Annotated in this window: 39 protein-coding genes (2 of these 39 only partly in view); 17 read left to right on the forward strand and 22 right to left on the reverse strand. The window is 48.3% G+C overall.

Annotation, left to right across the window (positions count from 1 at the left end; translation table 11 throughout):
- Nucleotides 1-466 precede the first annotated feature (466 nt).
- Entirely contained in the window at nucleotides 467-1,033 is a 567-nt protein-coding gene (locus tag EKK48_25155; protein RTL36531.1) for an Hsp20/alpha crystallin family protein, read from the forward strand.
- A gap of 104 nt (nucleotides 1,034-1,137) precedes the next feature.
- Here the strand turns inward: EKK48_25155 and EKK48_25160 are convergent, their stop codons facing one another.
- The 4 genes from EKK48_25160 to EKK48_25175 form a co-directional block, all read right to left on the reverse strand.
- Nucleotides 1,138-2,304: a hypothetical protein gene (locus EKK48_25160; GenBank protein RTL36532.1), complete on the reverse strand. Its 1,167-nt coding sequence runs from the start codon at nucleotides 2,302-2,304 to the stop codon at nucleotides 1,138-1,140.
- A 443-nt stretch (nucleotides 2,305-2,747) separates the two neighbouring features.
- Nucleotides 2,748-4,655, reverse strand: a complete 1,908-nt coding sequence (glgB, locus tag EKK48_25165; GenBank protein RTL36533.1) for a 1,4-alpha-glucan branching protein GlgB — start codon at nucleotides 4,653-4,655, stop codon at nucleotides 2,748-2,750.
- 38 nt (nucleotides 4,656-4,693) lie between these two features.
- Complete coding sequence (treS, locus tag EKK48_25170; GenBank protein RTL36534.1) at nucleotides 4,694-8,068, reverse strand: maltose alpha-D-glucosyltransferase; 3,375 nt, start codon at nucleotides 8,066-8,068, stop codon at nucleotides 4,694-4,696.
- A gap of 9 nt (nucleotides 8,069-8,077) precedes the next feature.
- Nucleotides 8,078-10,093, reverse strand: coding sequence for a DUF3416 domain-containing protein (locus tag EKK48_25175; GenBank protein RTL36535.1), 2,016 nt, complete (start codon nucleotides 10,091-10,093; stop codon nucleotides 8,078-8,080).
- A 269-nt stretch (nucleotides 10,094-10,362) separates the two neighbouring features.
- Between EKK48_25175 and EKK48_25180 the strand changes: the two genes are divergently transcribed.
- Nucleotides 10,363-10,983, forward strand: coding sequence for a hypothetical protein (locus EKK48_25180; protein RTL36536.1), 621 nt, complete (start codon nucleotides 10,363-10,365; stop codon nucleotides 10,981-10,983).
- 57 nt (nucleotides 10,984-11,040) lie between these two features.
- On the opposite strand, the gene EKK48_25185 is transcribed toward EKK48_25180, so the two are convergent.
- The 3 genes from EKK48_25185 to rarD form a co-directional block, all read right to left on the reverse strand.
- The gene (locus tag EKK48_25185; protein ID RTL36537.1) at nucleotides 11,041-12,087 is read right to left on the reverse strand and encodes a tetratricopeptide repeat protein; all 1,047 of its coding nucleotides are present in this window, start codon (nucleotides 12,085-12,087) and stop codon (nucleotides 11,041-11,043) included.
- A gap of 206 nt (nucleotides 12,088-12,293) precedes the next feature.
- Entirely contained in the window at nucleotides 12,294-12,875 is a 582-nt protein-coding gene (locus EKK48_25190) for a hypothetical protein (GenBank protein RTL36538.1), read from the reverse strand.
- Nucleotides 12,876-13,516: 641 nt separating this feature from the next.
- On the reverse strand, nucleotides 13,517-14,488 hold the full coding sequence (gene rarD / locus EKK48_25195; protein ID RTL36539.1) for an EamA family transporter RarD: 972 nt from the start codon (nucleotides 14,486-14,488) through the stop codon (nucleotides 13,517-13,519).
- A 158-nt stretch (nucleotides 14,489-14,646) separates the two neighbouring features.
- On the opposite strand from rarD, the gene EKK48_25200 reads away from it, so the two are divergent.
- Nucleotides 14,647-15,333, forward strand: a complete 687-nt coding sequence (locus EKK48_25200) for a two pore domain potassium channel family protein (GenBank protein ID RTL36540.1) — start codon at nucleotides 14,647-14,649, stop codon at nucleotides 15,331-15,333.
- A gap of 72 nt (nucleotides 15,334-15,405) precedes the next feature.
- Here EKK48_25200 and EKK48_25205 read toward each other — a convergent pair whose 3' ends face one another.
- Nucleotides 15,406-16,002 (reverse strand): polyketide cyclase, encoded by a 597-nt coding sequence (locus EKK48_25205; GenBank protein ID RTL36541.1) that lies wholly within the window; start codon nucleotides 16,000-16,002, stop codon nucleotides 15,406-15,408.
- A gap of 415 nt (nucleotides 16,003-16,417) precedes the next feature.
- On the opposite strand from EKK48_25205, the gene EKK48_25210 reads away from it, so the two are divergent.
- The 5 genes from EKK48_25210 to EKK48_25230 all read left to right on the forward strand — a co-directional run bounded on the left by EKK48_25210 (nucleotide 16,418) and on the right by EKK48_25230 (nucleotide 26,056).
- A complete protein-coding gene (locus EKK48_25210; GenBank protein RTL36542.1) occupies nucleotides 16,418-19,990 on the forward strand; it encodes a hypothetical protein in 3,573 nt (1,190 codons plus the stop codon).
- Between the two features lie 375 nt (nucleotides 19,991-20,365).
- Nucleotides 20,366-21,514, forward strand: coding sequence for a hypothetical protein (locus tag EKK48_25215; GenBank protein RTL36543.1), 1,149 nt, complete (start codon nucleotides 20,366-20,368; stop codon nucleotides 21,512-21,514).
- A 513-nt stretch (nucleotides 21,515-22,027) separates the two neighbouring features.
- Entirely contained in the window at nucleotides 22,028-23,527 is a 1,500-nt protein-coding gene (locus EKK48_25220; protein ID RTL36544.1) for a DUF2029 domain-containing protein, read from the forward strand.
- Nucleotides 23,528-23,921: 394 nt separating this feature from the next.
- Nucleotides 23,922-24,968: an alpha/beta fold hydrolase gene (locus EKK48_25225; GenBank protein ID RTL36545.1), complete on the forward strand. Its 1,047-nt coding sequence runs from the start codon at nucleotides 23,922-23,924 to the stop codon at nucleotides 24,966-24,968.
- 170 nt (nucleotides 24,969-25,138) lie between these two features.
- Nucleotides 25,139-26,056 carry a hypothetical protein gene (locus EKK48_25230; protein RTL36546.1) on the forward strand — a complete coding sequence of 306 codons (918 nt, stop codon included), beginning with the start codon at nucleotides 25,139-25,141 and terminating at the stop codon, nucleotides 26,054-26,056.
- Nucleotides 26,057-26,154: 98 nt separating this feature from the next.
- On the opposite strand, the gene argF is transcribed toward EKK48_25230, so the two are convergent.
- From argF to EKK48_25270, 8 genes are all read right to left on the reverse strand, one after another.
- Nucleotides 26,155-27,120 carry an ornithine carbamoyltransferase gene (gene argF, locus EKK48_25235; GenBank protein ID RTL36784.1) on the reverse strand — a complete coding sequence of 322 codons (966 nt, stop codon included), beginning with the start codon at nucleotides 27,118-27,120 and terminating at the stop codon, nucleotides 26,155-26,157.
- Between the two features lie 130 nt (nucleotides 27,121-27,250).
- Nucleotides 27,251-27,799, reverse strand: a complete 549-nt coding sequence (locus EKK48_25240; protein ID RTL36547.1) for a hypothetical protein — start codon at nucleotides 27,797-27,799, stop codon at nucleotides 27,251-27,253.
- Between the two features lie 328 nt (nucleotides 27,800-28,127).
- Nucleotides 28,128-32,816 carry a glutamate synthase large subunit gene (locus EKK48_25245; GenBank protein ID RTL36548.1) on the reverse strand — a complete coding sequence of 1,563 codons (4,689 nt, stop codon included), beginning with the start codon at nucleotides 32,814-32,816 and terminating at the stop codon, nucleotides 28,128-28,130.
- 19 nt (nucleotides 32,817-32,835) lie between these two features.
- Nucleotides 32,836-34,146, reverse strand: coding sequence for an ammonium transporter (locus EKK48_25250; GenBank protein RTL36549.1), 1,311 nt, complete (start codon nucleotides 34,144-34,146; stop codon nucleotides 32,836-32,838).
- A gap of 11 nt (nucleotides 34,147-34,157) precedes the next feature.
- Complete coding sequence (locus EKK48_25255) at nucleotides 34,158-34,541, reverse strand: P-II family nitrogen regulator (GenBank protein ID RTL36550.1); 384 nt, start codon at nucleotides 34,539-34,541, stop codon at nucleotides 34,158-34,160.
- A gap of 541 nt (nucleotides 34,542-35,082) precedes the next feature.
- Nucleotides 35,083-36,687, reverse strand: a complete 1,605-nt coding sequence (locus EKK48_25260) for an aromatic amino acid lyase (protein RTL36551.1) — start codon at nucleotides 36,685-36,687, stop codon at nucleotides 35,083-35,085.
- Between the two features lie 13 nt (nucleotides 36,688-36,700).
- Nucleotides 36,701-37,600, reverse strand: coding sequence for a hypothetical protein (locus tag EKK48_25265; protein RTL36552.1), 900 nt, complete (start codon nucleotides 37,598-37,600; stop codon nucleotides 36,701-36,703).
- A 339-nt stretch (nucleotides 37,601-37,939) separates the two neighbouring features.
- A complete protein-coding gene (locus EKK48_25270; GenBank protein ID RTL36553.1) occupies nucleotides 37,940-38,374 on the reverse strand; it encodes an Rrf2 family transcriptional regulator in 435 nt (144 codons plus the stop codon).
- Between the two features lie 206 nt (nucleotides 38,375-38,580).
- Between EKK48_25270 and EKK48_25275 the strand changes: the two genes are divergently transcribed.
- The 4 genes from EKK48_25275 to EKK48_25290 all read left to right on the forward strand — a co-directional run bounded on the left by EKK48_25275 (nucleotide 38,581) and on the right by EKK48_25290 (nucleotide 43,868).
- Nucleotides 38,581-40,233 carry a hydroxylamine reductase gene (locus tag EKK48_25275; protein ID RTL36785.1) on the forward strand — a complete coding sequence of 551 codons (1,653 nt, stop codon included), beginning with the start codon at nucleotides 38,581-38,583 and terminating at the stop codon, nucleotides 40,231-40,233.
- Nucleotides 40,234-40,521: 288 nt separating this feature from the next.
- Nucleotides 40,522-41,082, forward strand: coding sequence for a hypothetical protein (locus tag EKK48_25280; GenBank protein ID RTL36554.1), 561 nt, complete (start codon nucleotides 40,522-40,524; stop codon nucleotides 41,080-41,082).
- A gap of 5 nt (nucleotides 41,083-41,087) precedes the next feature.
- Entirely contained in the window at nucleotides 41,088-42,641 is a 1,554-nt protein-coding gene (locus tag EKK48_25285; GenBank protein RTL36555.1) for a DUF1800 domain-containing protein, read from the forward strand.
- Nucleotides 42,642-43,868 (forward strand): DUF1501 domain-containing protein, encoded by a 1,227-nt coding sequence (locus EKK48_25290; GenBank protein ID RTL36556.1) that lies wholly within the window; start codon nucleotides 42,642-42,644, stop codon nucleotides 43,866-43,868.
- Between the two features lie 10 nt (nucleotides 43,869-43,878).
- Here the strand turns inward: EKK48_25290 and EKK48_25295 are convergent, their stop codons facing one another.
- The gene (locus EKK48_25295) at nucleotides 43,879-45,369 is read right to left on the reverse strand and encodes a caspase family protein (protein RTL36557.1); all 1,491 of its coding nucleotides are present in this window, start codon (nucleotides 45,367-45,369) and stop codon (nucleotides 43,879-43,881) included.
- A gap of 261 nt (nucleotides 45,370-45,630) precedes the next feature.
- Between EKK48_25295 and EKK48_25300 the strand changes: the two genes are divergently transcribed.
- Complete coding sequence (locus EKK48_25300; protein RTL36558.1) at nucleotides 45,631-46,770, forward strand: HAMP domain-containing histidine kinase; 1,140 nt, start codon at nucleotides 45,631-45,633, stop codon at nucleotides 46,768-46,770.
- 72 nt (nucleotides 46,771-46,842) lie between these two features.
- On the opposite strand, the gene EKK48_25305 is transcribed toward EKK48_25300, so the two are convergent.
- Complete coding sequence (locus EKK48_25305) at nucleotides 46,843-48,294, reverse strand: MFS transporter (protein RTL36559.1); 1,452 nt, start codon at nucleotides 48,292-48,294, stop codon at nucleotides 46,843-46,845.
- Nucleotides 48,295-48,357: 63 nt separating this feature from the next.
- Nucleotides 48,358-49,545 (reverse strand): M48 family peptidase, encoded by a 1,188-nt coding sequence (locus tag EKK48_25310; GenBank protein RTL36560.1) that lies wholly within the window; start codon nucleotides 49,543-49,545, stop codon nucleotides 48,358-48,360.
- Nucleotides 49,546-49,719: 174 nt separating this feature from the next.
- Here EKK48_25310 and EKK48_25315 point away from each other — a divergent pair, with 174 nt between their 5' ends.
- Nucleotides 49,720-50,400, forward strand: coding sequence for a thioredoxin (locus tag EKK48_25315; GenBank protein ID RTL36561.1), 681 nt, complete (start codon nucleotides 49,720-49,722; stop codon nucleotides 50,398-50,400).
- Nucleotides 50,401-50,832: 432 nt separating this feature from the next.
- Here EKK48_25315 and EKK48_25320 read toward each other — a convergent pair whose 3' ends face one another.
- The gene (locus EKK48_25320) at nucleotides 50,833-53,964 is read right to left on the reverse strand and encodes a hypothetical protein (protein RTL36562.1); all 3,132 of its coding nucleotides are present in this window, start codon (nucleotides 53,962-53,964) and stop codon (nucleotides 50,833-50,835) included.
- Between the two features lie 227 nt (nucleotides 53,965-54,191).
- Here EKK48_25320 and EKK48_25325 point away from each other — a divergent pair, with 227 nt between their 5' ends.
- Nucleotides 54,192-54,866: a response regulator transcription factor gene (locus EKK48_25325; protein ID RTL36563.1), complete on the forward strand. Its 675-nt coding sequence runs from the start codon at nucleotides 54,192-54,194 to the stop codon at nucleotides 54,864-54,866.
- Between the two features lie 42 nt (nucleotides 54,867-54,908).
- On the opposite strand, the gene EKK48_25330 is transcribed toward EKK48_25325, so the two are convergent.
- Nucleotides 54,909-56,366 (reverse strand): aldehyde dehydrogenase, encoded by a 1,458-nt coding sequence (locus EKK48_25330; protein ID RTL36564.1) that lies wholly within the window; start codon nucleotides 56,364-56,366, stop codon nucleotides 54,909-54,911.
- Between the two features lie 175 nt (nucleotides 56,367-56,541).
- Between EKK48_25330 and EKK48_25335 the strand changes: the two genes are divergently transcribed.
- Together EKK48_25335 and EKK48_25340 are read left to right on the forward strand one after the other, a co-directional pair.
- Nucleotides 56,542-56,928 carry a hypothetical protein gene (locus tag EKK48_25335; GenBank protein RTL36565.1) on the forward strand — a complete coding sequence of 129 codons (387 nt, stop codon included), beginning with the start codon at nucleotides 56,542-56,544 and terminating at the stop codon, nucleotides 56,926-56,928.
- 4 nt (nucleotides 56,929-56,932) lie between these two features.
- Nucleotides 56,933-57,671 carry the 5' portion of a phage Gp37/Gp68 family protein gene (locus tag EKK48_25340; protein ID RTL36566.1) on the forward strand. The gene runs 11 nt beyond the window's last position, so 739 of the gene's 750 nt are visible here — the first part of the coding sequence; the start codon lies at nucleotides 56,933-56,935; its stop codon lies beyond the right edge, outside the window.
- Nucleotides 57,652-57,671: the 3' end of a hypothetical protein gene (locus tag EKK48_25345; protein ID RTL36567.1), read on the reverse strand. It continues 1,405 nt past the right edge of the window; the window shows 20 of its 1,425 coding nt (coding positions 1,406-1,425); its start codon lies off the right edge, out of view; its stop codon occupies nucleotides 57,652-57,654. The two genes, EKK48_25340 and EKK48_25345, sit on opposite strands and share 31 nt — an antisense overlap.

Here is a 57,671-nt window from a genome sequence, read left to right on the forward strand (position 1 = left end):
GAGGGCACTTGTCTGATCGGATGAAGCCGCATATCTTGAGGGCACTTGTCTGATCGGATGAAGCCGCATATCTTGAGGGCACTTGTCTGATCGGATGCAACCGCATATCTTGCGGGCACTGGTCTGATCGGATGAAGCCGCCGCATATCTAGAGCGCATTTGTCAGATTGAATTAAGCCGTCACTTCCAGTAGCATCTATCGAATAAATACTAAAAAATTGTTTTAAAAGAAGCCAGATACAGAGCAGATCTGTTATCAAAATATTGGGCAAAGTTGACACAGATCGGCTTGGCCATTGAATATACCTTCACCATAAATACACACCTTTGGTAGTAAATTTCGGGGGTGCGCATTGTGAAAGTTAGCTACGACCAACGTACTTTGTAGTCACTGCGACTGGCACAGCGGGTTTGCAGTGAGCCACAGAGAGCAACAGTTTTGCTTGGAAAGAAAAAGGAGGAACTCATGAAAACAATTCGCGACAAAGTTGTCCGTTTATCAGCCCTCGCTCTGTCAATGCTATTCGGATTCGGAGTGGGCTTTTCGAGCAAAGATGCAATTGAGAACGCAAACATGGCATACGCTGGTGAGGCAGCTAAAGTAATCGTTGAAAAAGTAAGCGAGCCGACAACTTCCCTTAGAAGTAATCGGTTATTGGCGCCGGACCTCTGGGACATATACATCGATCCATTCTTCGTGCCTGTCGGTATCAAAGCTATGCCTGCGCCGCTGCTTCCGCTAGTAAACTATTCTGCACAGACACCCAGAATTCAAACAATCAATGAAGAGAAAGAACTGAGAGTGGTTGCGCAAGTCCCTGGCATGAACGAAAACGATGTAAAGGTTGAAGCGAGCGAGCGATCTGTCACGATCAAAGGGCACAAACAAGAGAAACGCGGCGAAAGCGACAAATTCCAGAGTTTCGAAGAATCGTTTTCACAGACGGTGCAACTACCGTGCAGAGTCGACGCTGACAAAGTTCAAGCTACGGTCAAGGATGGCTTGCTGACGGTGGTTCTGCCGAAAAGCTGATCGATAAACAGGACTACAATTCCAGTGAAGGGCAACAAAACTTTGCCGGTGGGGAGCTAACTAAGACTAAGATCTGCTTGCGACTTAGAAGCTAGAAACGACCGTTATGGTGACCTGACAAACGTCAAAATTTCATCGAGATATTCATTGATGCCGGCTACCGCAGCGCGAACATCCTGGAGCATCGGAATGCGATCTCTGAGTAGGTCGATAGTGACATCCTTGTGCAGTGGTATGGTACCCGCCAGTTCTTCAAGATGCTTTTTACTCGACGGTTTGTTAAGCGGTTCAATGTAATTGAGTTTGATCCAACGATCGATTAACTGCTCGCGGCGCGACTTCTTTTGTCCAGGTTCGTAGTCATTCAAATAGTTCCAAACTAAAGAAGGATATTTGTTGGGTTCATTAGGCACTAAACCGAAAATCGGTGCCAGCATGTTGGGATCACGTTCAGAACTCCTTTTGCCGCCGGCTTGTAACTTAAGGGCATAAGCACCTATCATGGCTGTGACTGCGCCGGCAATCGTGCCTAATTCGTTTCCTGCATTTTGATATTTCATCGGCGTCCCTATGGAGATCGCTCCTTGTGTCACTGCTAACGCACCACCACTGATGAAATTCAAGATGTTGTTATTACGAATAGCTTGATCGCGCTTCTCTTCCAAGACCCGAGCGACAGCATCGTAGCCTGAGACCTGACGATCCAATTCTGATACTACCCGGCGAGTTGCTAAAAAAGCACTCAAAATATTTTCGTCAAGATCCTGCCTCACAGATACAACCGCGAGGCTATGAACACGCCGCCCGGGAACATAGACATGGTCTTTCTTCAAGTCGTTCAGTTCAGCAATTTCATCGAGCATTTGCAGATCTTTGGCTACTTTCACTGCGCCGATAGAAATAGGACCGCGATCATTAATGCTAACATCATAGTTTTTTCTCTCGTTAGACTCGATCTGGTCGGCGTCGTATGGTACTGGCTTTCTACGCTGCCCCTTGATCGGTGGCTCAAGTTCAGAAGACTTATTCTGTTCTTGTCCTCCACTTTTGGCATAAGGCGCGACATTGGGGCTTAGTTTTGATGAATTGTTGTCGACTGAATTCTTTGCATCCTTAGCGACCGGACGCAAAAGCTTATCGTCATCCGTGACTGGTCCAGCCTTAAAATCGGTACCGGATGTGAAAGGCTTACTGGAATCAGGATCCACTGAGCCCTGAACGGGATTCAATTCAGATTTAATACTATCGGCTGACGAATTCTGTTTCGACACAGCCACCAGAGAACTTCTACTGCTTCGTGGTAAACCGATATCGGTTAAACATTGTTCCCTCACAGACTGTAAACCGATATCGCTTGAACCTACCGGTCTCTCGGATTGTAAACCGATATCGCTTGAACCAAGCAGTCTCCCAGACTGTAAACCGATATCGCTCCGCCCGGACCCGATACCAGTTCGTAAATCTATATCAGCAGACTCATATCCGAACGCGCCTGGAGGAACGAGATTCCACAACAAAATATTGAAAATCGCCAAAGCGACTTTCGGTTTCGAGAGCGCAGCCACTTCTTACCTGAACAAACAGTTGCAAACGTATAGCATAGTCTACAGCTCGCGACTGGTGTCCATAATTAGAAATCTTTCGTTCTTAGCAGACCATGTCAGATCGAGTCGACACAGCTAAAGCGCTGGCTTCACCATGCTGATGAGCTAGTCTAGCCCTGCGCCTTGAACACAACCATTGCCAGAGGTGGCAAAGTCAGCACCAGTGCGTTACGTCTACCATGGAAGGACACAGGGCTTGCTTCTACACCTCCAAAATTTCCCTGCCCGCTGCCACCGTACGCAACAGCGTCACTATTCAGAACTTCCTTCCAGTATCCCCCATGTGGCACACCAATCATGTAGTTATGGCGTGGCACGGGCGTGAAGTTGCATGCAATAACAAGTGCATTCTTCGGATCCCTGGCGTTTCGCATGTAAGTGAAAATGCTCTGCTCATAATCAGTGCAATCGATCCACTCAAAACTATTTCCACCATTCTCCAACTCATAAAGGGCGGGTTCTTCCTTATAAATCTTGTTTAGATCCTTCATCCATTGCTGCACACCGTGGTTCAAAGGATGATTCAACAAGTGCCAATCCAGGCTCGCTTCGTGATACCACTCGTTAAACTGACCAAATTCACCGCCCATGAAAATCAGTTTCTTGCCCGTGATTGTATACATGTAGCCAAAGAGCAACCGCAAATTAGCGAACTTCTGCCAGTCGTCTCCGGGCATTTTTGATAACAACGATCTTTTGCCATACACCACCTCATCATGAGACAGCGCCAGAACAAAATTTTCAGAATACGCGTAGAGGCCACGAAAGGTCAGCTTGTTGTGGTGATACTTTCTGTGAATAGGCTCGTTCTGCATGTACTCCAGGGTGTCATGCATCCAGCCCATATCCCACTTCAGACCGAAACCAAGCCCGCCCAGGTAAGTCGGTTTGGATACTTGCGGCCAGGCCGTTGACTCCTCTGCAACAACAAGAACATCAGGATGCTCGAGGTATACACGTTCATTTAGTCGCTTCATGAAGTTGATAGCTTCAATATTTTCTCTGCCACCATATTGATTAGGCAACCACTCGCCATCTTTGCGAGCGTAATCGAGATAAAGCATTGATGCAACTGCATCGACACGCAATCCATCGACGTGATACTTTTCGAGCCAGAACAACGCATTGCTGATCAAAAAGTTGCTTACTTCGTAACGACCGTAATTAAAGACGTAAGTGCCCCACTCTTTATGCTCACCCTGTCGTTCATCTTGATGCTCGTACAGATGTGTACCGTCGAAATTACCCAGACCGTGACCGTCACGTGGATAGTGTGAAGGTACCCAATCGACAATCACACCAATTCCATTCTGGTGTAAAACATCGACAAAATAGGCGAAATCGTCTGGGCTTCCAAATCGGCTGGTTGGCGCAAAATAACCAACTACCTGATAGCCCCACGACAGATCAAGAGGATGTTCGGCGATCGGCATCAATTCGACGTGCGTGAAGTTCATTTCCTTGACGTACTTGCTTAGCTTGTCAGCGAGTTCCCTGTATGTTAACCAGCGATTGTTCTCCTCAGGTACTCGCATCCATGAGCCAAGATGCACTTCGTAGATCGAGATGGGCGCCTCTAGCGAATTTTTCGTAGCTCGAGTCTCCATCCACTTTTTATCGTTCCACTTGTACTTATCCAACTCCCAAACAACAGAAGCTGTTTTGGGTCGCTCCTCAGCAGCGAAACCAAACGGATCGGATTTTTCAGCACGATATCCCGCAGCGCCCTTGACGAAAAACTTATACGTAGCACCTGCCTTGATACCGGGGACAAATGTTGCCCATATACCAGAGCCGGCGATAGGCTTCATCGGGTTAGCATCACCCTTCCAGCCATTAAAGTCGCCGATGACCGAGATTGCTTCAGCACTTGGTGCCCATACAGCGAAGTGAACACCCTTTTTACCATTCAGCTCCATCGGATGTGCGCCGAGCTTCTCGTAAATTTTATAGTGATTCCCCTCAGCAAAGAGATGGACGTCGTATTCACTAATCAACGGCGCTTCAGTATCGATCATTGCACACCCCTTTAACAATCACGAATCGTGATACCACTTCAGTATTCCTCACTGTAGAAAGCACCAGCTTTCAAATATTCAAGTACGCTGCTTACAGGCACTCTTAACCAATCAGGTCTGTTATTCACCTCATAAAAGATCTCATAGAACGCCTTATCGATCATGAACGGCAACAGCGCACGGAAGAAATCACTTCGATCCGATGGCACAAGCGATGAACCTTCCATCGCCTGTAAATATCCCTTCAGAAACGAGGCTGATGACCAGGCTTCGCATGCTTTCGCCCAGGGCAAGAAGGCTTCAAGATCTTCGGCGCGATTGTGCGTGAACAGGAACAAGCTGGCATAACTGGCATAACTGAACGAACGAACCATGCCCGCGACGTCTTTTAGCGGTGTCTGTTTGGCAATTCGTAGCTCGAGCGGCTTGGACGGTTCACCTTCGAAATCGAGAATGAAGAAATCTCCGCCCGAATATAGAACCTGGCCCAAGTGATAGTCGCCATGGCATCTAATTTTGGTAAGCTCCTCGTTGATTGTTGCGAGACGATCAAGAAGATCTACGACCTTTGGCCGGTAAAGAAGCAACGATTTTATCGAGTTAACGAGATCTGGTTCAGCTGTACGCACCTTTTGCTCAAGCAATTTGAATACTTTGACCACGTCGTATCTCATCGTGGACGATATATCTATCAATTCGTTTCTGCTGATTGGCTCGGGCTGGAAAGCAGTCAGGTCTGATGGTTTTCCAAGAGCGATGTGCATCTCGGCAGTGCGTGCGCCCAGCTTGGCTGCATCTTTGATGTACACACCAAGAAGCTCAAATACTTCCTCAGGCGGCTCAATATTTACAAGTTCTGAGAGTGGCACTGCAGGCGGTGTCATCTTAGACAGCAAAGTTGCTTTAGTGCTGCATCGCTCATAATATCTTCTAAATTCAGCAACCGTGTAACTCCAGGCATCGCCCTGATTTTGCACGTACTCCTGCAAGAGCCCGAGAGTATACAACGTGGCCAATCGCGGATTGGTATACCCCAACACACCAGCTGCAGCCGGCACTTGAGAGAAAGGTGACGTCTCGGTCAAATATCTGGATATCTCGTAATCTGGATTCAAGCCCGGCTCCAGATGTCTGAAGAGCTTGAGAATAAATCGATTGCCATAAATTATAGATGAGTTGCTTTGCTCGCTTTCAACTCTTTTGACGGGGCTTGCCAGTTCGCCCTTGGCGCTGATAACTTCGAACGCAGGCAACTTGAACGATTCGACAAATCCGACCTGGCCGCGAATGCGTTTGTCTTCCGTTATGTATGACAGAATTCCGGCGTTGAATTTCTCGTTATCCAGTGCATCGTACAAAATCGCTTTCCTGTCTTTATCAGTCAGTTCCGCGATAATAGCAGGGGCCTTGGAAGGCAGCGCTTGAGCATCAGAATCCTGACTTTCGATTTCCAGGGCAACAAACATGTTGTACAGATCCATCTCTCCGTCAGAATAATGAATCTCTAGAACAAGCATTCCTGACTGCAGTCCGGTTGAAGCTGACAGATCGATCCAATCATTGACTTTGGTGGAAGTTACATTTTTCGACTTCTTGCCGAACCATCGCTGTCCCCGTATAAATTGAGGTATGATGCGATTTTCCAGAATCTTTTTAAACGGACTGGTCAACAAAGTATTGATTGATGAAACAGTATCGACAACGTAAATGCTCTGCGATTCGACGGATTTTAACGCCAGGGGAGCTGTTTCAGCAAAGGGACTGACCTTGTTAGTGGCTAATTGCAGCCAGTAAAAGGAGTGTCCGGCGAGCGTGAGCGTATACTTTTCTTCAGTAATCGGGTGAAAAGGAACGAGCCCAAACATCTCAATTGGTGTTACCCCAGCGTAATCGGGAAGGTCTAAACTGACCGATTGTGGATACCGCGATAGATTGGCCACCACAAGAACTGTTTCACCTTCGAACGATCTCTTGTAGGCGAGGATTTTCCTATTTTCCGGATACAGTATTTCCAGAGTGCCACGACCAAAAACTTTATGTTGTTTCCGGAGCTTGATCACCGAGCGCATCCAGTTAAGCAACGATGAGGGATCTAGATTTTGTGCCTCGACATTAATGGCCTGGTAACCAGTGACCGGATCCATGATCGGTGCAGAATATAGCTTGGCAAACAATGCTTTTGAAAATCCAGCATTCCGATCGCCATTCCACTGCATCGGTGTGCGTACACCGTGACGATCGCCCAGGAAGATATTTTCACCCATCCCAATCTCATCACCATAGTACACAATAGGAGTGCCCGGCATGGAAAACAGAATGCTGTTTAAAAGCTTTATCTTGTCACGACTGTAATCAAGCAAGGGAGCCAATCTTCTTCTAATACCAAGATTGATGCGCATCATCGGATCGTGAGCGTATGCGTTGTACATGTAATCTCGCTCGTCGTCTGTAACCATCTCGAGAGTCAACTCGTCATGATTGCGCAAGAACATAGCCCACTGACAGTCGTAGGGAATATCGGGTGTTTGCCGTAAAATTTCCGTGATCGGATGACGATCTTCTTGATGAACAGCTAGATAGATGCGAGGCATAACGGGAAAGTGAAATGCCATATGGCATTCATCGCTGTTACCGAAATATTGAATTACTTCAGTCGGCCACTGATTAGCCTCAGCCAGGAAAATGCGATTCGGATACTCCTCATCGAGAACTTTGCGCATTTCTTTTAAAATTGCGTGCGTATCGGGCAAATTTTCGCAATTAGTGCCTTCCCGTTCGATCAGGTACGGAATAGCGTCAAGACGCATCCCATCTACGCCCAGGTCAAGCCAGAACTTCATGATTTTAATAATGGCGCGCCGAACGTTTGGATTATCGAAGTTGAGATCAGGCTGATGGTGAAAGAAACGGTGCCAATAATACTGTTTTGCAATCGGATCCCATGTCCAATTCGATTTTTCTGAATCGAGGAAAATTATGCGAGCATCTTGATACTTTGTGTCCGTATCACTCCACACATAGAAATCACGTTTGCTTGAGCCTGGTGGAGCCTTGCGGGAAGCGTCGAACCATGGATGTTGGTCGGAGGTATGATTGATAACAAGCTCGGTAATCACCTTCAAACCGCGATTATGAGCCTCTCGCACGAAGTTGCGAAAGTCTTTACGGTCTCCGTAGACAGGGTTTATGCCTTCATAGTCGGCAATGTCATAACCGTCGTCGCGCAAAGGCGACGGGTAAAACGGCAGCAACCAAATAGTATCAACGCCGAGTTCTTGCAGATAATCCAGTTTCTGCATGAGCCCCGGGAAATCACCGTAGCCATCATCATTGCTGTCAAAAAACGATTTTACGTGCAGCTGATAGATAACAGCGTCTTTATACCAGAGTGGTTCGAGTTCTGAGTAATTCACCGGTGCTCCCTAAACAAAATAATCAAAGTCGCGTTCGGACTTCAGTTTACGCATTACCCTGAAGACATATGCAGGTGAAACATGCGGATCCAACTGAACAAAGTTCGTGTCACCAGTCCAGAAGAAGCGAACACCGGTAATCAGATCATGAACCTGGAAGGTTTGGTCAGCTCCCAGTTCTTCAAAGGGAATATGCAAGTATCCAGATTGGGTGTGATGAGGATCAAGATTTACAACTACGAGAATGGTGTTGGAACCATCTTCGGTGCTCTTCGTAAAAGCAATCATCTCGCGATTATCGATATTGAGGAACTTGAGATTACGATTGGTGTGAAGAGCCGAATTCGTTCTGCGAATTTTGTTTAGCCTGGTAATAAAATCTTTGATCGAGTGGGGATCTTCCAGATTCCACGTACGAATCTCATACTTCTCCGAATCTTTGTACTCCTCCGCGTTCGGCATCGCATCGGTAACACAGAGTTCGAATGGAGGACCGTAAATTCCGTAGGTAGCGCCGAGAGTAGCAGCCAGAGCCGCTCGGATCATGAATCCCGAACGCCCACTGTACTGCAAGAAATCAGGCAATATGTCGGGAGTGTTGGCAAAAAGGTTTGGACGCAGATAATCAGCCAGCTCAGTGTTATAAAGCTCGTTGAAATAATTGGTGAGTTCGTCTTTGTTATTGCGCCACGTAAAATAGGTATACGACTGAGAAAAACCGCACTTCGCCAGGTATTGCATAACCTTTGGCCGCGCGAATGCTTCGGAGAGGAAGACAGTCTCTGGAAAAATTCGCTTCACTTCCCTGATCAAAAAATGCCAGAAAGGATAGGGCTTGGTGTGGGGATTATCGACCCGAAAAACCTTAACGCCTTGTTGAGCCCAATACACAACAACGTCTTTCAATTCTTCCCAGAGAGACTGCCAGTCTTCGCACTCGAAATCGATTGGATAGATATCTTCGTAGCGCTTTGGGGGATTCTCGGCACAACGAATAGATCCATCCGGACGACGGTAGAACCAATCTGGATGCTCAGTCACGTAGGGGTGATCAGGGGAGCATTGGAAGGCAATGTCCATGGCGATGTCAATACCACGCACAGCTGCGGCGTTAATTAACTCGTGAAAGTCAGAAAGCGATCCTAGTTGCGGATGAATCGCCAGGTGTCCACCTTCCTTAGCTCCTATCGCCCAAGGACTGCCTACATCATCAGGTCCAGCAGACAACGTGTTGTTAGGACCTTTCCGTGCCACCGTACCGATTGGGTGAATCGGTGGCAAATAAAGAACATCGAAACCCATTTCCTCGACATAAGGCAAATGATTTATCACATCTTTAAACGTGCCATGATGAGTTTTCTTGTCAGTCACTGAGCGAGGGAAAAGCTCATACCATGCACCGTACAGTGCACGCTCCGCTTCAACCATAACGCTAAGAATTTTGTGATACTGACGAACCCGACCGCGACGACTGTATTTATGCATGAGGTCAGCCAGGGGTGAACTGGACAGCACAAGCTGATATTCAAATGTCTCGAGCATCTCTGCATACTTAGATAGTTCAGGACGCTCGCTTACTGGTGCATCTTTGATCGCATCAGCAATTAGAATGGCTCCCTCTGTTAACTCCAACCTCACGTCCTGTCCAGCAGCGAGCTTCTTTCTCGTGTCACGCGTCCAGTTGGAAAACGCGTCAATCCAGGCGCTGATTGTAAATTCGTAATAACCCAGTTCAGCTACCGTAAACACCCCTTCAAAGAGATCGAACCCAGGCTGCTTCAATACCATGGGAACTTGAGTCCAGTCCGAGTCACCGGCTTTGCGATAATGCAAACTGGCGCCAATGGCATTGTGTCCGTCTGTGTGGATGCTCGCTGTCACACGCACCTTTTCGCCCACCACTCTCTTAGCAGGAAAGGCCCCGTCATCGACTTGTGGTTGCACATTCTCGATCGTGACACGCGACTCACTCAGCAAATTTGGGGGCGCGTATTTAGATGCTTGACTAGTCTCAGGTTTAGGCATAATTGTTAAGCTTGACCAGCGAACGGTTTCGACCCTGTATGGTACGCGATTATCGGCTTTTCATTCTAGTATGGAAGCTCGTTCAACGCTAAACCGTTCACAATAGTCAACATGGCTCAGGTGTTACGTAAGTTACGTCGAACAGACGTTTGGCTAAGAAGGACTTTCTGCTTAAGAAGTGGTTTGTCTGGATCGCCCAAGCGTTAAATCTGAGACAATAGTTTAACTAGTCAACAACTTTGGTTTGTAAGCCAGGAGCGAGATCCAACATGTCCACAATTGCCTTGCAATTAAAAGAGAGTACGCGAAATGCTCATAACTCTGCAGAAGGACACGAGTTTCAGAAACATCTGGGATCTGGCACCTTATCGAAAACCCTGTATTGCCAATATTTGAGTCAACTGTTTCTGACCCATCAGGCACTCGAAACAGCTATGGCAAATCAACCCTATATGGGCGCAGTTGTCTCGGAGCCCCAACTACAGACTGAATTCTTGAGAGAAGACCTGAAGGCTCTGGATGTAGAACCAGAGTCCGTCAAGCCGTTAGAAATAACAAAGTCAATGTTGAACCGCATCGACGAGTTGTCGAAGAGCGATCCGACTGCACTTCTTGGCTTCCATTACGTACTGCTTGGAAGCAAACATGGTGGCAAATTTATCGCTACCACGATGAAGAAAGCCTTTGGATTTGAAAGAGCCGGTTGCATTTATTTTGATCCTTACGGTCAAGAATTTCAAAAACACTGGCAGCACTTCGTAAGTGGAATCAATTCATTCGACATCCAAGATTCACAAATTGAGCCACTAATGCAAGCAGCAAGTGAGATGTTCGCTTATGTTGAAAAGCTGGGTGGACATCTATTGCAGACAAGCGCAGCAAAACAGTGAACTGCGAACTTCGAACCTACGGCTCTGGGTGAAAACCCGGAACAATGAGTAAGTGATCTACCGAACGTCCAGCTTTGACTTGAGAAACTTGATGGTTTGAGGAAATGCCACTCTCATTTTCTCACTCTTGTCGCTATCTGTTCCCAAAATTATACCTATCAGTTCCCCGCAACATTCTTGTTGCCCAGCCTCGGACTTTTGCAAGTAGTACGCAAGATCTCTGCTTACAGATGCGTCCAATCTTTGAGCAGCAGCCGCATCTAACAAGTAAACATGTTTGAAATCATCGGTTTCTGATATATCTCCAAGACAGCTATCAATCGCATGGCCACACTCATGATTTAAAGTAGCTAAAATGCGTTCAATTGGAATGGGATCATGCACGGTCTCCGTGTATTCGTCCATGGTGCGCTCACAAATAACAACTGAACGTCCATCCTGAAACATGCCCGGACAGCTTTTTAACGTGTGCCCATCATATCCGCGTCCTTCTTGATTCTTCATCTCAGGATTCTTATCAATCAAAGTCGGTGTCAGAACAACTTCAATGCGATTTTCATAAAGCATCTTTCTGACCAATTTTGGATACTTGCGAATCTGATCTTTGACCGCACTGATAACCGATGGCGATACGACCGGATGATCTTGAAGTGGTCTAATGACGCGCAAACTCAGCTCGCCAACCACTCCCTCACTGACTGATGTTTTGGCTACGGACTTCTTAGACAGACTCGCATTTTCCATCACCGACGAAGTCGATGATGTGTTACCGCTTGCGATTTTGTCTTGCGTCTGCAACCGGCGCATAAACTCGCGAGCCGTTAAGGCTTCGTTCGAGTTTGGAAAACTTGCAATCAAAACCTGATAAGTCTTTTTCGCCGCGTCAATCTGATTCAATCCATAATAGCTATTAGCAATGTATAAGTAAGCTGCAGCACTACGGGGATTTGTTTTCAAATACCCCATGAAAATTATCAGTGCTTGTTTAAATTGCTTCTGATTGTAGAGCTTTACACCATCTTCAAATGTTGCAGGAGGCAAGGACGTCGGAAGAGCAAATGCTGAATGGACCCGCTCGTTCCACACGCATGAAACCACACACATGGTAACGGCAGACCAGTAAAACCAGCGAAAACAGGTTATTACCCTGATCCTCAAATATTACCCGCCTTATGCATGCACTGAGCCGACGTTGCAGCAGCAAACAATAACTTGGGATGCGACTCTAAGCGAATTATTGATGCTGCCAATAACTATAGCGGCGAAAAAGTATTTTGCCTACAGATAGCGTTGCCTGCTGAGCAAAAGAATCAACTAGGGATCGGCACCCGTATCAATTTGGAGGAGTTGTATCCAACTCGCTTGATTGTCGGGGAAACATATTTCATGCAGCACCTCAGCAAAGAAGATTCCGGCCAGCGCCTGGGCCAATACCGTGCCCAAAACGAGGCTATGTAACGCTGCAAATACTTTCTACTGATGCCGTGGAAGTTTTTGACGTACTCAAAGAACAATTTCAAAATTGCCTTCTCTTCTCGTGAGAGCTGCAGAATCGGATTTGTCTTAATCAAAGAATATCTGTTGCCACCATGAAATTTCGCAATTCCCATAAGGTCGAGAGAACCAATTGCCGCTGCAAATCTCGCTATTGGCAAACCTGAACCCTTATACAATTGATCGAACGAAATGGGGCGTGATTTCAAAACCGTACAAACAGCCACTTGATCATCATTCAAATCCTGTAAGTCCTCAGGATCCGGCTCATCATCTTCTTCAACGAAATCGGGATGTTCACCGCCAACACAAAGATTGCTCCGTTTACAGATTGCTGGATTGAATACCGTGCTAACAAGCTCAAAAACATCATGCTTTTCCATCTCTTCTTCAAACACAGTCTGAAGTCTTTCAACCGTTTCCCAGGCCGTCGCGTATACGATCTTGAACAATTTTGTTAGCTTGTAGGCACTCAGAACAGCACGCTCTTCAGTTGTCCAGATCAGCGCAAAAGTGGGATGGAGATAACGCAATCCGTGAAAATACGTACCTGCGGTTCGCCACGTTGTTCTTTTGCAATTCGTACAATCGAATGATCTTTCCCCTCGTGAATGTGCTTCCTCATTAGGGATTCCGCAGCTCTTACAGTTCGCAGGAAATACGTCCAGACAGGACTTTTCGTCCGGATATACAGCAAAAAATCTCTCCAGAGACTGTCGTGTCAATTCCTCCTCTTGCGCACGCGTAATCTTGTTCATACTCACTTATCCTCACGCAGGTGTCTCTCTTGATAAAACGTTGAATTGCCAGAAAAAGTTCAAAAATTACGAATTAAAATTGGACGAATGCGCTGACAATGAGAGTAAGATTACCTACTCGCGTTAGCCGAGCGATATCGCTTAAGATTTTAAATCTCCGTGTAAACCGATATCGGTCCGCCAAGAACCCAAAGATCAAAATTCACATAGAGGGTACAAGAGGCCGCTTTTTGGCATGGTGCAACCCATCTACTGCACCCATCAAACCAAAATTGCATTACTTAGGATTGCTGAATTCTCTTCAATCTCTGCGCAGCATAAATCGAATCAACCAAATAAATTCCGAGTGCAATCCAAATGCAAACGAATGCGCAGAGATGTCCACGCGTAAAGGTCTCATGATAGACAAACACTGCAAGAAGAAACTGGCATGTTGGCGAAATGTACTGAAAAAAACCCAGGGTTGAATATTTCAGACGTTTGCCGGCAGCAGCAAACCATAGCAGTGGCAACGTGGTAACCGGACCAGAAAGCGCCACCAACAAATCTTGACTCACATTCTTGAAAAACTCCAACGTTCCGTTAAGTTGATTCAAAATCAGATAACCAGTAGCAAAAGGAAACATCAAAAACGTTTCGACCGATAAGCCGACGAGAGGCTCCACCGGAGCAATTTTCCTCACCACCCCATAAGCACTAAATGTGACAGCTAAAAAAATCGATAGCGCTGGAACTTTTCCAGCTTGAATTGTCAGCGCGACAACTCCAGCAAGTGCCAAAATCACGGCAATGAATTGTGCTCTGCGCAGATGCTCCTTCAAGAACATGCGACCAAATGCCACATTAACCAAAGGATTCATAAAATACCCGAGACTGGAATCGAGTACTGCGTTGTTTGTCACTGCCCAAATAAATGCAAGCCAGTTTAGACTGAGAAGGGTCGCAGTTACAAAAAGAATTAGCAGGAGTTTCCTGGACCTCAGAGTCGCAATCAAATCAGGTAGCTTCTTCGTAGCGATGAGCATGGGAATGAGCGCTAAAACTGACCACCCCACCCGATGTGACACCGTCTGCATCGCTGGAACACCGCCGATTAATTTCCAGTAAACAGGAACGACTCCCCAGAAGCCATATGCCAGAACAGCATAAAAAGCACCTTCCAGCGGCTTCCTCGATAAATCAGAAGAATCTGAAATGTTTCCATCTGACTTAGCGCTGCTCTCTTCTACGGCATCAGGCGGTTCGAGTTTCATCGAGTACCTACAAATTTTCAGGATATCAATTGAGACTATCTTAGGCGATGTTACAATCAATGACTACCTGAGATGATACAGAGCCGAGCGTGGGCAAATTGAAACGGTTTCGACTTTTACTTCCGGATAACTATTCAAGCTTATTAGTGAGCTTACTAGTGCTAGTCCTCCTCACACCGTTTGCAGACGCCACTGCCGGCGGACACACCTGGGTGAGCCTGGCAATGCTCTATTTGACCGTCAGCGCTGCACTAGTAATAAGCCCAAACAAACTTGCTTCACTGAAAATCATAGCCATTGCATCAGTTGGCTCACTTCTATGGACTTGCTCAAAGTCAATTCCATATGAACCATTTCACACCCCGATCTTTCAGTGCATTGCCAACGGAAGTATCATCTTATTTCTGGCCACAACTGCGTGGCTTATGCTCAGACACATCCTTTTCACAGAAGCAGATCACAACACTATATGTGGTGCCATTTGTGTGTACTTATTGATTGGCGTGGTTTTTGCGTTGCTATTTCTCACGTGTTTGGAGGTGGATCCCACTGGTATCAGCTTTGGGCATGTTATAAAGAACAATACCGGCGAAAAGGAGCGACTTTCCCAGCTTATCTATTTCAGCATGTGCTCACTGACGACGGTTGGTTATGGTGACATCGTTCCAGTAGCACGATTTACGCGGACACTTGCCTGGTTGGAAGCTGTCACGGGACAACTGTATCTGGCTATCTTGGTAGCGAGATTAGTCGGTCTTCAGATTGCCAGGATTACTTTGAAACAGGCCGAGCGCTTGGAAAAAGAAAGAGAGCAAACACATGAACCGATCAGTAAACATCGCTGAATTGACTAACCGCTAAACGCTGGTTGGTTGATGACACTCCCCATCTAATCACTTCACTTAGACAACAGAGTGTTAGTCACGTATGTGCGATTCAGAGTCTTTGTTGCTTTGTTGAGCGCCAGTGGACTCGGCACCCTCGACTTCCTCTTTCAACGTTCTAAGCCCGATTTCAAAGTCCTTACCAATCAATTCGTCCATATTCATGAAGAGCCCAGCAAATTTCATCATCACAGAGCTCTCACCGCTCATTGACCAGCTTACTGAAGTCGTTCTATCTTTCGGCTCTAACCTAAACTGGGCGACATTATGTCCTTCAAATGGCTTACTGAAATCAAGCTTGATGACAACTTTCGACGGCTGGGTTGCTTCGATGATCTCCATCGTACCCGCACCAGCTTTTTCATTTCCATCCCACAGGTACTTAGCTCCTAACCCAGACTGACTACCACTGTACGACTTTTCCATTTTGGCATCCAGGCGCTCGTAAGGTGACCAGGACGTCCACCTATGAAAATCAGCTATAAACGGATAGATCGACTCGGGTCCGGCATTGATAATGATCGAACGCTGCACAATAAAAGAATTAGGTCGACTGGAGATGTAGATTGCCAAGACGCAAATCGAAGCGAACACAACAACAATGACCCCTACAACTAGTTTCTTGAGCATTGCGCAGACCTTTACTTAACCGTACGGTTGAATGCTACTGGAAATCATCAACGTTCGTATGAAATGCCGCTCACAGCTGACATACGATCTACGATCAGAAGGTACCAATTTCACTTACGGAATATCTGCTTACACAATCACTCACCAACTTGCCACCAGCAGACGAGTAACCAACTGATCGATATTACAGCTACCGGAACAAACCACTCGGTGTGTGAATCAGGGGAAACCCTATCGAAATTGAGATCGGCTTTTATTACAGTCATTAGGTCTGCATTTGCAGGCATGGAAACAATTACTAATACACATTAGCTGCATTCGCCTGACGGAAGTCACTGCTTCGCCTTGCGAGCCCTTCTCCCGCAAAGTTCCCCGCGGGCGGAGCGGCGCAGCGTCCTCTTATTGGAGCACTAATATGTCTACGGCAGAACTAGACGTTGAACCGCAACCCGAATCTACGGATCACTTACCGTCCAACCCACAGCAAGAGCCATCGCCTAACTGCCTGGCTCAAGCCGATGTTAAAACACCATGGCTCGATATCAATGCTCACTTTCAACTGCGAAGCCACGCACGACCTGATAAACCGAAAGCAGACAAGGATGATAAGAATGTAGCATCTATGCCATTTTTCGGCTTACCAAGATTTAGAAAGAAGAGAGTTGCAGACGCAAACAGTGATGCAGTCAAATCCAGATCGAGCGCCACAGCCAAAAGTACAAATACTCCTGAAACCAAAAGAGGGATTGCTCAGGGTCAAAATTCCGAATTCCAAGATCGACAAGAAAGCGGTAATAAGACAAATAGCAAAAGAGGCTGCATAGGCCCCGACAGTGATAAAGAAGAGGGCAGTGACAGTACAGAAAATCTCAACACCGACAATGACGATGATGGAATTACAGCCAGTTATAGAGATGGAGACGCAAACAGTGACCGAAACGCAAGCACCGGCGATGCTAAACATGTGCAGATGGACGACTGGCACGACCTGACCGTCCCCGCTAAAAGACAAATTTGGCAGGGATGGGAAGGCATAACAGTCACCACTTTCGGTATCGCACTTCCAGCCGTTGTTCTCGCCATGAGCGCAATGTCCATGCCAAAACGGTTGACGCTCGTTATGCTGAATCATCCTCTGGAAACAATTGCGGAACTGCTCTTGCTTATCTCCATTCCGGTCGCTAACTACATAGTCTGGGACGCCATCTGCAACAACAACATGCGCTACTCTCTGCGACGCGGTATGTCGATGGGTGCGGCTATAATGTCATGCCTCATGACTGCGGGTATATGCGTAGCCGGATTATTCGCAGACAATAGCGCGTTAGTTGACGAAATCGGAGACAGTTTTTCTGTAGGCTTCTTCGGATTAGCTAGCATATCCTTGATCTCAGGCAGTGTTTGCGCATATCTGGTCAATCGCATACGCCTGGCTAGGGACTTTAAAAAGTCTCGCGCCCAGGTTCTTGCTTTCACTGCCATGGGAGCCATACTTGCTCTGGTAACTGTGATTGGTGCCGAATTCAGACCGTGGTCAATTCGCCTGGCTGAAAAGAAGGCTGCCTCTAAAAGCCCAGTAGAGCGCCAACTAGGACTAACCCAACTGCGAGCCCTTGAGCCAGAAAGAGAACTCCTTATGGAATGCTCCGATCAGAAAGCTGCGGGCATCGCAGGATTGTTTATTCCCCTGAAATCATCGACTCAGCATGAACTATACTTCGCCTTAACCGGAAAGCCATACAGCTTTAAAGATATTGCCAACACGGATTTGTCATCAATGCCAGACGACTATCTCAGCCGTCATGTTGTTGGTGAGCGCATTCCAGGACTGGGAATGAGTCGATCCTATATGAGCGGCATGGTGCACCCAAACACCTTGTCGTCCACGATCGAATGGACTTATGTTTTCAAGAACGACTCCAAACTCAAAGAACAAGAGGCCCGAGCTGAAATAGGTTTGCCACCAGGCGCGGTGATCACCGGATTAAAACTCTGGAAACAAGGTGAACCGATGGAGGCAAAATTTGTACCGTCAGGAAAAGCAGAAGGTTCTGACGGATTTGCCGAAGTTGGACACGACAGCCCAGCGATCGTAACTGACCTGGGACACAGTCGCGCACTACTTCACTGCTATCCAGTCGAACAAAATGAGGAATTGAAGCTGCAAATTACAATGATCGTTCCACTTCAAGCTGATGGAGAAAGGACTGCTTCACTTTCGCTACCTAAGTTTTTAGCCACCAACTTTGACTTGAATGGAGACCACATGCTCAAACTCCGATCAAGCAATAATTTGTCGAGCACTGTTAAAAATCTGCTACCCGCCTCAAGCCCAGGAGGACTGAGAGCTATATCAGGAACGCTTTCACCCCAACAGTTAGAGAATTCAAGTCTGCTCCTGACGGCTGAACGCCCAGTCGAAACAGCTCCTGTAGCTGTCTTAGATAAAATCGCAGTAAAACTGGAACAACAAGACATCAAGCTTAAGGAAGCAAAAGCCAGAAAAAATGCCGCTAGAAATCATCAGCAAGAACAAGTTGTAGTAATGATTGACGGTTCCAAAGGGATTCAAAGTCAGTTCGAAAGCTTGCGCAAAGTTATGGCAATGAAAGTGGGTGGCAAGAGTGTTAATGGACGAATCGTCAAAGGAAAATTTAAAGCGGTTCCAGCAAAGTATGTAGTTGAGACGGTTGTGCAAACAGCGGCACCAGCTCCAAAAGAATTGGTAATAGTGGTTGACGGTTCAGCCACAATGAAAACTCACATTAAAGAACTGACGAGAGCATTGAAACTCTTACCCCAGGGAATACCCACGCACGTAATCGTTGCATCGCAAGAGCACCCTGAACTGCTAAAGCCGACATCGCTAAAAGATGCATGGGCGAAATTGGAGACTATGCAGTTTGAAGGCGGACAAGACAACCTGCAAGCAGTCGTGAGAGCATCCGAATTAGCAGGAGAAACTAAGGGAGGCGCGGTGCTCTGGGCGCATGGTCCACTGCCGGTATTAAATGAAGAAATCTATATCATGCCCTCATATGTAGCGGTGCCATCATTTTATGAATTGCCACTGGGCAGCGGTGAAACCGACACATATGACTTTTTCAAAAATCATACGGAAATTGGACCATTTACTCAAGTGCCTCGAAATACAACGGAAGTAGTAAGCGATCTAGGCGCATTCTTCTCGAAATGGAAGCTTGATCAAAGTGGATACGCTGTAACGCTAAGCCAAACAACAGCTAAGCCCGAAGCGAGCGTGACAGGATCGCCAGATGAGCAGCGTGAGTTGCTGTTATTGCATGCGCATAAGCAAATCAGCGAGTACCTGACTACACGACACATAACCAAAGCTTCTCGCATTGCTGTTGCATATGGACTGGTTTCTCCAGTCAGCTGCGCCATAGTGCAAGACAACAATATCGATAATGCTGATAATGCTGAAATTCCAAATGACGTATTCAACACAGACGAAGCCCAAGCTGACAAAGACGACTTCAAATCAGAGAATGCTGGCACCCAAAACGGTAACAACGCCGCAGAATCCGGTCCAAATAGTGAGTCAGGAGGTGACTCGACCCCAAACCTGGACACGGACCAAACTAGCCAGTCAGACAACGAGGATTCTACGAGCACCAAAGGGGCAATTATACAAGGGGCAACAAATGGCACCATCGGTGAGACCACATATGTCACAGGAGTAAACACAGCCGGAAATGTGCGAGTCAATAACCTCGCTAATCTCGAGGCTATGCTCAACATATTTGCCAATCTCTTGGAGGTAGGTTGCGGTTTGATCGGAGTCGTAATTGTCTTACACAGTCTGGCAAACAAGAGCTTTGCGCTCGAATTGATGGGTCGAGAACTTGAGATCTCGCAGGGTCAAAGAATCGCCGTCGGAATAGCCCTCCTTCTATTCGGACTGACTTTTCCTGGATTACTTAACTGGTTCGTTGCATCTGCACGCGACGCAAATCTGTTCAGCTAATCAGATCTCGCGGCGACGAAGGAAGGACAAACGAAGGCTGCCCTTCCTTTTGCCGTTATAAAATCTCGGTCACAAATTGACCAGGTCAAAACATGTCTCCAACACTTCGAAAAGTGTTGTGAGGCTTTCGGATAAAAAGTTCAGAGCCTATACCATCAAAATGAATTCCCCAGAGATTGAGGTCCATATTTGAGATTCAGATCAAACCGAACAGTACAAGCCATCGCAATCCTGTTGACCTATAGCGTCAGTGCTTTCTCATTCATTTCGTTTCCAGCCCTTGCCACAACGAATTCACCAATTAATGACAGTAAGAGCAAAAGCGCTCACCTTGCAAAAAGAAACCATCCTCGTGCCCCCATAGCAGAGTTCTTTTTGATTACCGGCGATCTCAGTGGTGGGGAAATCTACCTCAGCGAGCATCTTCAAAAGCATCCCAACGACGATCAGGCTAGATTCGGGCTTGGAGTCTTGCAATTCCTGCGAACGGTAGAATTACTAGGTCAGAGTTTCCATCGTTATGGTCTACGAGCGGAGGCCACCCGCGGAATCACCGGACCCATAGTCCGTCTACCTGTCCCCGATAACGATATTCCGGACACAATTTCATACGAAAAATTGCGTCAAATTTTCGACGAATTCCGCACCGGTTTGTTAAAGTGCGATTCTACGTTGGCAGAAATAGATACTGCTGATGTGAAACTGCCGCTCCATTTCAGCATGATAAAACTTGATCTGGACGGCGACGGAGTTGCCGATGAAAACGAGCGATTGTGGAGGGTATACAAACAAATCACAAGAAACAGCTCTCTTGACGAAAAGGCGCCCGATAATTCTCTAGTATGTTTTGATAGAGGCGACGTACATTGGCTGCGAGGCTACTGCCACCTCCTTGCCGCATTGATAGAAATATTTCTAGCCTACGACAGTCACGAAACTTTTGAACACGCGGCCCACCTTGTATTCAAAAAAGTTGAATCACCTTACAAGTTTTTAGCTTACTCAACTCAATTTCACAACTTTCGCAACAGCGATGCGAGCCTTTTCGACATAGTTGCTCTGGTCCATTCAATCCATTGGCAGGTAAGTGAACCCGAACGAATGAAATCAGCGTTGAATCACCTAGAATGCGTAGTCGATCAGAGTAATATCTCCTGGCGTTGGATAATGGCTGAGACTGACGATGATCACGAATGGCTGCCGAATCCGCGTCAGACTGGCGTAATAAAAAATGCCAGGGTCACCAACGAAATGGTCATCGCATGGGGACAGATTATGAGGGAGGCTGACGGCATACTACGTGGAGATATTTTGATCCCATTTTGGAGATCCAAGAGCCAAGAAGGTATCAATGTGCGAAAGGTTTTCTTGCAGCCAACCACACTCGATCTTGTCTACTGGGTCCAGGGCACCGCTGCATTACCATACCTGGAGAAGGGAAGATGCACCGAACCAAAACTATGGAATCGACTGATGGATGCTTTTGGACACAATTTCCCGGGATATGCGCTCTGGTTTAACTGACAAAACGGAATGGAGATGAGACTTAGCAAAGCGATATCGGTTTACACTCAGTTCAGCTCTTTGTAAAGCGATATCGCTTTACCCAGGATTCAGCACTTTCTAAAGCGATATCGGTTTGCTGCGCCTGCCACCACTAACAGAGGATCTGCCAGGTCGAAATGACGAAAGCAGCTGCTAAAAAGCCAAGCTGAAAAGACAAACCACCGACATCGTTAAGAACGGTGTGGAAGACGCAAAATGGAAAGAAACGGGCAAATAATCCGTCATCTGTGTAAACGGTTCACGGCTGGTAGCACAACTTACGTGCTGCCAGCTTTCATATACAAGTTGAGACGGCGAATTCTATGGCAAACTAAACGGCTGCTGCGATCACAATCCAGTGTTCCTCATTCAAAGACTCCGAATTCCGAGCCGCGAACGATTTCAAGAGACTAATCATGGCATGCATAGCCTGGTATCGTAGTGAGATAGCTGTTCAGTGGGAACAGCGTCGTTCTGGGTAACCGATTCAGTATGAACAAGGTGTTTTCGCTAACAGCATTCGGATGGGGAGTCATCCTCATCGCCCTGTTCTTCTACACGGATTTGCTTCTACCCGCAGTAAACCAGAATTCCGATTACTTAATGACGTTTTACACCGCGGGAGAATTGGTTAGAGAAGGAAAAGTCAGCCAGCTGTATCCGCCCGCAGATGCTGGCACCTTCGTCGACACAGCATTCGACAAGGCCGCTCACGTTGTACTTCCCCTTTTGCCTGCAAGAGCAACTGCCGAATACATGTATATGCCTGCCATTGCAGTTTTTTTCGTCCCGCTCAGCTTACTAAGTCCAAGCATCTCCTTACTTGTCTGGCAACTTATCTCACTAGCATCTTTAGCAGTATGCACTACTCTTTTCACATCGAGATTTAGCAACCAAGATCCTGATAGCGCCCAACAAATTGAGAAAACGGACGGGTCTCCTAAGAATTTCATCGCCGGACTAAATGAGAAATCTACGGACCATGAGTTAGCAAAATCATCTCCGGCACCAGTACCACCAGAGTCAGCAAAGTCATCACCGGCATCAGCATCAGCGCAAGTACCTTCAGAATTAACCGAATCATCCGCGGTATTGCAAGCTGAAACAGCCAAATCAAGCACCAGTAAGGGAGCACACAATCTAACCGCCTCAGCATTTTGGTTAGCACTAACGCTGGTGCCATTAGCAATCTCGATCTGGATTGGTCAAATCAGTGTCGTTTTTGGTTTACTGCCGTTCATGGCCGGGATGTTTTTTGTTCTCAGGAAAAAGGATTTGCTGGGTGGGTTGATCTGGGCGCTCACAATCATCAAGCCACAATTTTTAGTGCCTGTTCTGATGATCACAACTGCACTCGCTATCTCCAGGCGCATTAAACCGCTGGCTGGAGTTATCGGCGGAATTGCGATGTTCTCGATTTTGAACGTAGCAGTCTTCTCAATGACCGTAATTGGACAGTGGTTGACGACATTGAAGCTGGCTGAAACTGTTTACTCAGATTTGAAGTTCGGAGTTGCGCAACATATCGCTACCAGTTTGCCACGAGCCATTATTCTCCTGCTACCAGTGTCACAACACCCTATAGCCAAACCCATTATCTATACGGTGTCAGCGATACTTGGTGGCATAGGGCTATATTTTTGTATCAGAGTCATGAAGTCTAAACTAGCAGATTGCAACAAACTTGCGATTGCGACTGTTATTTGTATCTTTGCGACGCCGATGATCGTTCCGCACGTTTTCTTTTATGACTACACGATGTTCATCGCTGCTGGCTTCATGGTTTATGCTCTAAAATGGGCGCCTGAGCTCGGTTTCAGGCTAAAGTCACTGCTCTGGTTGGGTTGGGCTTTAACCAATGCATACGCGATAATTCTCTTCACCAACAAAAATTTCGCCGTTCCTATTCTGTTCGTATTGTTAATGCTTGAACTTTATCGTCGAGCGCTAGTGTGCGCCAAGTTAGCACTGAATGATATTGGATCTGAATAGTGACCTGAAGATAAGAACTTCATATTCACTGTCCCCCTAAAATTTCCTCTCAGCGCGTAAGTCACTGGTAATCCCGGTGCCACCAACTGTGGTGATACGAGCATTATGTTCACGTCAGAGGCTAAATCATCAGAGTTGCAAATCTAGCGACCACATGGCAACACCATATCTGGTGACAGTCGTCAAGGAGAACAATTTTATATTCGGATTAATATGAAAAACAACTTTCTCATAGCTTTCTGTCATATAATGACAACGCTTAGAAAAGGGATTGTCAGTTCAGGTATCAAGGCATCTCCATGGGCGTAATTGTCAGATCGAGCCACCAGCTGGCCGATGCGACGTACGTACGCATCACAAAAAGTCGTAATTGACTGCACTTACGCGGGTCCGAATGTTTTTTCCGTCCATTGCAAAGCGAACCAATCTGAGTTACCTCTCATCTTTGCATACCAATTTCAAGAAATTTGTGTCCCTTAATGTTGCTGCCGCAACGTTACTGACAACCGCATTCATTTACTCGAGCACACCGGCTAAGGCACTCGAAAAACCTTCACTTTCCACTACGATAAACGCCGGCATTCAAGTTTACGAATGGAAAACGAAATTAGCACGCCCGCGAGGCACTGTTCTCGCTGTTCATGGAACAACACAGCAAGCAGGCTGTTTTGAAAGTCTTTCTCATTACCTCAACGACGCTGGTTTCAACGTCGTGGCCATGGACTTGAGAGGACATGGTCGCTCTTATTTCTCTCACGATCCACACAATGCGCGCCACGAAGTCAGCTACACAAAAAGCGCCGAAGACCTGTCCAGAGTCTCTAAGCACATCAAATCCCTTTCGCCCAGACTGCCGCTATTCTGCATCGGTGAAAGCGTCGGCGCAGCCGTTGTGGTGCGTGCGGCCAGCGAGCATCCAGACCTGTTCGATGGAATTATCCTTGCAGCTGCCGGCACCAGTCCTCACTTTTTCAGTTTCGACGCCGGCATGATTGCACACGATCTCGTCAAAGGTTTGTCTGACCTGGATCGCCCATTAGATGTCGCTGATTACATTCGCAAGTACTCCTCAGACGATCCTCGTATCACGAAAGAAATGGTTGATGATCCGCTTTCGCGGACTATGTTGACCGGCAAAGAAATTTTGCAGACTGGAGCATTCATTCACAAAACGCCCCATCAGGCTAAGTTGTTGGCGTCAAACATTTCTGTTCTGCTCATCAATGGCAGCGAGGATGGAATTGTCAAAGCTGAGTCGACAGAAACGATTTTAAATAACATTCGCTCCCGAGACAAAAAACTCGTAAACGTTCCAGGGTGTGGGCACGTTCTACTGGGTACTTCATACTTGAAGAAAGCAGTCGTCAGTTCCGTCACAGACTGGCTAATTTACGAAACAGACTCGAGCCAAACAGCATCTCTGCATAAACATATTCAATAGAATCGATTGTGCCATACCATCCATCGGAAGCCAGCGTCGATCTTCAGAGAACTTCCTCGTACTACACCTTAATCAAAGCCGCAAATACGATCGGCTACTTTTTCCTGCTTCACTTAACCTGGCGATTCGTGACGCACCGCCTGGACTGGCAATTATCGACAGGATGCGTAGTGCTCAGCGCAGGTTGGCTCATACTTACTCGCATCAAAGTAGATCATTTATTGCAAACCTATTTTGATGTGTTATCACGCATCGAATTACAATTGCCGGTGGTACTGGGTTTAGTGCTGGGAATAATGGCACTTATGGCACACGCCTACCATCCCATCGTCCACGCAATTGCGATAACAGAAATGGCGTTTTGGGTATGGCTCTGGACGCTCTATCGCAGGAACAAAGCCAAATTCAAGAAGCAAGGTTATGGTCCTGTTCCCCTAAACACCTGGGTCAACCCACCTGCAGACCTATTGAAGCCAGGGGACCTTATACTCACGAGCGGAAATATAGCGAAAGAATTGCATGAAAGTGTGGGGCATGCCGAGATGGTGTTGAAAATGCCGAACGGGGAAAAGATGCTGTTTAGTTCTTACATGGACAAAGGAACTTGCTTTCATCCCCTCGAAGATCTGACAGGACCAGCTTACAAAGGACATTACGTAGCGCTTCATCTAAAACAACCATGGTCGGAAACACAAGCCGCAAAGGCTACCGAGATTGCTGAATCAATGGTGGCACTGGATAAGCAATGGGCTGCTGAAGAAAACATTCGCGTATCAAAAAGAATTGCCATTCTGCCAATTCCCGAAGAATGGAAAGCAAAGTTACGTCGAACATTCCATGCCAGTGGATACGACTGGTTTGGAACGTTCATGGGACGTGTCGCCGACAATCGATGGACCTGCATTGGTGCCTGCGTGGAACTTTACCAACGAATGGCAGTCCCCATTAATCAATATGGAACTGGACTGCTCGGAGTAGGCACAACTATTTTCGATCCAATTTTACCGGTAAGATTCCTGGCTGACCCTGCATTGGAGCTGATCACCAAAAACGAACAGCTCAATCAAAAGGCGATGATCTCAAAATGATGTTGTGAACAAATGCCATAGGGCGATGATCGCAAGATGATGTTGTGAACAAATGCCATACACCCACATCTGTGATCATCAAGTTGGCCGCTTGCAGCCTATAACGTCAGTGCAATCACAGCTTTCTGAGCGTGCAATCTATTTTCAGCTTCGTCGAAAACGACAGACTGGGGACCATCCAGAATCTCGTCAGTAATCTCATGTCCACGGTGCGCTGGTAAACAATGCATGGCAATAGCATCGGGCTTTGCCTTTGCCATCAAACCTGCGTTAACCTGAAATCCATCGAAATCTTTGAGACGTTTCTCTGTCTCATCCTCCTGCCCCATTGAGACCCAGGTGTCCGTGTAAACTGCATCAGCATCTCTTACTGCATCTGCGGGATCGTTTGTAAGCACAATTTTCGACCCCGTCCCGCTGGCGATCGACAGAGTCAGTTCCCACAGCTCTTTTATAGGTTCATACCCAACGGGACAAGCGATCGAGAAGTGCATGCCTATTTTTGCAGCGAACAACATCAGGGAATTGACGACATTATTGCCATCACCCACGAAGGCAAGCTTCAATCCCTCCAATTTGCCTTTATGCTCCTGGATCGTAAGGAAATCAGCAAAGGCCTGGCACGGATGCTCCCGATCGCTTAAACCATTAATCACCGGAATGTTTGCATGCGCGGCCAACTGCAAGACCGTATCATGATCGAACGTGCGAGCCATTATCCCGTCCAACCAACGATCTAAATTCTTCGCTACATCTGGAACCGATTCACGCAATCCGAGCTGACCTTCAAGATAGATGGCATTACCACCGAGTTGAGTCATGCCGGCTTCGAAAGTGACTCGCGTACGCAGTGACGGCTTCTCGAAAAGCATAGCCAGGGTCTGACCTTTGGCAAATTGCGTTTGCGTACCGTCAAACTTATTCGACTTCAAATCGTGAGCAACCTGCAACACCAACAGCAACTCTTCTTTCGACAACTGTTCTATACCGATGATGTCTCGACCTCTAAGCTGGTCGGAGGCAAAAATGTAATTGAGTGGAGAACGTCCCTGTGGCGCAGACATTCTTTGAGAGCTTTGCATGGCGTTAGCCCCACTACCAACATTGTTCACCATCGAATCTACTCCTGTTCTAACTGATTGCCGCCAAATATCAAGAAAAGTCCCCGGCTACAAGAACTGAGGATTCTGCCATTTACTTAGTCTTTTTCGTCGTCGATTTAGTTGTTGACTTGGAATTGACGACCTTAGTATTCCCGGTCTTTGCAGCACTCTTTTGATCAGCACTGCTTGCACCACCGGCAGCACCGGCAACACCGGCAGCACCGTCAGGACCAGCAGCAGCACCACTTGCGGTAGCACCTGTTTTCTGTGATGAACTGCTCAAATCTTCATTGAATTTCGTAGTTAATTTATCGAGTTTGGCTATCTCGGCATCCGGATATCCTGCCCGACCCGCAGACGCTTCAACCGAGCGCAACTCGGAAAGTCGTGTTCGAAAGGTCTCTGCCTGAGCAGTCGTGAGCCAACCTTTTGTCACACCCATATCTATTTGACCGGCATAGTTGTCGAAGCGCTGCTTGTACTTGAACGCATAGCCTTTTATTGTCGCTTCGGTTGTAGTTGATGAACTGGAGGAACTGGAAGAAGCGGCACCCCCAATCTGCGCCAACGCATCATTGACGCACAACCCTCCCACAAGTCCAGACACGAGAAACAAATATCCGATATTCACAATCTTCATAACAACCCTCCTTAATCTAGTTTCGTGTGGCGAAGGCGCTGGAAAGTGTTACTCAGCGGCTGCTTGAGTCCACATAGTCGAGCTAGAAACGGTGACCAGAATAGCACGGTTGAACAGGACGAAAAAACCGTTGTCAATGAACCTTTCAGTTAAGAATCCCAACAAAGCTCGAAAACCTCATCAGCGCACACGACGAGCTTCGCTTATGTCTGTCTGTCCATCTATCTGTCCATCCGTCTGTCCATCCGGCTGTCCGTCAGTCTGTCCATCCGTCTGTCCGTCAGTCTGTCCATCCATCTGTCCGTCAGTCTGTCCGTCCGTCTGCCTATCAATCATTGTGAAAAGTCGGCATCGTCGCAAATATTGAAACATCCAACGAATCAGTAGACTGGTTAGATTCCAGTTCGGGCAGAGCATCCGGATGTTGCAGTTCCGGCAGAGCATCCGGATGCTGCAGTTCAGCCAGTGGCACCACTTGCCAGAACTGCGCCAGGTAAGCAGCCCAGTTCTCCAAAATCATCTTCGCCCTCAAACTTCCTGTAAACGACAGGTGTTCCTCAAGAAGACGCTTCAACGATGCTGCAGCCGCTGAAGTCAGACGCTGGATACGCTTTCCTTCATCCGCATTGAGAAGTGCTTCTACCGACTCCTGTTCATCCAACACATAAGCCAATCCGCCGGTCATGCCAGCTGCGAAATTACGACCAATCGGACCCAATATAACTACGGTGCCACCAGTCATATACTCACAGCAGTGGTCGCCTGCACCTTCGACAACCGCCGTGGCACCTGAGTTTCGAACAGCAAATCTCTCACCAGCCTGGCCGGCTACATACAATGCACCGCCAGTAGCACCATACAAGCAAGTGTTGCCGACCAGCACATTTTGCCAGGAATTGTATTGCACACCAGGAGAAGGCTTAATGGTGATTAGGCCACCGTTCATCCCTTTTCCGACATAGTCATTAGCTTCGCCAGTCAGTTCCAGGCAAACGTTGCGTACATTGAATGCACCAAAACTCTGCCCGGCAGCTCCCGTAAATTTCAGATCGATTGAACCCTGAAATCCATCATTACCCCAGCGACGCGCAATTTCGCCAGAGATTCGGGCTCCAACAGTCCGATCAGTGTTGATTATCGGATAGCTCTTACCGGCTCTCTGTTGATTTTCTATGGCATTCTTAACATCCTCATCGCCCAGTATGCAGTCATTAAGCGTCAAGACACCAACAGAATTGACAGAATCGACTGAATTGGCGGAGCGAGACTGCTCCAACTGACTGGCAGTGGCATGCCTGAGTAAGCAATCAAGGTCAAGCACAGCTTTCTTGCCCAGAGAGGAAGCGTCGCGAGGCTGCAGTAAATCAGTGCGTCCTACCACCTCAGCGATAGATTTGTAGCCCAGTTGCGCCAGAGTCATGCGCACTTCTTCGGCTATGAAAAGGAAAAACTCAACAACCGGTTCAGGAGTTCCAGGGAATTTTTTACGCAGCGATTCCTTTTGACTGGTTATACCGACCGGACAGTTATTGGTATGACAGACGCGAGCCATGATGCACCCCTCGGCAATCAAAGCAATTGAGCCAAATCCGAATTCATCGGCGCCCAGCATGGCAGCAGTCACCACTTCCCATCCGCTTCTCAAACCGCCATCAACACGCAGTCTGACACGTTCTCTGAGCTGATTAGCACGCAAAACCTGATGGGTTTCCGCCAGCCCTAGCTCCCATGGAACACCAGCATTTTTGATTGACCCGAGCGGCGAAGCCCCGGTGCCACCATCGTGCCCGGAGATCTGGACAATATCCGCATCTGCTTTAGCAACCCCGGCAGCAACTGTACCAATGCCGATTTGCGAAACCAGCTTCACCGATATTTTTGCCCTGTTATTCACCTGACGCAAATCAAAAATCAGTTGAGCCAGGTCCTCAATTGAATAGATATCATGATGCGGTGGTGGCGAAATCAGAGACATATTCGGCTTAGCACGCCGCAGCCAACCAATATATTCAGAAACTTTATGCGCAGGCAATTGCCCACCTTCACCAGGTTTAGCGCCTTGTGCAATCTTAATTTCAAGCTGTTTCGAGGTGACAAGGTATTCAGGAGTAACACCGAACCGAGCCGAAGCAACCTGACGAATAGCAGAAGCGGCGTGATCGCCTTCTTTCAATGCGAACAAACCCGGGAAATCAGGACTGGTACCATCAGGTTGTACATTCTTGATTGGATAATAGCGATTGGGATCCTCACCACCCTCACCTGAATTAGACATAGCGCCTAAGCGGTTCATAGCGATCGCCAGAACCTCATGCGACTCTTTAGACAAAGCACCTAGCGACATTCCACCAGTGCAAAACCGATGCACAATTTCCTGCACCGATTCGACTTCATCCAAAGCGATTGGTTGCCTATCTGACTTGAACTCGAGCAAATCACGCAGCGCATAAGGATCGCGCTCCCGAACAAGCTCTGAGTACTTGCGGAAATTATCTTCCTTCGAGACATCGCGAGCACGTTTAGTCAATCCCAAACCGGCATGCAAGGCGCGCACGAGTTCGGGATTATTGCCGTGATATTCGCCACCGTTGCGATAAACCATATTTCCGAAATCTTGAACGGCCGGATTATCACCAAAAGCCGTTTCATGGAAACGCAAACATTCCCTCGCGATATCCTCGAATTCCAGTCCGCCCAATCTGGATGTGGTGCCGTTGAAACAACGCTCGATCACCTTTGGACCGAGCCCAACACACTCGAAAATCTGCGCACCGATGTAACTCATGAGCACTGAAATGCCCATCTTGGAAATTATTTTGAGAATGCCTTCTTCAGCAGCCTTGACATAATTGAGTTGCGCCTTGTGCACCGACAAACCGATAAACGGTGCCACCTTTATGTTAGGTTGGTCGGTACCAATATACTTGGCTTCGTTCACCAGAGCTTGAATTGGTCCGCTGAAATACCAGTCGCGCACAGTTTCCAGAGCCAGATATGGACAGATCGCCTGCGCCCCATAACCCAATAAACAAGCAAAATGATGAGTGCTCCAACATTGCCCTGTCTCAATAATGAGCGAGCAATTCAATCTCAATCCTTCACGTATCAGATGATGGTGAACAGCACCTACTGCTAGGAGTGATGGTATTGCTGCTTGCCTGGCATTGACTCCACGATCGTTCAGTATAAGAATCGTCTTTCCATCACGCACCGCATCGACGGCTTCAGAGCAAATTCGCGTTATGGCGCCCTCAAGATCTGCACCGTCAACGTCGAACAGCAAGGAGATGCGTCGACACGAATAATCCGAACCAAGTGAATCCAAGCTTTCCAATTCCAACTCATTCAGAATGGGAGTGGTCAGATGTAGAGCCTTAGCGGCAAATTGAACAGGATGAAGAAGATTGGTGCGTCGACCCAGATACGTGTCAAGAGACATCACCAACTTCTCACGCAGAGGATCGATAGGCGGATTAGTCACCTGCGCAAATCGCTGCTTGAAATAATCAAACAAAACGCGGGGCTGGCGCGATAGCACCGCCACCGGTGTATCATCTCCCATTGAGAAAATCGGCTCATTAGCGGTTTGTGCCATGCCACCAACAATGTTGAATATATCCTCTTTGCCGTAGCCAAAAGCGAGCTGCTCTTGTAGCAACTGCTCCGCTTTTATGGCTCGGTCCGGACGACTGAACTCCTGCCGAACAAGAGTTTTGCGCTCTGCTTTGATCCATTCGCCGTACGGATGTGCCCGGGCGACCGCTTCCTTGACCTGCCAGTTCTTTTTGATTTCACCCGTATCCAGATCGACAACAATCATCTGTCCAGGACCAAGTCGCCCCTTCTCAATCACAGCTTCAGACTGAAAGGGCACCACGCCAGTTTCCGAACTGAGGATAAAGGAACCATCAGACAAAATAGTGTAACGAGCTGGTCTGAGACCGTTTCGATCCAGAATTGCACCAGCTGTTCTTCCATCGGAATAGACAATTAGCGCCGGACCATCCCAGGGCTCTTGCAGAGCGCTGTGATAATCATAGAAATCTACGATTTCAGGATAAGCGTCGAGGGCCGGCTGATTTCGATAAGCCTCAGGCATCAACTGCATGAGCGCCGCTTCGGGCGAATGTCCGGCATTAACCAGCATCTCCAGCGCATTATCAAGGTTGCCTGAATCGGAGCCGGCATTGCTTATAACAGGCTGTAAATCCTGCTCACGACCAAAGTATGCGGGATGCTCGAGCACCGGCTCGCGAGCACGCATCCAGGTACGATTGCCCAGTAAAGTGTTAATCTCGCCATTGTGACCCAGCATACGAAACGGCTGCGCAAGCGCCCAACGCGGAAACGTGTTGGTGCTGAATCGGCGATGAAAGACAGCAAAATTCGAAATGTAGAGCGGATTCTGTAAATCGAGATAGAAATCGCGCAATACCGACGAGCGCACCATCCCCTTGTAGACGATTGTTTTTCGTGAAAGGGAGGCGATATAGAAATCATCGCAACCGTCCTTAAGACGAATAGAATTGATCAAGCGCTTGCGAGCGATCATGAGGCGGCTATCGAAATCAGATGAGCTGGCGGCCTCGAGCTTGCCCACAATTACCTGCAAAATTGTCGGACACGTAGACAGAGCCAGTGGACCAAGCACTTCGCGCCTGACGGGCACATCTCGCCAACCTAGAATGGTGAGACCTTCCTCTGCAAACAGTGCTTCCGTATCACGTCGGCAGGAATCTTCATATCCAGGCGGAAGGTAAACGACACCAACCGCTCCGACGTCCTCACTTTTGTACCCATCCAACTCGAGTAGTTGCCACGGAATAGCAGTCAAAATACCAGCGCCATCACCAGTGTCACGATCGGCACCGCAAGCACCACGATGCTCCATACAAGCAAGCGCTGACAAGGCTGACTCCAGAACCTCATGGGTGAAACGCGGTCTGTAGATAAGACCAACGCCACAAGCATCACGCTCGGAAAGTAACGGATCAAAACACTGATGTGAATCTGACATGGAAAGTATTTTTCTCAAACTAGAACGACTGGTTGATCAGGCGCTCAGGAGTTGCCTTGACATTATCGAGCCTGACCAACACGGCGCCACCAAGAGCACCAATGGCACTGGCATCGTGGTAAGCCTCCTCGCCATGTGCATGACGGTCAAGCCCCTCTAGCTCCTCTCTCAGCCCGGCGCGTATAGGCATAACCATTCGCACGAAAGCAACAAGTAGAGCAGAAAATACGCCCGTATAGACAACGGTTGCAGACACAGCCATCAGCTGCACAACGAGAAGATGAGCATTACCGTAGAGAAGACCATCTGCACCGGCAGGATTCACCGCCTTAGCGGCAAAAATTCCGGTCAACAGTGCGCCACACATGCCACCAACACCGTGGCAGGCAAAGACATCGAGTGTATCGTCAAGAGCAGTTTTTGAACGCAACTGCAAAACGGCAAATGAAACAACGGCTGTGAGAACGCCAATCAGAAGAGCCGCCCAGGGATAAACAAAACCTGCGGCCGGCGTGATACCAACCAAACCGACTACTGTCCCGGTGGCGGCACCTACCGCGGTCGGTTTACCGCTGCGCACGCTTTCAACGACCAACCAGGTTAGCATGGCGGCGGCAGCGGCAATATTGGTATTTATGGCAGCTAGAGCTGCTATTCCGTTGGCGGCGAGGGCCGAGCCGGCATTGAAACCAAACCAACCAAACCAGAGCAATCCCGAACCCAGCAGAACAAAAGGAACATTATGTGGCACCAGTGCAGCACGTCTGTGATCGTGACGAGCCCCAAGCAGCCAGGCGCAGACTAGCGCCGCTATACCAGCGGTTACATGCACGACTGTGCCACCTGCGAAATCGAGCGCGCCCAGACTTCTGATCCAACCGCCTTCTCCCCAAACCCAATGTGCCACGGGCGCATAGACGATGAGCGACCACAACGAAAGAAAGAGCAAATATGCCGTAAACTTCATGCGCTCGACGATCGCACCAGATATGATGGCAGGCGTGATCGAAGCAAACATGCCTTGAAACAATGCAAACACGAGGGCAGGAATAGTACTTGCGTATGCTATCGGCGTGCTACCGACGTTGTTAAAGAGAGCGAATGTCAAACCACCCAAAATAGCGTTGCCCGGTGCAAATGCTAGAGAGTAACCCAGTAACATCCAGATCAGCGCGCCAGTTGAAATGGCAACGCAGGTCATCATTAAAGTGTTCAGTGCATTCTTGCGCCTCACCAACCCGGTGTAAAAGAATGCCAACCCGGGACTCATCAAAAAGACAAGGGCAGCGCTAGTAAGCATCCAGGCTGTGTCGCCCGTAGAAATTTCCATTATTCCTCCACTTAAGCAGGGTCCACAGACTGAGTCTGCAAAGTCAACGGAATAGGAAGAAGGGCATGATTGTCCTCATCCCCCGTTCTAATCCGTACGACGCGCTCAATTGATTGAACGAAAATTTTTCCATCGCCGACCACACCAGTCTGTGCGGAGCGCAAAATTGTATCGATAGTCTTATCGACTAAATCATTGGGAACAGCAATTTCGATTTTTACTTTTTCGACGAATTCGAAAACTACGGCGCTGCCTCTATATTGCTCTACCGTGTCCTGCTCACCACCATGTCCGAGCACTGTGCTCAACGACATCCCCGTGATGCCCTCGCGAAACAATCCTGTTTTGACATCTTGCAATCGCTCGGGGCGAATGATGGCAGTGACCATCTTCATAGACGACATCCACATAGACAGCATGAACATAGGCAGCATGAACATAGACTGGATGCAGATCGACAGCATACAGATAGACAGCATGCAGATGGACGGTACACAGAAATAGCTGCTGAATCATACAGCTGCTCGAAAGCATTCATAGTAAAACCGCCCACTGTGACAGCGTAGTGCACACTTTCTTCTCCAAAGGACATCAGGCCAGCCCTTTGCCCTCTCGGGAAATGGCTCGACCTCACAACTTCGATTATATGTAGAAATGATTAAGATGCAAGCCTTTGTTAAGTGCGACACCAGGTTCACATCTCAAGAAGCAGGGATCCTTTTGTATATATCACGACCAACACAACCGTGTTGAGAATTGCTTGCGACGAGAGCAAATACAGCATCGTCAGCGAGTTCCAACAAGGTAGGGCGGACCTGGTCACACACCATATGCGACACCACTGCAGCACAGGGTCAGCAAACGTTACAAGTTTGCTTCACATTTACATTTAAAACGAAAAGAGGCTTCAAAGTTAATTTAGTCGTGCAAAACGGCTTAACCAGCCACTTCAAGCAGGTGATTCGATTCTACCCAACGACGACACTCAACCATGTCGTCATGCATATACCTGTCATCTTCAAAGGAAGTCGAAAGGCGACTCTGCATCCATTCATACGCAGACTGCGTGCAGGCACCGAGTCGAGGATGTCCAAGCGCCTCCTGAGTAAGACCTATAGCCTGATTAGCTAGAAGAAGTTCGACCGCGACAATCTGTTTGACGTTCTCAATAATGCGCAATGCTTTTCTAGATGCCCAGGTACTATTCGACACGTGGTCTTCAACATTTCCTTTTGCAGGAATGGAGTCGACGCTTGCAGGCATGCTCATGGTGCGGTTTTCCATAACAAGAGCAGCCATGGAACATGTCACTACTGAATATCCAGTGTTAATACCAGCATCGCGACCGGCCAAATTTGCAGGCACGCCCAGACCCATGATCGGATCGATCAAGCGAGCCAGACGGCGCTCCGAAATGCTTCCCAGATCAGTCATCACCATAGCGAGAAGATCAGCTGCCTGAGCCAGATATTGCCCATGGAAGTTGCCGCCGCTGATGGCAACATATCCATCACCTTCAGGAAAAATCAGTGGATTGTCCGTGGCGGAATTCATTTCAGTACAAACGATCTGCTCAATATATCTGAGTGCATCGTAGACCGGTCCATGCACTTGCGGCGTGCAGCGATAAGAGTACACATCCTGTACTCGTGGAGGCTGATTGTTTGGACTGCCCCTATCTGGACCAGACATCGTGATCTGGCGGCTCTTCTCCGTGCAACGTTGGCTGCCAGCCAAAAGTCTGCGCAGATTTTTGGCACATTCGACCTGACCATAATGACGGCGAGCTTTATGAACACGCTCATCGAATGCGGCAGTCTCTGCGCGAATAGCCTCCATCGACATTGCCGCCGACAAATCAGCATATCCCAGCAGTTGCTTCGCTTCAGCCAAAGCAAGACAAATAACTGCCAAACTGGCAGTTGAACCGTTTATCAACGCGACGGCATCCTTCGCTTCAAAAACGAAATCAGCCTCTGCTCCTGCCTCAATCCATGCCCTATCTGCGCTGAGAATCTTTCCTCCATACTCGACCTGAGCATGAGGATCTCCCATCAAAGCTGCTGACAAATATGCAAGCGGTGCCAGATCTCCACTGGCACCAACTGACCCCTGACTATAAACAATTGGATGAATGCCTGAATTGAGCATCGCCAGCAAACGCTCGATCACTATTACTCGTGGACCGGAGAAGTTGGAGGCAAAAGCATTTGCTCGCAGAAGCATCAGCGCTCGTACTACTTCGCGTGAGAACGGTTCACCGCAACCAGCCGCATGCGAACGAATAAGATTAGCCTGAAATCTGGACACTTCTCTGGTCGGAATGCGCGTGTTCTTTAAATTGCCGACACCGGTGTTGAACGAATAGATCAACGGCGCATCGTCTCGCAACCAATTTGACTCGATGAAATCGCGCGTCTTTTGCAGACTGGCTGCCGACTGCTCAGAAAGTTTCACTTTCACCGATGGTTGAGTCGCGACAACGATAACGTCTTCAAGCGAGAGACTGCTTCCATCAATCGTCAAAGTCGATGGTGTCATATCTGGTGCGCGCTCACGAATGCTTCAATCGTGCCAACTGCTCTTGACCGAATTTGACCATCTCGTTGCGTTGCGGGAAATCAGGAGATTTTTTGGCATTTTCAATCGCCTGTTTATAATTCTCTTTGGCCCGACGATAATCATTAGCGTTGAAATAAACGGTGGCATTGTTGAAATATGCAGCAGCAAGTTGCATGCGCAATTGACCAAGTGCCTGCTCCGATTGAGGCGCCGCAAATCTGGCTACCAAACCCTTCTGTGGCTTCGAAAGTTGGTCAAGCGACTTGTTCAAAATTTCGATTGCCCGTTCGTTCCACATCTGCGATTCTTTGATGTTGCCCAGACCTTGCTGCGCAAGACCAGCAGTAAAAGCGATGGTTCCTAAGTTTGTCTTCTGTTTTTCGTCGTTGACATAAAAATCCCACTCACTTTGAGACGCTGCTAATGCCGCCTCGTACTGACCACGATTGACCTGACTCTGGACGAGTGCTGTGGTCAACCACGGGCTGCCACCGGGCAAAACCTTTCTCAGCCATGGTCCCTTACTGCCAATAGTTTCGACCATCTTCCAGGCGCCCATTCTCGATGCCAGTGCAATCGAACCAAACATGCTCATCCAGGCAATACTGCGCGCAACCAGGAAACTAGCGACAATGACAATGGCACTGACAACACACTGGAGCCAATCGATAGGCTTGGCGCTAAACGCGCTGTGAAAGTTGGTGATCCCCCAATAGAGTCCCCCTGACAGAACCACTACGGACACGACGAGCAACCCAAAGAGAAGGGCGGTGCTGAGCTGATCTCCCCTGCTGTTACTTTCGGCGGTGTTGACCGGCATGGCAGACGACTCGGGACCAACCCGTTTCGTTCGTTTCTGCTGTTGCTTCATCTGGTTCTTCATCTTCGCCATAATTGCTGTCTCTAGCCCGGTTGCAAAGTTATAACTCTGTAAATGTATCAAGCATGAGCGCTCAGATACTGAACGGACGGTAATCTAAGCAAGTATTCCTCTGGCGCGAATCGCCAAAAGCTCAAGAGAGCGCTCTTTTGCCCGGCAGCAGCCCACGTAAAATGTGCTCCATTTGAAGATATGTGTTTTTGAGGACCGACTAGACTGTCGAGCGTCCTCATTTATAAAGTGCGCAGCGGATTCGTAACCAGCGCAGCAGATTCGTAACCAGCGCAGCAGATTCGTAACCAGCGCAGCAGATTCGTAAAAAGCAGCGGACTCGTAACCAGCGCAACGGATTTATTGGCAGCGCGGAGTCAGAGGAACACTGCACAGCGGGCTCTTTGATTCCACCACCAGCTCGCTCAAAAGCGACCTTGCAAAAGCACTTTCAACCTGTGCGGTGGCCTCCGAAAGTCTTTTATGCAACGGGCAGAGGTTCATTCCATGTCCTTCGATGCCCAATGGACAGACAGTCAACTTTTCAATTGGATCGACTGCATTGACAATATCCAGAATGGAAATTTGATCGGCCTGCTTGGCCATTACAAAGCCCCCACCGATTCCTCGCTGGGAGTTGACCAATTTCGCTTTCGCCAACTGCTGCATAACCTTACTCAAATAACCAGGCGGAACTTGCGTTGCCTTCGCTATCTCCTGCCCGGTTGAAGCAGCATCCCTTATGGCAAGAAAAACCATAGCCCTGAGCGCGTATTCGGCTGTCTGCGAAATCATTTTTTACCGTTACTTTTAGGTGCCTATTAGTTCTAACAGAAGATCAGTCGAAAGGATGATTGATACTTCTCAGCCAACACTCCTATTATAGACATAAAGGTCCATTTATTGCCTGAGGTCTGAACTGGCGCGATTTATGAGCTTTAGAAGCTGAACGCGAACAATCAGAACCCAAGTTTACATCCTAAGGAGAACGTTGAATGAGCATGTTTTGTTATCAGTGTGAGCAAACGGCGCAAGGAACCGGCTGCACCTCTATGGGTATTTGCGGCAAAACCCCTGAAACAGCCACTCTGCAAGACGTAATGGTCTACATCGTCAAAGGTATCTCTCAATATGCTCACAGACTGCGCAAGCTGGGAATCCAAGATCAATCCGTCGATCAAGTAACGTTAGAGTCGCTCTTCATGACACTGACGAACGTCAACTTCGACGAAGCAGAACATATTTCGTATATAAATGAGAAGCTCACCCCGACCCTTACCAAGGTCAAATCTCTTTATCTGGCTGCCTGCAAATCTCAAAATCTCGAGCCAGAAAAGCTAGTTGGCCCGGCTGAATGGAGCGGAGAGAAATCAGGAGCAGAGCTGAATCAATTCGGCATCGCAATCGGGATTCTTGAAAGAGCCAAGAGCACGTCACCAGATGTAGTATCACTGCAAGAGCTTCTGACATATGGCGTCAAAGGCCTCGCTGCTTACGCACACCACGCACAACTGCTCGGCTACAGCGACGATGCAATTCCAGCATTCGTGCATAAATCATTCGATTACTTGTCGAGCGCCGACCAGACTATCGAAGAACTATTGCAGCTCTGCCTGGATGCCGGCAAGACAAACTACATTGTCATGCAACTTCTCGACCACGCTCATTGTCAAACATTCGGCAACCCCGAACCAACTGCAGTGCGCACAACACCCATTAAAGGGAAAGCTATCCTCGTCTCCGGCCATGACCTGAAGTCTCTCTATGAGCTCCTCAAGCAAACAGAAGGTAAAGGCATTAACGTCTACACCCACGGTGAAGTGCTGCCAGCCCATGGCTATCCGACCCTCAAAGCCTTCAAGCATCTGGTCGGCAATTACGGCGGTGCCTGGCAAAATCAAGTCAAGGAATTCGAAGCCTTTCCAGGTGCCATCGTGATGACCACTAACTGCCTCAAGCCACCGGCTGAGACATACATTGATCGCCTTTTCTCCATGGATGTAGTCGGATGGCACGGTGTTCGCAAAGTGAACAACTATGACTACTCACCAGTGATCGAAGCAGCACTGGCAGCCGAAGGCTTTCAAGCCGACGAGCCCCAAAAGGAAATAACGGTCGGCTTTGGACATGCCGCAGTTCTAGGTGTGGCAGGCAAAGTCATAGATCTCGTCAAAGCCGGAAAAATAAGCCACTTTTACTTAATTGGCGGATGCGACGGCGCCGAATTCTCACGCAATTACTTCACCGAATTTGCCGAGTCAGTACCAGCCGATGGTGTCATCCTGACTCTGGGATGCGGTAAATATCGCTTCAATTTTGAAGAATTCGGTGCAATCGACGGCATACCCAGGTTGCTCGATATCGGTCAATGCAACGACGCCTATTCAGCAATTCAGATCGCCACAGCTCTGGCCGCAGCATTTGAATGCGATATCAATGAGTTGCCGCTGTCTTTGATCATCTCCTGGTTCGAGCAAAAAGCCGTAGCAGTGCTGCTTACCCTCCTGGCCCTGGGAGTTAAGAACATAAGACTCGGTCCAAATTTACCTGCTTTTGTAACGCCAAACGTTCTCAAAGTACTCGTAGATTCCTACAACCTTATGCCAGTCGGTACGGTTAAAGGTGACTTGCAGACAATCGCTAAAGGCGCCTGATCGAATCTTAGCTCATACGGAAAGACTGCCGGTCTCGAGATCGGCAGTCTTTGCTTTTGTCCTTTTTTCGGCTGGATGAAATCACTCATTGAGGCACTCATTGGAGAAGCACTGAGAAAAAGTGCTTCTCACCTGGGCGCTCGTCTACTGAAGAACTCCTCGAAAAGCTCCGAATAGAAGGCAATCCAGGTTTTAATCGGGCAGGTCTCGTCAGCAAACGGTTGTCAGTATAGACTGGTTAAGGAGCCCATAGACCGCCCAAAACTCACAAGCTACTGAGGTTTTCCTATGCTAATGGCAGATACGATGGCGATTTTTCTTTCCGTGCTCGGGATGTTGATCGCCTGTCCAGCGCTCTGGTTGTTGTGTCGGGGACTCTGGCCAGACCTGGTCGACTATTCGAAAGCAGATTGCTCGGTAACTCTATTCAAACCGTTTCTCGTCGGGCTGCCCCTCACAATCGCCACAGTTTTCGCCGTTATCTTCCTGGGGCAATTGCCTCAACCTGGAGGCGGCATAAGCAGCCTCGCTTTGATTTGCTTGTTTATTACCTACGCTGGTTCGGGTGTAGCAGGATTGGCAACTGTTATTGGTGAGCGACTGCCTTCACCAGCTGATGCGCAATGTCCCTGGAAAGCCACCATACGTGGTGGTATCGTACTGGAGCTTTCCTATATCTTGCCTTTTCTTGGCTGGTTTGTATTGTTGCCGATTTCAATAATAATCGGTGCCGGTGCAACAACAAGGGCGATGATCAAATCACACCGGCAAAAACCAAAGAACGACAACAAAAAGGTTTCGATATCAGGTGACAATCAATTCGGCGGAACCGTCTCGGCACCGGTGTAAGCCAAATGAAGTGCGAAGATCAATTAGAACCTGAAGCGGATTCGCTGACTGCACCGACAAACATCAGTCGCAGGAACATTCTGAAGACGGCAGCATTTTTCGCAGGGGCAGCCAGTCTATCCGGCTGCGAGCATCTGGTCAGCAGCGTCACCGAAAACATGGGAGAAGTCATACCCGCGCATGTTGGCGTCTCTACTGCACACAACATAGACCCGGCATTCCACTTGCTCTCTAGAGCGGCATACGGACCCTGGCCCGGCGACATTGACCGACTCAAGAAGATGGGCACCACAGCGTGGATTGAAGAGCAACTGAACCCGGAGAAAATAGACGATAGCGCCTGCCGATTACGCAGCGGCAGGTTCGAATCAGTTCACCTCGATCCCGGAACCACATTCGAATACAAAAAGCCCGTGATCAAAGAAGAACTGATAAGACATGCTCTCTTGCAGTCTGTATACAGCAAGCGACAGTTGCATGAGGTGATGGTTGAATTCTGGACGGACCACCTCAATATAGATGTCAACAAAGGCGATTGCATTTACATGAAAGGTTCCGACGACCGCCTGGTAATTCGAAAACACGCGCTCGGAAATTTCTATGATTTGATTCAAGCATCAGCTATTTCGCCGGCCATGCTCGTTTACCTCGATGGAAATCAAAACAAGAAGGGAAAACCAGATGACATACCTAACGAGAATTATGGGCGCGAGTTGCTCGAACTGCACACTCTGGGCGTGAGTGGTGGGTATACCCAGAAGGATGTCTTTGAAGCAGCACGGTGCTTAACAGGCTGGAGAATACACGACAGCTGGCAACGCGGCAAAGTATACTTCGATCCTCAGCTTCATGATGACGGCGCAAAAGTTGTACTGGGACAAGAAATTGCTGCCGGTGGCGGCGAGAAAGACTTGCAACGACTGGTTGAAATTGCCTGTGCGCATCCGTCAACGGCAAAGCACATAGCAAGCAAGCTGGTGCGGCGATTTGTTTCGGACGATCCACCTGCATCTCTTGTCGATCAGGTCGGACAGATATTTACGAGCACCAGGGGCGATATCAAAGCTATGGTGCGCTGTATACTCCTTTCTGCTGAATTCAAGAATTCCGCAGGCAGCAAAATCAAGCGTCCGTTCCAGTACATTGTCACTTGCTTGCGCAGTCTCGGCGCTGACACGTACGCCCATTCAGAGCTAGTCGAGTATTTGACGAGAATGGGTCAGGGTCCTTTCCAATACCCCACTCCGGATGGGTATCCAGATGAACCAAAACCCTGGCTTGGCACGCTGCTCTGGCGTTGGAATTTCGCCCTCGCCCTGGTCAATAAAAAAGTTCCCACTGTCGAAGTCTCCCTTGAAAAATTGGCTTCCGCTATTTATCCAAACGCCGCCGAAGAAGTCTCAGCTGCACACCTGATGCCTCATTTTGTCGGACGTCTCGCCAGTCAATCCGAAATCGACGTTCTGCAAAATTACGTAGGAAAAACAGCCGACAAAAATGCCCACCTCTCACAGTTGGTTGGTCTGATCCTTTCATCACCTGCATTCCAGAGGTGTTAAATGTCTAAAACAAGCAGACGAACATTTCTGAAGTCAATTGCTTTTGGCAATGAAAAATCATCGCCCGCAAACGACAAGATTCTTGTCAGCATCTTTCTCAGAGGTGGCGCCGACACTCTGAACATGTTCGTTCCCTATGCCGATGCGGATTATTACAAACAGCGACCCACAATAGCCATTCCGCCGCCGCACAAATCTGAACCGAACAGGGATGCAGCGCTAAAGCTGAATGATTTATATGCTGTGCATCCCAGACTGAAACCAATCTTGCCAATTTATCAAGACGGGCGACTGGCGATTATCCAGTCAGTTGGCTCAGACAATCCCACAGGTTCTCACTTCGACACGCAAGATCAGGTAGAGCATGGCGAAGCATACGGCAAGAAACTAGGCGGTGGTTGGCTTGGCCGACATCTGAGACTGCACGGAAAGAATAATCAGACGCCACTGTCAGCAGTATCAATTGGAACAAGCATTTGCGAATCATTGAGCGGGGCACCCAACGTTTGTGCTCTCGGTTCTCTTGACGAAATCAAATTGCAAATAAAACCCGACGAGAGCCGCTCACTGCTTGACTCACTATCAGCTTTATACGGATCTGAAATAGGCATTCTTAGTGAACCGGGTAAAGAAACTATTCAGCTCTTGCATAAAGTTCAGTCAATCCATAACGGACAGTACCGACCAGAATACGATGCCGTATATGGAGACGATCAATTTTCCAGAGGCATGAAGGAAATAGCAAGATTGATCAAAGCCAACGTGGGAATGCAAGCAGCCTGTATAGACTTCGGCGGATGGGACACGCATTTCGTGCAAGGGTCTTCTGAAGGACTGCAAGCAAACAACATCGACATCTTAGGTAAAGGGCTGGCGGCCTTCGATAGAGACATCTCCAAATACCGAAATCGAGTCACCACCATCGTCATGACTGAATTTGGTCGGCGCACTTACGAAAACGGCTCACTTGGCACCGATCACGGACAGGGCTCGGCCGTAATGATCATCGGCGGCGGCGTAAAGGGCGGTAGATTCTATGGAGAGTGGACAGGTGTGGCGGACCAGGACGTAGACATCCTTGGTCCCAGTGGTCTGCGTATAAAGTATGATTATCGCGCCGTGTTGCAAGAAGTACTCAGCGGTCTTTTAAACAATCGCAATGCTCACAAAGTTTTTCCTGATCTAAGTGCACCACTGATCGGATTTGCTCCTCCAATCACTGCCTGAACTCAGTCTGTCAGTCTGCAAACTCGATTGTGGAAGGCAAAGTTGGATTCCGAAACTGTGATTGCCGCAAAAAGTCTTGCGCTTCGCCTGACTGATTAAGCTTGTGAAAGCAATACGCACGCGCGAGGTATGCCTGCCAGCAACCGGGATTGTCAACAAGCAACTCCTGTAATTCGCGATTGGCTGCCCCAATACTACCCATCTGCATTCGAATGATGGCTACGGGAATTTTGTACTGCGGATCGTTGAAATTGGCAGCCTTCATGGCAAAGGCACTTTGAAGCGCATCCTTCATCTCTTTCTCGGTTTTGTATACAGGAACCTTTGTAATTTTGCACAAATAAGCAAGGCTCAATTTGCCATCCCAGGCATCAGCAATCGCTTTCAATTTCTCCGCAGAAGGTGCAGAAGATTCAACTCCTTTTGTGGGATTGACCATGGCAATTTGATTTTCAGGCACCATCAAGCCGCCACGCCCGAGACTATCAGGCTCCAGATCGGCTAACACTGTAGGAGGAAGCGGCTCAGGCTGCGCGGGTTTAACACCCAGCACAAGATCTCTTCCTGTCCACTTGCTGCGCAAAACAGGTGTCTGCGTTAAACCGGGATGATCTTGCTTCACTTCATCAGAAATCTTTTCCTGTGCCTGTTTAAAAGCATCGGTCAAAGGCGTATTCGTACCTTTAGCTCTCAGACCCTCCAAAAGGTGTTTCGTAAAAACGCCATTGGAGTAACGTTTCGACTCCCATGATTGCTCTTCGGGCTCGCTCGAACAAATGACCATCTTGCCTGAACCTTCCGCCAGAGAGCTGGCATCGAAGTTTCCGGCGCGCATCATGCCTTTCGCGTTGGGATCGACACCACCACTATGACAGGCGTCCAAAATCAAAAGAACACGATCTGAAGCGACCCGATGTTTGATAATGCCAAGAATTTCTTGCATATCTATACTGGTCGAATACAGGTCGTCAGGATCTGAATCGTAAGTGACGACATAGTTTTTGTGCTCAATTGCATCCATTTGTGATGGACTTCCGTGACTGGAGATATAAATCACCACGAGATCGTCAGGCTTAACCATGCGAGTCAACAACTTGTTGCCCAATTCGGAACGCACGCGACGTTGAGTCGCCTTTTCATTAAGCAACAAGCGAACATGGTCAGGTGAAAAATTAGCTTCAGTCGTCAGGTATTGATAAAACGCTTTTGCATCTTCTGTGGCGTAACGCAGCTTCGGAATCTTGGCATTAGCAAACTGCGTCAAGCCTACTACAACAGCCCACTTATCACGTACGGGCCGCGTTGTATCAGAAATCGCAGCCTCGACCTGCGCGGCTGCAGGAACAATTGTCGGCGCAACCGCTGCCCCTTTACTCGCCGCCTGCGATTCGGGCGTCCGAACCGGCTGCGATGCTGCCAGACTCGACGCCGAAGCGACGGAAAGAACACCGGGAAGAAACACTGCTAGCAAAGCAACGGCGTTTTTTCGACCTTGCAACATCCCACAACCTCTGGAACCTTAACCGTGATTCCATCGGTTTTATACCCAGCCGGCCGCTCAGAATTCGGATTAAACAGCCGAGTTTAACCGTTTATTCATGGGCTTCAGGCAATATACGCACCGCTCAAATTCTGCCAAACGTTTGCCAACCCGGTGTTCTATAACTGAAATATCGAGGGAATGACCGATAAACAGAGTTCGAACTGAGAACTCATACCTTTAACACGCCTTCTACCTGAACGAGATTCTCTGGGGGACCTCATGGAAGAAACACGTCTACAAAATCAAAATATATCTATTCTGCTTGGAGAAAATCCAACGGCAGGAATGCGAATCATCAGGGCGATGCTGAAGGAAGCGATTGGCGAGAAAGCTGAGATCGCCGAAGTTGATACCTTCGCAGCTGCAGAAAAAGCTCTGGCAAACGAAAGATTCGATCTTCTATTGCTGGATATGGACTTGCCTGACAGCCATCAGCTCAGGTCCGTTGAAGCTATCCGGGCTGTTACAAAAGCACCGCTAATAGTGCTGGGAAACACAAAAGACCACACTCTAGCGCTGAACATATTAAGAGCCGGCGCCGAAGACTTTCTGTGTAAAAACTCCATAAGCGCCTGCAGTTTATCGCGTGCAATCAGCTTTGCAATCGAAAGAAACAGCACTCGCATGGGAGAGTTGGAGCGATTGCAGCTGTTAGAGCTGCGCGAAGACTTTATGCTCACCTTGACGCATGATCTGAAGAATCCTCTTCTTGGTGCCAACAGACTGATCGATTTGATTGCCGGCGGAAACACAGGCATATCGATTGAGGAACAAAGAAGCCTTCTCTACCAGATTAAAGACAGTAACGAGAGTCTTCTCGCACTAGTTCAAAGTCTCTACGAAGTTTATAAATACGAAAGAGATCTCCAACAACTGCACCTCGAAAAGACCGATCTGCTGGCAGTCGTGAATCACTATCTACGCTCCGTACGACATCTCATGGAAGACAAACGCATCGTCACGCACGTAGTAAACAATGCTCATAATGCCGTGGTTTTAGCAGATTCACTATCCATCTCGAGAGTAGTGCAGAATCTGATTGAGAACGCCATAAAATTCTCACCAATCGACGGAAGAGTGGAAATCAACCTGAGAACTGAAGCTGACCACGTAACCTTACACGTTGCCGACGAAGGTCCTGGAATCGAACCTCAAGACCTGCAGAAATTATTCTTGCGCTTCTACCAGGGACGTCCAGGTCGCTCCTACGATTATGGAATGGGACTCGGTCTGTATCTTTGTCGGCAAATCGTAGAAGCCCACAGCGGCAAAATCTGGTGCGCGCCGAACGAAGAAACCGGGACAGTATTCACCGTCAGCCTACCCGCAACAGTACAGCCGGCAGGACCAGGTCAATGATAAATATGGCAGCCAGGCTGCCAGCAAATGGACCGATCCGGAATATGGTTGTCTCACTGGCAGCGTGGCAAACTATTCCTGGCTGGAAAGCGGGGGTGAAATCGATTCTAGCGATTGGCGCTCCGCAGCAACACCGAAGAAATGCTCGGTTATAGCAGCGAACATCATCAAAGCAGCTCCGGAGTAATAGCCAAGCGATAGAGTGTAGCGCGAACCAGTGGCAATTAAACTTGCAAAAATAGACGGCGCAAAAACTCCACCGACAAGCGTTCCTGCCGCATAAAATATGGCAATTGCCAGAGCTCTCATCTCAAGCGGAAACAACTCGCTCACGGTCAAGTATGCGGCACTGGCTGCAGACGATGCGATGAAAAATATAGCGACCCAGGCGACCGATTGCGTAATTGATGATAAAAGGTCGAACTGAAATAAAACGGCACTGATCGCAAGAAGCAACCCAGAGGCACCGTAAGTAAAAATGATCATCGGTTTCCGGCCGACGGCATCGAAAAAGTGCCCGAGTAATATCGGTCCAAGCAGATTGCCTAGCGCAAAAGGAAGAATGTACCAACTGACTGTCTCAGCCGGAACATTGTAAAACTTATTCAAAACCAGAGCGTAAGTAAAAAATATCGCGTTATAGAAAAACGCCTGCGAACTCATCAATACTAATCCTAGAAAAGTTCGCTTACGCTGATCAACCAGCAAAGTCTTGAAAATCTGTTTCCAGGGTGTACCTGTGTGAATTGCAATGCGTAAAGGCTTCTCCTCGATCTCCGCCAGTGCCGCACCGCCTGCGGTGACCTGCTGCTCGATTGCTGAAACGATCGCCTCGGCCTCTTCATTACGCCCATGCACCATGAGCCAGCGCGGACTCTCGGGCACCCAGTGCCGGATCAACAGAACACCCAAACCAAGAACGGCACCGATAGCGTACGAAACTCTCCACCCCAGCCAGGTCGGAATGATTTTATCGTCCAGCAGAATCACTGTTGCCCCGGCACCAAGCATGGCACCCAACCAATATGTAGAGTTGATGATCAAATCAACCTGCCCTCTGACTCTGGCCGGAATCAACTCATCAATTGCAGAGTTGATAGCGGCGTATTCGCCACCAATTCCAGAACCTGCCAGCCACATAAAAGCAGCGTAACTGTAAAAATTCCAGGCGAAAGCAGTCAACGCAGCAGCAGCAAGATAAACAGAAAGCGTTATATAGAACAGCTTCTTTCGACCAAATCTGTCTGTGGCATAACCAAAAACAAGAGCACCAAGCACAGCACCTGAAAGATAACAGGAAGCGCTCATACCGACTTCAACTGCTGTCAGCCCCAATGCCTGAGGCTTCTGCAAAACTGCTCCAATAGCTCCTGCCAGCGTCACTTGCAGCCCATCAAGTATCCACGTTACACCTAAGCCAATAACTACCAACCAGTGCCATCTGCTCCAGGGCAAACGATCCATCCGCTGCGGAACGTTTGTTTCTATCCAGGTCGGCGTGGCGACAGAATCCGAATCAGCCATAGATTCTCCACAAGCATTAACCAGACAGGGCAAGTAAGCCGTGTATTATAAACCGTTTGCCAATCAAAAAACCTTTCGTCCGGCGGCAAATTCAATTCTTTCTTTCAATGTTGGATGAGTAAATAGAAAAAACTTGATCAGCGCAGGCGGATCGGGCTCGCTCAAATTTTTCTCCGCAAACGCGACAAACAAATTCGCCATCGCTAAACGATTCTCAGTCAACATCAGTCCATACTTATCTGCCTGATGCTCCTGATAGCGAGAAACATAATTGACTAACGGCATGCTAATAAATCCAATCGATAAGCTCAGCATCATCAACACCGGGGCGACGGCATAGTCAGTCAAACCACCTACACCCCAGCGCTTTGGCAACATACTGATGAACCGGTTAGCGCCGAAATATCCGAAGGGCACAATAACCAGAGCTGCCAACACCGACATGGCAAAACCCCAGTAGATATGATTGAGCACGTAGTGCCCGATCTCGTGTCCCACCACGGAAAGTACCTGATCCTCAGGCAAGCCCTTGATCGTGCTGTCCCAAAGTACAATCCGTGATGACCCCCCAATGCCAGTTACATAAGCGTTCATTTTATTAGTTTGCTTACTTTTGTCTGCAACAAGAATTACTGCATTAGGAATATTTGCTTTGATGGAAAGGGCTCTGATCTTAGATTTCAGACTGCCATCAGCCATAGGCGTAAATTTGTTGAATATAGGGTCAATGACGATCGGCTCGGCAAAGATTGCTAACGCTATCACAGGAATTGTAATCAACCATAGAACAAATGGCCAGTGAACGCGAAAACGTCTGACGACAGAGAAGAAAATAGTCAGAACAATACAATTAATCACCGCAGAAACTGCTGTTCCCTTCGCCTTGTCCACAAGGAAGTCACTGAGCGATTGCTGCGATAAATTAAAGGCATGCTCAAGGTAATATCCGCTGCCAACAGACAACGGAAGTGTCAACAAAGTAACTGTCAGCGTCAACAGGACACTAAATATTGCAACCTGAATCAGCTGATTTCGATTAGCTCGAATTGAATAATCACGCAAGCGCGAAGCAATGTTCAACTGCATAATCAAAAATAAAACTGATAGCAAATAAAACACAGAGAAAAAAACCAGCGCATAACGTATACGCGAATATCGCAGCATCGAATCAGTGATCTCAGGCAATCGCAGTTCTTCGAGATTCTTTGCCATCATCTTTGCCAAAACAGGACCATCAAAAGAGCTATCCACCTGCAGAGAATGCTGATGACGTGCGGGTAACAACTATCTATCTGTCCCGATCACGAAACGCCATTTGTTTCATTATAAGCGAACGAAACGCTCAAATAGTGACAATTTGGACACAAATTCCACATATCATTCTAGTCCTCAGCCAAACAAATATCTTAGAACAGGAGACGCTTTATGAGTCTTGACAGCGTGGTTGATCTGCCACCAGCTCCCGCAAGCAATGACATGCCACTGAACAAGCAAGTCGGCAAGGAGATGAGCTCACCAACAAAAACCTCAAATCCGATCGATGTGGATTGTGAGAAAAATCCTTCCAGTGAAAAATGCTTACCAAAGTTCCAGATCGTGGAAAATCTGCCATTGCTTCAAAGAATCGAAGACAGGCAGAAACACCTGGCTCCCCTCACCGACGAGATTCTGAAGAGCAGAGAGAAAGCCCATCATAACGAAGCTTTGAGAGCGGCAGGAAAAATCCCAGAAGGAGCTCCTGTCGATGTGGCACCAACTATCAATCGCCCAGCACCAGAGAAAGCACCTCAGGTCTACGATGCCGGTGGCCTGGATGTGGCGCGCCAACGTGCTCGTGACGAAGGCAAGAATCTGGTCATCGAAGTATATGGGGAACACTGCACATACTGCAAACAACAAGATGCAACCATGGAAGACAGAGAAGTTAAAGCAATGCTCCAGAATGCAATTGTTGTGAAGATCAACGGAGATCAAAACCGAGATTTAGTACAACAATTTGGAGTGACAGGCTATCCAACTACCGAAATCTACAAACCAGGACAGAGCGAACCACTCCGCTATAGCGGAGCGATGAGAAAGAGAGATTTCCTGAATGCATTGAGATAGATAACAGACTACAGATTTATGGGTACGTTTCGCAAGGCACGCTAGTCGAGCCTTGCGTTAACGTTTCAAGCTGGACAGCAGGCTAGCGTATAATAGTGACTTGGTTTTCGAAGCTGCGAAGGGTTTAGATAAGCTTCCAGGCGCGTTCTCTGGTCGCCACAAACAATTAGTCTGCTGCTCGCTCTTGTCACCGTTCACGGTGCTCCCAGCTTGCTGGCGGACAATGTCACCAGAGCCTCAGCCGGAAACACTGAGGCTTCGCATCTGCAGCAGAAGAGCGCATCTGGAACAGCGACAATTTATAGCGACAGGTTCAACGAACGCAAAAACTACGACCGGAGAAAAGTTTCGCCAGGGCAAATTGAGCGCGCATCACAGGCAAAGGCGAAGTAGAAGCAACTGTAGCTGGTAAATAACCAAATCAGGGTTGTACTATCTTCTGAAAAACCAGCGACGGCGTCCAGCAAAGCGGCGCTCTGGATTGTCGTTATCGGGACGGTTGTTCGGTCGGAAATCGGATGGCTTGATGGCGTCGCCGACTACTTTGAAGTCATTGCCGATACCTGGGAAGAAGCGCTTGTTGATCTGTGCCGATTCACCATTATCCAACCATGATTTCAGGTCGCGAATTACAGCCACGACACGATCGCCGCGACCATTGTCGTTATATTGATTTCCTCTGATCAGCAGCCACTGGTCTCGCTCTTTTCGCAAAGCCCAGGTGGCCACGTGATTAGGTCCACCGTCTCGCTGCGCACCACCAGCATGAAGCAGAGCAGCTCTCTGAGCGCGATTGCTTGGATAACCGTTAACGACCGTCAATTCGTCGCCTGTTACTCTTCGCAAGATCTCTTTCTGTCCGCCGCCACCATATCTGATGCGACCCACATCGCCGGCTCTACCATAGTTGGCCCCGCGATCCATAGCCGCCATTGTGGCATCTAACCTGTGAGCGACCGGGCTGGGCAAAGAGGTGCCGGTCGCGTTTTCGATCGTCCAGCCTGCTCCCTGGTATTGGTTGCTAATTGCCAAATTTCCAGAATTGAAATTATACGTGTTACGCTGCAGGTCAGTATAACTGCCGGTCAACGATACATCGGCAAGCACTTTCGCCACAGCATCAGGATGCTCACCTATTCCGCAAGGTACATAACCAGACTGCAACCAGCAAGAGCCCCATCCTTCCTGAGTAACGGTTTCAGGCTCCATGGCATGATACATGTAAGTCTCGCCGAAGTTAACACGCACAGACTTGCTGTCGAACGTCTTAGGATCATCGGACGCCACCATTCGCGTCAAATTGTCATAGGTAGCCTTGATCCGCTGCTCGACTTGAGCTCTAACCGTCTCAGGATTCTCCAGAGTACTTCGGCGTTCAATCGAGTTGATCATACGCGTTTCAAATGCACTCGCCATACTCTCAAGACGCTGGCTCCGAGCAGGATCATTAAACGCATCGCGCATAACATCCAGGTAGCGGGTTCGCGCCTCATCAACGTCTGCGGAAATGAATCCGTTGTCAGCGATACGCACACCGTCTCCCGCTTTGGAAACGACTTTTCTACCGTCGCCGCTCAAATAAGAGTAATTGCCCAGCTCATCTATTTGCACATCATGTCGGGCAAATTTTTGCGTCAGCTTGCCATCTTTCTCGCCGATAACTGCAAAAGTTCCCTGCCAATTTTCACCCGTCTCCCATTTGCGGGTAACAGTTTTTTCACCAATGACCATTGTGTCGCTGATTGAAACTGCTTCATTAGTGGCTGGGTTGTATTCGATATCACGAACTGCACCGGCAAGCGTTGTTATCCTGGCTGGCTTGCCCGCATCGTTACACTCTACGTGTGAAAAATCCGCCGTTTCGATCTGGCGCTTACCATCTGCTGACACATGAATCAGATCCCCGCGAGCAGTAAGCTCAACACGTTTTTCGTTCGACAAATCAACTTGCTTTTCCGGCTTTCCTTGAATTCTATCGCTGTAGCCGACGATCTCTCCGTCCTTATATTGAAAAGTTCGCACGTTATTGTCTTTGCTGCGAGCAACCAGATTCTGGTTCACATCATATTTGAGAACTGAACCATCCTGAGCCCTGATAGTGGTCGAACTATCGGTCAGCACAGTAACGGTAGTTCCATCTACTCGCTGGAACGACAATTCACCGTTGCCTTTGACCGGCATCTCGGATGAAGGTTTGACAGAAGGATCATCACAATTCCACAACCTACTTTTCAGATCATAGTCGAAACGAAGCTGTGAACCATCAGGCATGACAGTAGAAACTCTGACACTGTCGCCATTTTTACTCCAGACAATACCTGTGTGATCTGCACGCTCAATCTCTGAAAATAGTTTTTTGTCGTCAAAGAATAACTTGGACCCATCGGGATTCTCGCGCGAGTAATTTATTCTTTCCTGCGCATCTACGTTTCGCCACAGGTTGTTGGGATTGTCTTTCTTGTCGCCTGAGAACATACTCCAGCTGCCATCAAGACCGGTTTTTAAATCACCGTGCCAGAGCCCGAGTGACTTATCACCCTGCATGCATTTCCATTCGTCATCTTTTGTTCGTTCGTAAGTTTTACTAATTTCCCCTTTCGCGTTCAGCTCGGTAAATTTTGAAACCCTGGTTGTATTGCCCTCATATTCGAACTGACGAGCAGTACCGTCAGCCTTGGTAAAGAGCGACAGTCGCCCTTCGCTGTCGTATGTGACTTTGGTTTTATTGTCACCGGCTGATACCACATGCGAACCATCACCGGCTATCACATGGTCCAGTCCGTCTTCGGATTTATACTTGAGGTTACCGTTTTGATCGATGGAAAGATTTTTGCGAACTTCATCGCTTCCCTGGCGACCGAAGTCGCCACTCTCATTGCGCGTCCATGTCGTCGAGTGTTTGTCCTTAGTCTCTTTTATAGTTTCGAGCTTTCCATCTTTGTCATATGTGCAATCGATGCGTGTTCCGTCAGCACGCTTAAGACGGTTAAGAGACTTATCCTCGTTAAACTGAAGAGCCGCTCCTGAAGCAAGACGCTTCTCGTCAACGACGTTTCCATGCACGTCTTCAACGCGCCACGAACCGTCTTTGTGCTGCACAGCAAAGTCGCCGTTTGCTTTCAGGTCTACTTTTCCGGGAAGGTAATAGCGTGCGCCTTCTTTCTCCAGATACCATTTATCAGAGCGCTCATTGCGCCTGAGATGAATCTCTTCCCCGGTGACTTTATCACTCCGGTCTACTGAGATGAGCTGATTTTTGTCGTTATAACCATACTGATGACGCTTCCCGGGGCTGTCGTAAAACTCCACCGTTGTCAAATTGCCTGCATCATCATGCGTCTTCAAAGTGCCGTCTTTGTCGACGATCCGCACCACCGGTGAGTCGGTGTCGGCCGACCCATCCCAATTGTGCAGAGCATCTATCTTAGATTTGGTCTTATCCAGACTATTGACAGGCGATTCTTTCTCGATTTCATCTCGAAAAGCTCGATCGGCAGACGTGTTGGGGGAAGCCGGAACTTGCGCCTTGTCGCGCGCAAGCTCCGCCTGGGGCGGGTACGTCATAGATTCCTCACATGTATGCGGACGCTAAGCCTGGGCTAGCGCGGGGGCACTGGTAATGGGCGTTCGATAACGTTGTAAAGGTACTAACTATTTGTGGCGATTGTGTACCTTCTCATCCATGTTCTTTTAAAAATTGAGGCGATAAGCTTCGACCTTGTACCACCCATTCCAAGAGCTCGACTGGACAAAAGGTTTCCTATTTCCAGGTTCACCTTTATAATTTGGCAATGGCGAAAGTTTTACTAGTCGAAGACGATCGAAATCTTCTAAATACGATTACTACCTGGCTGAAGATGGAGTCTTATCTCGTCGAAACAGCAGAGAACGGCGAAGACGCTGTCGACTTACTGCGCGCCTATTCATACGATGTGATAGTTCTGGATATAGAATTGCCGAGATTGAGCGGCCTGGAAGTTTGCAAGCAATATCGAGCCATGGGCGGTTCGGCGGCGGTACTGATGCTGACAAACAAATCAACTATTGTCGACAAAGAAACCGGTTTTGGCGTGGGCGCCGACGATTATCTAACTAAGCCCTTTCACCTGAAAGAACTTTCGGCAAGGTTGAAGGCTTTGTTGCGTCGCTCACAGACACTGCTCCCCGATGTTCTGAAAGCAGGCACTCTCGAACTCGATCCACGTTCGCGCAAATTAAGCCGTGAAGGCGTCGAAATTCATCTGCCGAAGATGGAATTTGCCTTACTGGAATTTTTCATGCGCTACCCCGGACAAGTATTCAGCGGAGAAGCCTTACTCGAGCGTGTCTGGACATCGGAATCAGAACGTTCTTCTGACACCATACGCAGTTGCATCAAGAAACTCCGTAACAAAATAGACATCGACGGCGAGCCCTCGCTGATCAAGAATGTTCATGGTGTCGGATATAAATTCGAAGCCAACTGAGTTGCACTTGGGAAAGGCGCGTATGGCGGCGTTGTTTCTGAATTAGTAGGGATACCACCAGGATTTTTTGCTTGCCGAAAATTCCCAGTGCACATGCTTGGTTTCGCGAAACTCATCGAGCCCCTCTTGACCGAGTTCGCGCGCGCCACCGCTTAATTTCATTCCACCGAATGGACCCGCATAATTGTCTGTCAATGGGTCATTGATCCAGACAGTCCCGGCTTTCACTTCCTCCATAAAAGTCTTCGCCTTCAAAGCATCGCTGGTCAGCAAACAAGCTCCCAAGCCATATTCGGAGTCATTCGTCAAAGCTATCGCCTGGTCAAAAGTTTCGTATTCCATGAGGGGAATGGCGGGGCCAAATGTCTCTTCGCGCATGATCATCATTTTGTGATCGACATGAGAAATGACTGTCGGCTCATAGAACCAACCCTTCTTCAGGGTCTCAGGACGGCGCCCTCCGGTCAATACCTTTGCACCCTTGCTGACCGCATCAGCCACATGACCTTCTATTTTCTCACGGTAAACAGCACCAGCCATTGGACCGATATCGGTACCAGATTCAATACCAGGTCCAAGCCGCAATGATTTGACGTGCTCAACCAGCGCCTCAGTAAACATTTTCGCGCCCCGAGCGGGCAGGTAGACTCGCTCAGTCGACGTGCAGACTTGACCGGCGTTGGTCAAAGCAGCATAAGCAAGAGCGTGCGCCGCCACTTCAGGATCTGCATCTTCAGCAATAACAAACGCATCTTTACCGCCCAATTCGAGATGCAGTTTTTTCATCATCGGCGCTGCTATCGAAGCAATGCGCTGTCCTGTAGCCAGGCTGCCGGTAAAAGCTATGACCGGAACATCTTTATGCTCAACCATCGGTTCGGCAACCTCCTTACCGAAACCGTTGACAATATTGATTACACCGGGAGGGAAATGATCCCAGCAATGTTCCGCAAGATAGATTGTGGACAGGGGCGTCAATTCACTGGGCTTGATGATCACTACATTGCCGGCGGCAAGGGCTGGTGCAACTTTCCATGCCATCAAAAGAAGCGGATAGTTCCACGGTACGATGCACAGAACCACACCGTATGGTTCTTTAAGCACCAAATTCAGCTGCGTATGCTCTCCGGAAGGCAGCACACGTCCACGCTCATGTCGGCCCAGCTCAGCATAATATTCGAAGGTATTCATCAACCATTCGAATTCCTCTTCATTCTCAGGGACCGGCTTCCCCTGCTCGAGAGTGAGAAGGTGAATGATTTTTTCCTTGTGCGCGCGCATCTTTTCAGCGGCTTCGTGCATCATGCGCGCACGCGTATTTGCTGAGGTTCGGCGCCACACGTCAAATGCGTTCTTGCCGGCCGCTACTGCCTTCTCTGCATCAGCTTTTGTACCTCGAGGAACTGTATCAATCACTTCTTCGGTAGCCGGATCGAATATTTCAATTTCGTCCGTTGCACCACCTCTGGTGAATTCGCCGTTGATAAAATGCAAAGGCATAGCAACTCCCTTTCGCTGAGGCCGATAGACAAGCCACTATCCTATCAATCGTCGGGAATCATCGGCTTCTTGGCTTCAAATTTAAAGCAAAAGGCATAAAATAGAATTGATACAGTTTCCAAGAGAACCTGCCAACGATGGCTGATTTTGGGCAGAATCAGATTAGAGCTCCGATATGCAAGACGAAATCGAAGAAAAACAAGACGATGATCTCACTGACGCCCTGAAGGGCGCTGCGGTCGCACTGGCGCTCGTAGCCACCATACCGATTTTCATTCCTACTGCTGCCTGCGTGCTTGCGTTTACCGAACTGAAAGAGGCGCTAAAGCGCTGCCCGCTATGTGGCAGCCGTAAGCTTATTTTCAAAGGCAAGGAAAATCGCCCGCCTGGCGGGTGCATGGAGATTAGATTCGAAAGAGGTACTGCCAAGCGCAGAAAGTCGCCAGTGTACTCGTATTTCCAGTGCTCGAACTGCTCCAGTCGATTCAAAAAATTCTACGGCAGCTCGCTAGAGCCGGCATCTGAAGAAGAATTTTCAGATATGCTGGCGAACTCATTTTGATATTATGGCCGTCAATTCAGACATTGAATGGACAGATGCAACCTGGAACCCAATCACGGGTTGCACAAAAATAAGCCCGGGATGCGCAAATTGTTATGCTGAAACATTTGCCGAAAGATTTCGCGGTGTTCCCAACCATCCCTACGAGCAAGGTTTCGATCTAAAACTATGGCCGGATAGATTGGCTCTGCCAGCTAAATGGAAAAAGCCAAAGAGAATTTTTGTCAATTCAATGAGCGATTTGTTTCACAAAGATGTTCCCGTTGAATACATCTTGAAGATCTTTGAGGCTATGAACAAAGCCGACTGGCACAATTATCAAATCCTGACCAAACGCCATGAACGCTTACTCGAGATCGATCATTTGATTCCCTGGTCTGCGCACATATGGATGGGAGTCAGTGTCGAGAATCAAGACTATGCACACCGCATTGATTATTTGCGTCAAACCGGTGCTCACCTGAAGTTCCTCTCTGTCGAGCCGCTTCTTGGTCCGCTCGAAAATATCGATCTTAAAGGAATCGACTGGGTCATTGTCGGCGGCGAATCAGGACGCAAGCCGCGTCTGTTGCAAGAAGAGTGGGTTAAGTCAGTACGCGATCAATGCCGGCGCGCTGACGTCAAATTTTTCTTCAAGCAGTGGGGCGGTTCAAACAAGAAGAAAGCCGGTCGCTTACTGGAAGGACGCACCTGGGACGATATGCCTGAAACCAGCTTGAATAGTCAAACCGGCTCCAGCCTTC

The sequence above is a fragment of the Candidatus Melainabacteria bacterium genome (genome assembly GCA_003963305.1).
In the GTDB taxonomy this organism is placed as follows: domain Bacteria; phylum Cyanobacteriota; class Vampirovibrionia; order Obscuribacterales; family Obscuribacteraceae; genus PALSA-1081.

Bases quoted from the DNA above. Each gene is read 5' to 3' on its own strand.
- EKK48_25175 (RTL36535.1), bottom strand. From the start codon at position 10,093: ATGCCTAAACCTGAGACTAGTCAAGCATCTAAATACGCGCCCCCAAAT.
- rarD (RTL36539.1), bottom strand. From the start codon at position 14,488: ATGAAACTCGAACCGCCTGATGCCGTAGAAGAGAGCAGCGCTAAGTCA.
- EKK48_25225 (RTL36545.1), top strand. From the start codon at position 23,922: ATGTTTTTTCCGTCCATTGCAAAGCGAACCAATCTGAGTTACCTCTCA.
- EKK48_25245 (RTL36548.1), bottom strand. From the start codon at position 32,816: ATGTCAGATTCACATCAGTGTTTTGATCCGTTACTTTCCGAGCGTGAT.
- EKK48_25315 (RTL36561.1), top strand. From the start codon at position 49,720: ATGAGTCTTGACAGCGTGGTTGATCTGCCACCAGCTCCCGCAAGCAAT.
- argF (RTL36784.1), bottom strand. From the start codon at position 27,120: ATGTCTGCGCCACAGGGACGTTCTCCACTCAATTACATTTTTGCCTCC.
- EKK48_25155 (RTL36531.1), top strand. From the start codon at position 467: ATGAAAACAATTCGCGACAAAGTTGTCCGTTTATCAGCCCTCGCTCTG.
- EKK48_25250 (RTL36549.1), bottom strand. From the start codon at position 34,146: ATGGAAATTTCTACGGGCGACACAGCCTGGATGCTTACTAGCGCTGCC.
- EKK48_25185 (RTL36537.1), bottom strand. From the start codon at position 12,087: ATGTGTGTGGTTTCATGCGTGTGGAACGAGCGGGTCCATTCAGCATTT.
- EKK48_25275 (RTL36785.1), top strand. From the start codon at position 38,581: ATGTTTTGTTATCAGTGTGAGCAAACGGCGCAAGGAACCGGCTGCACC.
- EKK48_25305 (RTL36559.1), bottom strand. From the start codon at position 48,294: ATGGCTGATTCGGATTCTGTCGCCACGCCGACCTGGATAGAAACAAAC.
- EKK48_25180 (RTL36536.1), top strand. From the start codon at position 10,363: ATGTCCACAATTGCCTTGCAATTAAAAGAGAGTACGCGAAATGCTCAT.
- EKK48_25295 (RTL36557.1), bottom strand. From the start codon at position 45,369: ATGTTGCAAGGTCGAAAAAACGCCGTTGCTTTGCTAGCAGTGTTTCTT.
- EKK48_25220 (RTL36544.1), top strand. From the start codon at position 22,028: ATGAACAAGGTGTTTTCGCTAACAGCATTCGGATGGGGAGTCATCCTC.
- EKK48_25270 (RTL36553.1), bottom strand. From the start codon at position 38,374: ATGATTTCGCAGACAGCCGAATACGCGCTCAGGGCTATGGTTTTTCTT.
- EKK48_25285 (RTL36555.1), top strand. From the start codon at position 41,088: ATGAAGTGCGAAGATCAATTAGAACCTGAAGCGGATTCGCTGACTGCA.
- EKK48_25290 (RTL36556.1), top strand. From the start codon at position 42,642: ATGTCTAAAACAAGCAGACGAACATTTCTGAAGTCAATTGCTTTTGGC.
- EKK48_25240 (RTL36547.1), bottom strand. From the start codon at position 27,799: ATGAAGATTGTGAATATCGGATATTTGTTTCTCGTGTCTGGACTTGTG.
- glgB (RTL36533.1), bottom strand. From the start codon at position 4,655: ATGATCGATACTGAAGCGCCGTTGATTAGTGAATACGACGTCCATCTC.
- EKK48_25280 (RTL36554.1), top strand. From the start codon at position 40,522: ATGCTAATGGCAGATACGATGGCGATTTTTCTTTCCGTGCTCGGGATG.
- EKK48_25325 (RTL36563.1), top strand. From the start codon at position 54,192: ATGGCGAAAGTTTTACTAGTCGAAGACGATCGAAATCTTCTAAATACG.
- EKK48_25265 (RTL36552.1), bottom strand. From the start codon at position 37,600: ATGGCGAAGATGAAGAACCAGATGAAGCAACAGCAGAAACGAACGAAA.
- EKK48_25205 (RTL36541.1), bottom strand. From the start codon at position 16,002: ATGCTCAAGAAACTAGTTGTAGGGGTCATTGTTGTTGTGTTCGCTTCG.
- EKK48_25335 (RTL36565.1), top strand. From the start codon at position 56,542: ATGCAAGACGAAATCGAAGAAAAACAAGACGATGATCTCACTGACGCC.
- EKK48_25330 (RTL36564.1), bottom strand. From the start codon at position 56,366: ATGCCTTTGCATTTTATCAACGGCGAATTCACCAGAGGTGGTGCAACG.
- EKK48_25320 (RTL36562.1), bottom strand. From the start codon at position 53,964: ATGACGTACCCGCCCCAGGCGGAGCTTGCGCGCGACAAGGCGCAAGTT.
- EKK48_25300 (RTL36558.1), top strand. From the start codon at position 45,631: ATGGAAGAAACACGTCTACAAAATCAAAATATATCTATTCTGCTTGGA.
- EKK48_25260 (RTL36551.1), bottom strand. From the start codon at position 36,687: ATGACACCATCGACTTTGACGATTGATGGAAGCAGTCTCTCGCTTGAA.
- EKK48_25210 (RTL36542.1), top strand. From the start codon at position 16,418: ATGTCTACGGCAGAACTAGACGTTGAACCGCAACCCGAATCTACGGAT.
- EKK48_25255 (RTL36550.1), bottom strand. From the start codon at position 34,541: ATGAAGATGGTCACTGCCATCATTCGCCCCGAGCGATTGCAAGATGTC.